The following is a 57,671-nucleotide window of genomic DNA, read 5'->3' as shown; positions in this document are numbered from 1 at the left end:
GCATGAAGTACCAGCCGCCGGGCCAGAAGAGTTTTGTGCAGGTGTCGGTGTATCAGCTGGACCAGGAAAACGTGATCACCACCAACCCCACCGAGACCTTCAGCACCCAGAGCGGCGCCATGCGCTCGCGCGGTGTGGAGCTGGAAGCCAAGGCGGCCCTCAGCGATGCCTGGGAAGTCATCGCCTCGGCCTCGCGCAACGACATCAAGTACACCAAGGATGAAGAAGGCCGTGAAGGCCGCCATCCTGCCGGGATCTCGCCGCTCACTGCCTCGATGTGGGTCAACTACACCGTGCTGGGCGATACGCCGCTGGCCGGCGTCGGCGCCGGACTGGGCGTTCGCTATGCGCGCCAAAGCCTGGGCGACTACTTCGAGGGCGCGTTCAGCGTGCCGTCGTACAGCGTCTACGACGCGAGCCTGAGTTACGACCTGGGCGCCTCACCGCTCAAGCTCAAGGGCGTGAAACTGGCGATGAACGTGCAGAACCTCACCAACAAGACCTATGTGTCGCAGTGCACCAGCGACCTGGATTGCTACTACGGAGCAGGGCGCACGGTGGTCTCAAGCCTGACGTATGACTGGTGACCCCTGAACCTTTAGGAGCCCGGCTTGCCGGCGATAAGGTCTGAAAGCACCTCAGCTCTTCAGGCCGCCATCGCCGGCAAGCCGGGCTCCTACAGTTTTGTGCCTTTCACGGGTTCCGTAGAAACACCACATACCCTCTGAACCACTCACTCCCTTGCAAATACCCAGGCTCATCCCACTCTCCACCCTGGACCAGCCCGATCTTGAACGGCAGCCCCAGCCGATTCATGCGGGGCAGGTATGCCGCGTAGTCCGGGATGCTCTGGCGCCCTTGATAGGTCTGCACCACGACCTCGTCCACCACGCCCTTGAGCTGGGCGATCGCGGCGGGGTCGGCGTTGCTGCTCCAGTCCATCAGGCCGGTGATGCTCAGGCGCAGGTCGGCCGGCAGGCGTTGGCGCAGGTCGCGCAGGAAGTCGGCGTATTCGTGCAGGTATTGGGTGCGGGCGTCGAAGTCGATCTGGATGCCGACCACCGGGTTGCCCGCGTCGCGCCAACGTTGCACCTGGCCGAGCAGTTGTGTGTAGACGCGTTCCGGCCAGTGCAGGGTGTGGGCGCGATACACCACCCAGACTTCACCGCGGCTCAGGCGCGGCACGCTGATGCCCTGTGCGATCAGTTGCACGCCGCGCTGCGGGGCGCGGCGTGTAGCGTTGATCTGGCCCTGGAGGATGTACAGGGTCTTGGCCTGCTTGAGCACCGGCTGCGGTGCGACGCCGCTCCACAGCCAGAAGGCGTCATAGTCACCCGCGTCGACGGCGCCGAAGGCCGGGCTTGCCAGCAACAGCAAGCCGAGCCACAGGTGCTTCACCAGTAGTACTGCAGCGACTTGCCCCACTGGGTGTCGGCAAATCCGCTCTTGAGCTGGCGGAACCAGGCCTTGCGCACGGCCGGCTCGACGTCCTGGCCGCCGCAGCTGTTGTAGCCGGCGGGCGCGTAGCAGTTGATGGCGCGGAACAGTGCGTACGCCTTGTCATTCTTCGGCGCCTTGGGATTGCCGATGACGAGCTTGTAACCGTCCAGCCGCGAGAAGGTTTCACCCTTGAAGTCCGATGCAGTGCTGCCCAGGCTGCCGGCGGCGCGCGCTTGCTCAAGCGGCATGCCGTCGAGGCCGTTGCGCAGGATGAACTCACCGAAGCAGTTCAGGCCCTGTGGGTTTTTTGCATCGGCTTGAAGCATCCCGGCGGTGTGCAAAATGCTCGGGCAGGCATAGCCGGATTCGGCTTTGTCGCCGTTCCATTGGAACAGTTTCAAGCTCTGGCTGGCGCTGTAGACGTAGCCCAGGCTGGTGCCCAGTTTGTCTTCCGGCGCCTGGGCGGGCAGTTGCTTGAAGTCCTCGGCGAAGGTCGCGAACTGGCCGTGCAGCAGGTCTTTGTAGAGCAGCACGAATTGCGCGGTCTGGCGCTCCAGCGGGTCGCTGGCCTGGGCAATTTGCTGACGCAGCAACTCAGGCCCGGCGACGTTGCGCAGCAGGATGTAGCGCACCTGCTTGGCGCTGATCGGCGAGTCGGCCGCAAACACCTTGGCCAACTGGCCGCTGCGCTCGTAGTTCATGGCCAGGGCCAGTTCCAGCTGATCGCGTTGCAGTGGTTGCTTGGCCAGCGGCAGCAGTTGCAGCCAGAGCGCCTCGGCGCCTTTCCAGTCTTGCTGGGCTTCCAGCGCCAGGGCGCGCAGGGTCTGCTGGCTGAAGGCAAAGTAATCCAGGTTTGACGGCACGTCCCGGGGCAGGTGCTTCAAGGCATTTTCGGGTTGATGTTCCACGTACAAGGCGTACACCGCCTGCAGGTAGTCGAACAGGGCCGGCTCGTTGGCAAATGTGGCTTTCTGCTTGTCGAGATCTTCGCGGCTCAAGCGCGGCGGGTTTTGGGTGCGCATCAGCATCAGGTCCCTGACCGCCTGCAGCATCGGGTCGCCGAGGCGACTGCTGCCTATCAGCAACTTGAGGTCGGCTTCCTCCACCAGTTCGTCCACCGACACATTGCGCTGGGCGTCGCTGGCGTCGGTGAGTTGCCAGGCAAAGTCGGCGGCGAGCTTGTCGTCATCGTTCGCCAGCCAATGCACCCGGCGCAGCAGGCCATGGGCAGAGGCCACATAAGCGCCCTGTGGATAAGTTTTCAGGTAGCCGAGAAAGCCCGCTTCGGCATCGCCCAGCGCGGACTTATCCACATGGTCGAGCTGCGGCATGTCGTATTGGTCGAACGCCTCGGCCTGCGCCTGATTGAGCGACGCGCGCGCGGTCATGTACAGCGCGGTTTCCTTGAGCCATGGCAGCTCGCTGCTGCTGGCGGCGGCAAAGCCCCGTTCGGCATCGCTGAAGCGTCCGCTGTAGAAGTCGGCGGCGGCCTGCAGGTAAGTGCGCAGCAGTTGTGCATTGGGTGACGAGGTTTGCTGCGCGTCGAGCACCTGGCCCTCCCAGGTGCAGGTGCCGAGCAACTGCAGGCGCGCCTTGATCAGCAGGTCGCGCTCGGCCGGCGGCATGTCGGCCTTGATCACCTGGCTGATAAACGCGGTGGCGCTGTCCTCGTTGTTGCTGCGGCAACGGCTGCCTTCGCCGTTGAGGAAGGCGTCACCGGCGGGCGTGACGTCGCCGCGCGGGATGCCCAGGGGTTGCAGCAACGTCTCGAGTTCGGCTGTACGCGAGTTGCCCGGCGAGTTGTCGGACGCTTCGTCCGCAGCGGGAATCGGTACGAGGCGGTATGCCGGGAACGGCACCGGGCCGAATCCCTGGGACAGGTCGTCCTCGCTCAAGGCATTCGGCGCCAAGGGCGCGGCCTTTTTGTCGGCCAGCAGCAAGCGCAGGTTCACGCGACTGTCGTTGCCGGGGCTGAGAAAGGGCTGGTTGCTGCACGCATCGAGGCTGTCATGCGAGACCCGCCAGTCGGGGTAGCACGAGTCGTCGGAGCTGGCGAGTGCCGGCTGGGAAATACCGGCGAGCAGTGCCAGTGCCAGGGGTGACAGAAAACCGATGCGCATGACGTGTCCTTGATCCTGAGTCCTTGGAGGGCGCCAATAATAGCCTGTTCCTGCGGGTGCTTCGGTGAAGCCCTACACAAATTGCTGATTTGTCCGATTCCAGAAGCGAACCGGGGGCTTTTGTCCTAGAGTGGCGGTGTTTGCACTGAGGCAATCAGGGCAGTAGTAGGGAAATCGAGGTGCGTCGGTCTGTGGTAGAGCAAAACGAAAAGGTCGGGACGTTGCCCGCATTCAATCGACTCACGTGGGAAGGTGCCGGTTGGCTCAGCCGATTGTGGTGGGTGCCGATCCTGGCCCTGGCCATGGGCCTGCGTTTTTATGGCCTGACCTCGGCGGCGATCTGGGGCGATGAAGGTTCCAGCCTGCTGCTCAGCGAGTACGCGGCGGCCGACCTGTGGTTTCACGCGGCCCACGATGTGCACCCGCCGCTGTACTTTTTCCTGCTGCGCGGCTGGATCGAACTGTTTGGTGACAGCATCCTGTCGATTCGCGGCATGAGTGCGATCCCCGGCGTGATCGCCGTGGGCCTGGGGATCTGGCTGACGCGGCAACTGTCCACCCGGCGTGCCGCGGTGCTGGCGGGGATCCTGCTGGCGCTGCTGCCCACGGCAGTGCGTTACAGCCAGGAAGTGCGCATGTATTCGTTGCTGGGTGTGTGGCTGCTGGCTGCCACGCTGGCGCTGGTGTACTGGGTGCGCCAACCCGAGCGCACGCGTTACCTGGCGGTGTATGTGCTGTTGATGACTGCCGGCTTCTACACCCATTACTTCACTGCACTGTGCGTGTTGGTGCATTGGGCCTACCTCGGTGTGCTGTGGCGCACGCAACCGCGCGGCCAGCACCTGCTCGCGCGCCCGGCCTGGTGGGTGACCAACGCCGTGATTGTGTTGCTGTACCTGCCGTGGTTGCCGAACCTGTGGGATTTGGTCCAGCACGTCGACCAACTCAAAGTCGGCGGTGATATTGGCTGGGAAGACCCAGTCAACCTGTTCTCCCTGCCGTCGATGATCTGGCAGTTCGTGCTGCAGGATGAAGGCGGCGGTTTCTGGCCCCTGCTGTTCTGGCTGTACCCGCTGCTGCTGGTTGCCGTGGTGGTGATCACCGCCGTGCATGACCGTGAACGCTACCGCCCGGCCTGCCTGCTGGCGCTGTTTCTGCTGCTGCCGCTGTTGCTGGTGTATGGGGTGTCGTTCATCTCCCCGGTGTTTATCGAGCGCTATCTCACCGCCTATGCCCTGGCCTTGCCGATGCTCGTGGCGTTGGCCATCGACCGCCTGCCCGCGCGTTTTTCACTGCTGGGGGCGGCGCTGTTCGTGCTGTTTGTCGGCGTGGAATTGGTGGGTCTCAAAAACAACTTCACGGTGGATGAGCACGACCAATTCAACGTGCCGGTGGAGTTCGTCAACCGCAACTACCAGGAAGGTGACCGCATCGTCCTCAGCGACATGATGTGGTACCTCAGCTACGTGTATTACGACCAGACCGACGCGCAATTGCAGCTCTACACCCCGCCCAAGCCCGACGGTACGCCCACCCGGCCGAACGCCTACGGCTTCGGCACCCTGGTGGACCAGGACGGCGGGCGCATCTACCTCGACCGTCTATCGGCGCTGCCTGTCGAAAGCCGTCGCGTGTGGCTGATCAGCAGCAATGAGGCGCCGGATGACTTCGCCCCGCTGCCCGAGGGTTGGCGCGAGCTGAGTCGTCAGGACGGCGGCGGCGCGAGGGCGCGTCTGTTTGTGTTGTGCAACGTGCCGACGGCGCAACCCGAGGGCTGCCGCTAGACTCGGTTAAACCCCTTCCATCAGGAGCCCATCATGGAATCGCCCGTGCACAGCTTGCCGTCACTGTTCAAACAACTGGGGTTGCCGGATGACCCGGTGAGTATCGAGCAGTTTGTGGCGGTGCATTCGCCGCTCAAGCCGGATTTGAACCTGGCGGAGGCGTTTTTCTGGTCAGAGAGTCAGCGCGCGTTTCTGCGCGAAGAGATTCTGGAGGATGCGGATTGGGCTGAAGTGGTGGATGAGTTGAACCTGATGTTGCGCGGTGGGCGAGGGGGCTAGGCGCCCTGTGCCTCAGTCGCTTTGAATCCATCACTGATCTGCACGTGGGAGCAAGCCCTCTCCCACAGAAGTGCTGCCAAGTAGCATTCCCCGCTGAAAATCCAGCGCCCGCGTCGAATCCCGCTTTACTTACCCCTGCGTGTCCACCACCCATCCGGCAAATTGTTTCAAAACTTGACGGCTCTGGATCCATCCACCATATTGATAGTTAGCAAACTAACTGTATGCGAATTATTCAGTGTCCCAGACCCTCGAACAACTCCAGATGAACCTCAGCAGCAGCATGGTGGTGGGCGCCCGCAACTGGCGCAAAATCTGCCAGACCACGCTGGTGAGCTATGGCATTTCCGAAGCTTGCGCCGTGCCGTTGTTGATGATCGGCCGCTTGGGCGACGGTGTGCATCAGGTCAAGGTGGCCCAGGCCTCCGGTATGGAAAGCCCGTCGCTGGTGCGCCTGCTCGACCAGTTGTGCAGTGGCGGCTACGTGTGCCGCACCGAAGATGTCCACGACCGCCGGGCCAAGGCCCTGAGCCTCACCGAGCGTGGGCGCGAGCTGGTGCAAGCGGTTGAAGAACAACTGGTGCGCCTGCGCAAGGACGTGCTGGCGGACATCGCTGCGAACGACCTGGAAGCGGCCCTGCGGGTATTGCGTGCCTTTGAGGCGGCGACACTTTGAACGGATTTTTTACCGGTTTTCCACCGGCCCGCGACTGGTTCTACGGCGTGCGCACCTTTGCGGCGTCGATGATCGCCCTGTATATCGCCATGCTCATGCAGATGCCGCGCCCGTATTGGGCGATGGCCACGGTGTATATCGTCTCCAGCCCGTTTGTCGGGCCCACCAGCTCCAAGGCCCTGTATCGCGCCATCGGCACGTTCATGGGCGCGGCGGCGGCGGTGGTTTTTGTGCCGATGTTCGTGCAGTCGCCCTACGTGCTGGTGGTGGTGATCGCGCTGTGGACCGGGATTCTGCTGTTCCTTTCCATGCACCTGCGCACCGCCAACAACTACGCCTTGATGCTGGCTGGCTACACCTTGCCGCTGATCGCCCTGCCGGTGGTGGATAACCCGCTGGCCGTGTGGGATGTGGCCGAGGCGCGTACGGAAGAAATCTTCCTGGGCATCGCGGTCGCGGCGGTGGTCGGTGCGATGTTCTGGCCGCGTCGCCTGATGCCGGTGTTCGACGGCTCGGTGGCCAAGTGGTTTGCCGACGCGCAGGTCTACAGCCTGCGTTTCCTCAGCCGCAATGTGCAGCCGGAAGAGGTCAGCACCTTGCGTGGCGGCATGGTCGCCACCTTCAACACCCTGGAATTGATGATCGGCCAGTTGCCTCACGAAGGCGCGCGGCCGCAGACGGTGCGCAACACCAAGGAATTGCGCGGGCGCATGATCCACCTGTTGCCGGTGGTGGATGCCCTCGACGATGCCCTGTATGCCCTGGAGCATCGCGCGCCGGAGTTTCTCGAGCGCATCACGCCGATACTGGAAGCCTCCCGGCAATGGCTGGAAAGCACCACGCACGCTGCGCCGCTCGAAGCCTGGCGTGCCCTGCGTGACCAACTCGACGCCCTGCAACCCGAAAGCGAAGCCCTGGACGACCGCCACACGCTGCTGTTTTCCAATGCGCTGTATCGCCTTGGCGAATGGATCGACCTGTGGCAGGACTGCCGCAGCCTGCAAGCCGCCATCCAGTGCGAAAGCCAGGACACCTGGCGCGCTGTCTACCGCCACTGGCGCCTGGGCCGGCTCACGCCGTTTCTCGACCGTGGCCTGATGTTCTACTCGGCGTTTTCCACGGTCACCGCGATCATCGTCGCCTCGGTGCTGTGGATCCTGCTCGGCTGGACCGACGGCGGCAGTGCAGTGATCCTGGCGGCGGTGGCCTGCAGCTTTTTCGCCTCGATGGACGACCCGGCGCCGCAGATCTACCGGTTCTTTTTCTGGACTGCCATGTCGGTGCTGTTCGCCAGCCTGTACCTGTTCCTGGTGCTGCCCAACCTGCATGATTTCCCGATGCTGGTACTGGCGTTCGCGGTGCCGTTTATTTGCATCGGCACGCTCACCGTGCAGCCGCGTTTCTACCTCGGCATGCTGCTGACGCTGGTCAATACCTCGTCGTTCATCAGCATCCAGGGCGCCTACGACGCGGACTTCCTGAATTTCGCCAACGTCAACCTGGCCGGGCCCGTGGGCCTGCTGTTCGCGTTTGTGTGGACGCTGATCGCGCGGCCCTTCGGTGCCGAGCTGGCGGCCAAGCGCCTGACCCGTTTCAGCTGGCGCGACATCGTCAGCCTCACCGAGCCTGCGACCCTGGCCGAACACCGGCACATGGCCGTGCAGATGCTCGACCGCCTGATGCAGCACCTGCCGCGCCTGGCCCTGATCAACCAGGACACCGGCACCGCCCTGCGCGATTTGCGCGTGGCGCTCAACCTGCTCGATCTGCTGGCGTACTCGCCGCGCATCTACGGCGTGCCGCGCGTGCTGCTCAACCAGGTGGTGGAAGGCGTGGGCGGTTACTTCAAGGCCTGCCTCAAGGCGGGTGAACGCTTGCCCGCGCCCAGCGGTCTGCTGATGACCCTCGACCGCACCCGGCGCGCGCTCAACGGCCGGGGCCTGCAAGACGAAGACGACACCCGCCTGCACCTGCTGCATGCGCTGGCCGGCCTGCGCCTGTCGCTGCTGCCGGGGGTGGAATTTATTGGTGGCACGGAGATGGAAGCGCCGCTGCCTGATGGAGCGCCTTTATGATCGGTGATCTGGATATCAGCGGGGTGTTCCTGCCCACGCTGCTGGTGCTGATGGGCATTACGTACGTGTTGTTCCTGGTGGTGCACGGGCTGTTGACCCGCGTCCACTTCTATCGCCTGGTCTGGCACCGGGCATTGTTCAATGTGGGGCTCTACGCGCTGTTGCTGGGCGCGGTGGACTCACTCAGTCGATACCTGATGACATGAAAAAACCTTTTTTGACCATCGGCCGTGTAGTCCTCACGTTGTTGATCGTGACGTTTGCGGTTGTCGTTGTGTGGCGCATGGTCATGTACTACATGTTTGCACCCTGGACCCGTGACGGGCACATCCGTGCCGACATCGTGCAGATCGCCCCGGACGTCTCCGGGCTGATCCAGCAGGTAGAGGTGCGCGACAACCAACTGGTGACCAAGGGCCAGGTGCTGTTCGCCGTCGACCAGGACCGCTTCAAGCTGGCCCTGCGCCAAGCCCAGGCCGCCGTGGCCGACCGCCAGGAAACCCTGGCCCAGGCCCAGCGCGAGTACAAGCGTAACCGTGGCCTCGGCAACCTGGTGCCCAGCGAGCAACTGGAAGAAAGCCAATCGCGCGTGGCCCGTGCGCAATCGGCCCTGGCCGAAGCCCAGGTGACGGTGGATTCCGCCCAGCTCAACCTCGACCGCTCGGTGATCCGCAGCCCGGTGGACGGCTACGTCAACGACCGTGCGCCGCGTGCCCAGGAGTTCGTGACGGCCGGGCGCCCGGTGCTGTCGGTGGTCGACAGCAACTCGTTCCATATCGACGGCTACTTCGAGGAGACCAAGCTCGACGGCATCCACGTCGGCATGAGCGTGGACATCCGCGTGATCGGCGACAATGCGCGTCTGCGCGGCCATGTGCAAAGCATCGTCGCCGGTATCGAAGACCGTGACCGCACCAGCGGCTCCAACCTGCTGCCCAACGTCAACCCGGCGTTCAGCTGGGTGCGCCTGGCCCAGCGGATCCCGGTGCGCATTGCCTTTGACGATGTGCCGGCGGACTTTCGCATGATCGCCGGGCGTACGGCGACGGTGTCGATCATCGGTGACAAGGTCAAAGATGGAGACAAACCATGAAGCAGCTCCTGGCAACCGCTGCGTTGGGGTTGTTGCTGTCGGCCTGCCAGGTGGTAGGGCCGGATTACAAGCTGCCGGAAAAGTCCGCCGTCAACCGTGGCGACCTGCAAGGGCAGCTGGCGGGCGAGGGCAACAATGTGGTGTCGGCGCCGGTGCCGGCCGACTGGTGGAAGCTCTACAAGGACCCGCGCCTGGATGAATTGGTGCGCCAGGCCATGGCCTCCAACACTGACCTGCGCGTGGCCGCCGCCAACCTGCAACGCGCGCGTTTCCAGACCCAGGAAGCCGAATCCGCCGGCGGTTGGAGTGCCGGCGCCAAGGCCGAGGCGCAGCGCCTGCAGGAGTCGGGTGAGGCCTATTTGCTGACGGAAAAAGTCCCGGTGGCCAACATCGGCAGCGCCAGCATCAGCACCTCGTACCAGTTCGATCTGTTCGGCACCCTGCAACGCGGCATCGAAAGCGCCCAGGCCAGCGCCGATGCCGCGCAAGCCGCCGCCGATATCGCCCGCATCACCCTGGTGGCCGATGTGGTGCGCTCCTATACCCAGGTCTGCGCGGCCAATGAAGAGCTGGCGATTGCCAACGAATCCCTCGACCTGCAAGGCCAGAGCACTAAGCTGACCCAGCGCCTGCGCGACGCCGGGCGTGGGGATGAAACCCAGGTAACCCGCTCGCAGACCCAATACAAATCCCTGCGTGCCGACATGCCGCGCTACGAGGCCGCGCGCCAGGCCGGGCTGTTCCGCCTGTCGATGCTGCTGGCCAAGCCGCTGGACCAACTGCCGGCCGGCACCGCCACCTGCGCCGAGCTGCCGCACATCGCCCAGTTGTTGCCGGTGGGCGACGGCGCGGCCCTGCTCAAGCGCCGTCCCGACGTGCGCCAGGCCGAGCGTCAACTCGCCGCCGCCACCGCGCGTATCGGCGTGGCGACCGGTGCGCTGTACCCGGACATCAGCATCGGCGCCACGGTGGGCACCGTCGGTATCCTCGACGACCTGGGCACCGCCCCCACCAACCGCTGGGGCTTTGGCCCGCTGATCAGCTGGTCGTTACCCACCAATGGCGCGCGTGCGCGCATCCACGAAGCCGAAGCCGCGACCCAGGGGGCCCTGGCCCACTTCGATGGCGTGGTGCTCAATGCCATCCGCGAGACCCAGACCGGCCTCGCGCAATACACCGCGCAGCTGCAACGGCGCGACGCGCTGGCCGAGGCCGGCGAGTCCGCACGGGAAGCCGCCGACCAGACCCACCGCTTCTTCCAGGCCGGCCGCGCGTCGTTCCTGGCCGACCTGCAGGCCACCCGTACCTACACCGATGTCCGCGCGCAACTGGCCGCGGCCAACACCCAGGTTGCCATGAGCCAGATCGATCTGTTCCTGGCCCTGGGCGGTGGTTGGGAAAGCGGACGAACGCAAGCGTCACAGGGCAGCAAACCCTGAGCAGGTAGCTATGCTTTGTCAGGTGGATCGCCGTGACGATCCGCCTGACACTGCTCGCGTTTGCTCATGGGGATTCCAATAATGAAAAACCCTTATGCTCCCGCTTTCTGGTGCGTGTGCTTCGCACTGGTGTTGTTATCGGCTGCCTATTTCTACGGCGTCATGCTTGCCCATCAGATCGACAAGGCCATGGTGTTTCTCGACAGCGCGTGCCTGGTGATTGGCACGCTGTCCATCGGCGTCGTGGCGTGGGCCTCCTACCAAAATCAACGCGTGAAGAAAAAGCTCCTCGAACAAGGCAAGACCCGCGTGGCCATCTGGGACACCAAGGTTGCCCTGCGCCGGGTCGAAACCGTGTTCGACCGCTATTTCTGGGGCAGCTACTGGCAGCCTGGGCGCACCTTCCAGGAAGTCATGGGCGACCTCACTGGCACGCCCCTGGAAAAAAGCCTCGAAGTCCTGAAAAAACAATGCGTGGCCCTCGATCAGCAGGTCGCCGAAGGTAGGCATTGGCTGAATAACGCGCGGGAACTGTCCGATGTCGCCACGCAGATGGCCCGCGAACGCTACCAACTGGACTTCTGCGACCCCAAGACCGACACCCCGGGCAATGCCGTCATACACCGCGAGTTTGAGGTGCTGGTGTACACCTGGACCGCGCGCCTGAAGAGTTTTGACCACCAGCTCGACGAGATCGAATTGGAGTACTCGTGAACCAACTGCACGCCTGACCCCTCTGAAAAGCTGGGCCGTCCGCGGTCGCCAGTGCTAATCTTCCCCCGCTTTCGGCGGGCTTGAGCCAACCCCTTTGGGGTTCAAGGAAGACAGCCCACTTCTCACAGGATTTGATCAGGTCACTTCATGAATAAGCCAGCAGTTGTTCTTTTGGGTTTCGTTGTCGCCGTTGGCGTCGTCAGTGCAGGCGGCGCCTGGTACACCGGTAAGCAGCTGGAGCCCGTGCTGCAAACGGCGGTGCAGGACGCCAACAAGGAACTGCAACGGTCCATGGCCGGCGTCGACGGCAGCGTCGCCCTGGAACTGGTCTCCCTGGACCGTGGCTTGTTCAGCAGCACCGCGCACTACCGCCTCAAGGCGCAAGGCTCGTTCTTCGGCGAGCAGAACCCCAATCCCGAACTGCTGTTTGTCGACCATATCGAGCACGGCCCGCTGCCGTTCTCGCGCCTGGTGTCGCTGAAATGGCTGCCGGTCATGGCCACCAGTCACTACGAACTGGAAAAGAACGCCACCACCGAAAAATGGTTCGCTGCCGCCAAGGACGTGTCGCCGCTCAAGGGCGTGGCCAATATCGGCTACAACCGTTCGGTCAGCGGTAACCTCGAACTGCTGCCCCTGGAGTACAAGGACGAAACGTCCTCGGCAAGCTTCTCCGGCGCCAACCTGGACTTCGACAGCACCGCCGAAGGCAAGAAGGTCAAGGCCGATGGCTACATGAACAGCCTCAAGATCGCCGTGATCGATGCCAATGGCACGCCGTTCGACGCCGAGTTTGCCGGCCTGACCGTCGCCAGCAACCTGGAGAAATCCACCTTCGGCTTCTACACCGGGCAGAACACCGTTGAACTGACCGACAGCAAGCTGACCTTCGGTCCGCAGAAGGCCGTGCTGACCCTCAAGGGCTTCGAGCAGAAAGACACCAGCGAAATCAAAGACAACAGCATGGATGGCCGCGTTGACTACAAGATCGACGAGATCGGCTACCAGGGCAAACCGGTTGGCTCCGCTGCCATGGCCGTGAGCCTGAAGAACATTGACGTGCCGTCGGGCCTGGTGCTGACCAAGCTGTACCAGGACAAGATGCAGCCGGTGCAAGCCGCCGCCGCTGCCGGCCAACCGGTGCCGGAGCTGCAACTGACCGAAGCCGAGCAGACCCTGGCCGAAGCCAACGTCAACCAGTTGCTGGCCGCCAAGCCGCACCTGGCGCTGGAAAACCTGTCATTGAAAACCACCCACGGCGAAAGCAAGCTCAGCCTGGTCGTGGACTTGGCCAAGCCGGCCTCCATGGAACTGCCGCCGATCGAGCTGGGCAAGCAGATGGTGTCCCTGCTGGACGCCAACCTGACCCTGTCCAAGCCAATGATCGCCGACGTGGCCGCCCTGCAAGCGCAGGTAGGTGGCGTGACCGATCCTAAAGCCATCGAGCAGCAATCCCAGATGGCCAGCGAGATGGTCAGCGGCATGGCGGTCGGCACGCAACTGGCGACCCTGGTCGGCAGCGACGTGGTGTCCAAGCTGCACTACGCCAACAATGAAGTGACCTTCAACGGCCAGAAGATGACCGTTGAGCAGTTCATTGGCTTCGTGATGTCCAAAGTCGGTGCGGTGAGCGGCGCGCAGTAAGAATTTCGCCATCACCCCGAAATAAATAATGGGGGAGCGGGGTTGCCTGCGATAAGGGTCAAACGGTCGGCGCGTAGCCTTGCCGTCACCCCCTTATCGCACGCAACTCCGCTCCCCCATTCGCTTTTCAGAATCTGCGGCAATTCTGAACAATTGTTCTGAAATGTCCATTTCGATACAAGCGTCGGGGATAGTTCCTACAGGAAAGCTAGGTCGGGTCACGAGACGCCGACACCCTGAGGCAAATTGCTCAGGACCACCTATCGTTACAGCTTTCCGTGTGTAAGGAAGCTCACGATATGTTGCGAAACCTACCACTCAGTGCCACAGGACGGTTGCGACTGCTCATCGGGGTCGCCTTGTGCAGCCAATTGCTGGTCCCCACCTTCGCCATGGCCGATGCGGCCTATGACGCCCTGATCATTCAGGCGCGCAACGGCAACTTCACTCCCGCCCTCACGCAACTGCGCCAATGGCCCGCCGAGCGCCAGACGCCAGGCCAGATCAGTGACCATCTGGTGATCGCCGGCTGGGCCGGGCAAGACGCTGAAGTGCTGAAGGTGTACGAGGCCCAGGGCGCGAACCGCAACCTGACTTCCCAGGCGCTGGCCACTGTTGCGCGCACCTATCGCAACCAGAAGCAGTGGGCGCAGGCCGAGGCAGTCTATCGCCGTGCGCTGCTGCGTGAACCGAACAATGTCGACCTGCAACTGGGCCTTGCGCTCACCCAGGCCGACGGCGGCCAGGCCAACGAAGCCGTGCAGCGCACCCGCGCGCTGGTGGCGGCCAAGCCGGACGATCCCAACCGCCGCATGGCGCTGGGCTACGCGCTGACCCGTGCCGGTCTCAATTACGACGCGCTGTTTGAATTCGACCAGGCGTTTATCCGCACTGGCGACAAGCCTGAAGTCGCTCGCGAGTACATCGTCGCCCTGCAAAAGGCGCGCTTGCCGGAAGCCGCGCTGCGCCTGTCGGCCAAGCGTCCGGGCCTGCTGGATGATGTCACCCAGCGCCGCCTGGAAGGCGACGTGGCGGCCGAGCGTGTGCGCATGGCCGAGTTCGCCACGCGCACCGAGCAGGAACGCTATGTCATCGCCGACCGGGCGCTGCAGGACTACGACAAGCTGCTCGCTCGCTGGACCCCGGACCCCACTGCGCATGACGACGTCGTGCGCTGGCGCATCGACCGCCTCGGTGCACTCAAGGCCCGTGCGCGCATGGCGCAGGTCATCCGCGAGTACGAAACCCTCAAGAGCGAAGGCGTGCAGTTGCCGACGTATGCCGTGCGCTGGGTCGCCGCCGCCTACCTCGACCAGCGCGAGCCGGAAAAGGCCGAGCCACTCTATCGCCAGGCCATCACGGCGCCGGACGCCGACCCGGCGGACCATGTCGAAGACAGCACCGCGCTGTTCTATGCCTTGCTCGAGAGCGACAAGGTGATGGAAGCGCGCGAGGTCGCCAGCAACCTGGCCGACAGCCAGAACCCACGGGTGGAACTCAAGGGCCTGCCGATCGGCAACCCCAACGACAGCTGGATGGATGCGCAACAACTGTCAGCCCAGGCCGGCACTTACGGCGGCGACCTGCCAGGCAGTGAAGCCGGCCTCGAAGCGCTGGTGGCCAAGGCCCCGGGCAACGTCGGCTTGCGCCTGGCCCAGGCCGATATGTACCGCGCCCGTGAATGGCCGCGTCGGGCCGAGGGCAGCCTCAAGGAAACCGAAGCCCAGGCGCCGCGCGACATCGGCCTGGAAGTGAGCCAGGCCTACACCGCGATGGATCTGCAGGAATGGCGGCAAATGGACGCGCTGACCGATGACGTGCTCGCGCGCAACCCGGACAACCGCCAGGTGCAGCGCCTCAGCCGCCTGCGCGATGTACACGACATGGCCGAGCTGCGTGTCGAGGCCTACACCGGTAAAAGCTACGGCGGTGGCGGCAATGACGACGTGGGCGCGGTCGCGGGCAGCCGCGACTGGGGCATCGAAAGCGTGCTCTACAGCCCGCCCATCAATGAAGATTGGCGCGTGTTCGCCGGCGCCGGTTATGCCACCGCCGACTTCACCGAAGGCACCGGCCAGCACCGTTTCCAGCGGGTTGGCGTGGAGCAGCGCACCCGCGACATGACCCTGGAGGCTGAAGTCTCCAACCATTCCTACGGCTACGGCTCCAAGCAAGGCGCCGCGGTGTCGATCACCCGCGACATCAACGACAACTGGCAATACGGCGGCAGCCTCGGCTACCTGCTGGCCACCACGCCGTTGCGGGCGTTGAACGCCGACGTCACCGCCAACGGCGGCAGCGGCTTTATCCGCTGGCGCGCGAATGAAAGCCGCGAGTGGAAACTGTCCCTGAGCCCGTCCCACTTCAGCGACGGCAACAATCGGCTCGAAGCCTTGCTCACCGGCCGCGAGGGCATCTACAGCTCGCCCCATGTGCAAGTCGACCTGGGCCTGGAGGTTGGCGCCAGCCGCAACACCAAGGACGACACGGTGTACTTCAACCCCAAGTCGGACCTCAGCGTGTTGCCCAGCGTCACCGTCAATCATGTGCTCTATCACCGCTACGAGACCCAGTGGAGTCAGCAGTTCCAGGTCGGTGCGGGTACCTATAGCCAGCGCGACTACTCCACCGGCGGGGTCGGCCTGATCGGCTACGGCCAACGCATCCGCTGGAATGACGTGCTGGAAGCCGGCGCCAACCTGAGCTTGATCAGCCGACCTTATGACGGCGATCGCGAACGCGATCTGCGCCTGCTCGTCGACCTCACTTACCGTTTCTAGAAGAGCCTGACCATGACCGTCCTCAGCCGTTGCTTGTTGGTCCTGGGTGTATTGCTGGCCAGTGCCTGCGCCCAGCAACCCGCGCCTTACACCCCACCCGCCGAGCGGCCGACGCCGCCCAATGAGGCGCCGTGGCCGAAGAATCATTTCCTCGGCATCGCCTACCACGATGTCGAGGATCGCGACCCGGACCAGGCGGTGGTGGCGGTGCGCACCGAGCGGTTGATCGACCAATTGGCCTGGCTGCGCGAGAACGGCTACCAGCCGGTCAGCGTCGACCAGATCCTGGCTGCACGCAGCGGTGGGCGCGAGCTACCGCCCAAGGCCATCCTGCTCAGCTTCGACGACGGTTATTCGAGTTTCTACACCCGCGTGATGCCGATCCTGCGGGCCTATCATTGGCCGGCGATCCTGGCCCCGGTGGGCTATTGGATCGACACGCCGCTGAACAAACCGGTGGACTTCGCCGGCACGCCCCGCGCGCGCTCGGACTTCCTCACCTGGCAGCAGGTGAAGGAGATTTCCCAATCGGGCCTGGTGGAAATCGCCGCGCATACCGACGCCAGCCACACCGGCATCCTGGCCAACCCCCAGGGCAACCTGGAGCCCGCCGCCGCCACACGGCGCTACGATGCCGCTACCGGCAAGTACGAAACCGACGCGCAGTTCCAGGCGCGGATGCGTGCCGACGTGACGGCCATCTCCAACAAGCTGCGCGCCGTCACCGGCAAGGCGCCGCGTGTGTGGGTGTGGCCATATGGCGCCGCCGATGGCACGTCCCTGGCCGTTGTGGGCGAGCAGGGCTACCAGCTGGCCCTGACCCTGGACGACGGCCTCGACGACCTTGCCAACCTCAAGAGCAGCCCGCGCTTTCTGGTGGCGTCCGACCCGGACGGCGAGCACTACGCCAACGCGATTGTCGGCACCGAGACCAAGGCCTCGATGCGCGTGCTGCATGTCGACCTCGACAACGTCTACGACCCTGACCCGGCCCAGGAGGCGCGCAACCTCGACCAGTTGGTGCAGCGCGTGGTGGACATGGGCGTGAGCACCGTGTTCCTGCAAGCATTCGCCGACCCCAAGGGCGACGGCCTGGTGCATTCGCTGTACTTCCCCAACCGCCACCTGCCGGTGCGCCGCGACCTGTTCAACCGCGTGACCTGGCAACTGCGCACCCGTGGTCATGTGGCGATCTTCGCGTGGATGCCGGTGCTCAGTTTTGCCCTCGATCCGGCGTTGCCGCGCGTCACCCGTTGGGACCCGAAGACCGGCCAGCTCGGCCTTGATCCGGACCAGTACAAGCGCCTGTCGCCGTTCGATCCGAAAGTGCGCCAGCAGATCGGCGAGATCTACGAAGACCTGGCGCGCAACACCGCTGTCGACGGCGTGCTGTTCCACGACGATGCGATCCTCTCGGACTTCGAAGACGCCAGCCCGGCGGCGCTCAAGGCCTACGCCGCCAACGGCCTGCCCGACACCATCGCCGCTTTGCGCGCCGACCCGGCCGTGATGCAGCGCTGGACACGTTTCAAGAGTCGCTACCTGATCGACTTCACCCAGGAGCTGACTGCCAAGGTCCGCGCCATCCGTGGGCCGCAGGTGCAGACCGCGCGCAATATCTTCGCCGAGCCGATGCTCAACCCCGGCAGCGAAGCCTGGTTCGCGCAGAACCTCGATGACTTCCTCCAGACCTACGACTGGACCGCGCCCATGGCCATGCCGCTGATGGAAGGCGAAACGCTGAAGAACTCCAATGCCTGGTTGGAAAAATTGGTCGCCACGGTCAAGGCGCGCCCCGGTGCGCTGCAACGGACCGTATTCGAACTGCAAGCCAAGGATTGGCGCACCCAGGCCGCGCCCGATATCGACGGGGCGCAGATGGCACAGTGGATGGGTGTACTCAAACGCCAGGGGGTCACGAGTTTTGGTTATTACCCGGACAACTTCCTGGAAAACTCGCCGGATCTGAAGACAGTGCGTCCGGCCCTTTCCAACCAATGGAACCCTTGACCATGTTCGACAGAATCCTGGCGTTATTCGTGCTGGCACTGGTGTTGGGTGTGCCCTTGGGCCTGATCTTCCTGGTCACCGGGCAGTTCCTGATGGACTTCGTGTTTTTCTACCCGCTGTTCATGTCGGCGCTGTGGATCGCCGGCGGGCTGTATTTCTGGTTGCACTGGGAGCGCCACTGGCCGTGGGAAGAAGACACCCCGGCGCCGGTGCTGGCCGGCAACCCGCTGATCTCGATCATCATCCCTTGCTACAACGAGGGCGATAACGTCGCCGACACCATGGAGGCCGCGCTGGCCCAGGTGTACCCGAATATCGAGGTGATTGCGGTCAACGACGGATCCTCCGACAACACCGCCGCAGTACTGGACGCCCTGGCCTTGCAGCAGCCCCGCCTGCGCGTATTGCACCTGGCGCAGAACCAGGGCAAGGCGGTGGCGTTGCGCATGGGCGCGGTCGCCGCGCGCAGCGAATACCTGGTGTGCATCGATGGCGACGCGTTGCTGGATAAGAATGCGGCGGCCTACATGGTTGCGCCGATGCTCGACAATCCGCGCCTGGGCGCCGTCACCGGCAACCCACGGATTCGCACGCGCTCGACGCTGATCGGGCGGGTGCAGGTGGGCGAGTTCTCGTCGATCATCGGCTTGATCAAGCGCACCCAGCGGGTGTTCGGGCGGATCTTCACGGTGTCGGGTGTGGTGGTGGCGTTTCGCAAGAAAGCGCTGGACCGCATCGACTACTGGAGCACCGACATGATCACCGAGGACATCGATGTCAGTTGGAAGCTGCAGCTCGATCACTGGAGCATCTTCTACGAGCCGCGTGCACTGTGCTGGATCCTCATGCCGGAAACCGTCGGCGGCCTGTGGAAGCAGCGCCTGCGCTGGGCCCAGGGCGGCGCCGAGGTGCTGTTCAAGAATATCCGTGGCATCTGGCAGTGGCGCCATCGCTACCTGTGGCCGTTGCTGTTCGAGTACTGCCTGTCCACCGGATGGGCCTTCACCTTCCTGCTGTCGGTGATCTTCTGGGGCGTGGGTAAATTCATCCCGCTGCCACAGGCGATTACCGTGGACTCCCTGGTGCCGCCGGCGTTTACCGGGCTGGTGCTGGCGATGGTGTGCCTGGTGCAGTTTGCGGTGAGCATCCTGATTGACCGGCGCTACGAGAAAGACCTGTGGAAAACCCTGTTCTGGACCGTGTGGTACCCGATGGTGTTCTGGCTGGTCAGCCTGTTCACCACCTTGGTCAGTTTCCCCAAGGTGCTGTTCAACCAGCACCAGAAGCGCGCCCGCTGGGTCAGCCCGGATCGCGGTATCAAACCCCTTGAAGAGGAGGCGTGAGCATGAAACTGGTCAGAACCCGCCAACGCTCCGTGATGTGGATCATCGATGTGCTGTTGACCCTGATGGCCTGGGCCGGCTTGATCTGGCTACTGGCTCGCGGGATTACCTCGATGCTCGACACCCACGGCGGTCCACGTATCGAGGCGCCGATTTTTGCGGCGCTCAACACCCTGCAGGTTTACCTGTGGATTGCCTTGTTCAACGCCGTGATCCTGATCAGCTGGGCGCGCTACCAGCAACGCCGGGGCCGCAAGTTCGCCCAGCGTCGCGCCGAGGCCAAGGCCCTCACCGACCAGAACCTGAGCGACAGCTTCAGCCTCGGCGAGGGCGACCTGGAGCAACTGCGCCGGCCTGGCGTGCTGGTGATCCACAATGACGACGACGGCGGTGTGGCGGAGGTCAAATCCCATGTCTCGCGGGATGTGGAAAAGCCGGGGCTGACCCTGGTGCCTGGCCAGGATCGCAACAAGGACGCCAGCTAGGATTTACGCTGGAGAGTGTTCCCGCGCAATGTGGGAACGCTCTTGGGTAATACCGATAAGTGGGATCCAATTCACAAAAACGCCGCGAACTTTTCTGCCTTTTCCGGTACTAACTTATCTCGGCAAGAACTTGATGGCCAACTAATGGCAACTTTCAAGTTCTCCGACGAATCGCCATCAAAACTATTGCCGCTTGTCGGAATAATACTGCCAGTCACAGGCTGTATTTCTTTTTGATGATTTTTAGTTGTTATTAATCAATAGGTTAAGTGAGTAACTAGTACGGCTGTGCAACTAATCCAGTTTCTTGGGTTGGCGCAAGTTCGATGTTAGTTTGCCGCCCCTTGATTTTCGACGGATCGAACATGTCTTTGTTATCGCCACGGACTCGGTATTTGCTGTGCACTTTCCTGCTCGCTTATTTGAGTATGAACAGTGCCATGGCCGCCCCTACGCCAGGGGATCAGGACCTGATTCGCGACCGCCAGAACCGCCTTCTCGAAGAGCAGCGCCGGCGCCTGGAAGAACTCCAGGACCTGCCCGGCAAAGACACCAAGGCCCAGGCGCCGGCCACGTCCGTCGATACCCGCTGCTTCCCGATCCAGGACATCGAACTCAAGGGCGCCGACAGCCTGTCCGCCGCCGACCGCACGCGTCTGCTCAAGCCCTATATCGGCCAGTGCCTGGGCGTGGCACAGCTTAATGAACTGCTCAAGGTCATCACCGACTATTACATCGCCAAGGGCCGGGTCACCAGCCGCGCCTACCTGCCGCAACAAGACCTCTCCAGCGGTCACCTCCAGGTGCTGGTGGTGGAAGGCAAGCTCGAAGGCCTGAAGGGCGCCGAGGGCAGCAGCGTGACCGACCGTGAACTGGCCATGGCGTTTCCCGGCAAGGTCGGCGAGGCGCTCAACCTGCGCGAAGTCGAGCAACTGGTGGACCAACTCAGCCGCTTGCCGTCCAAGCAGGCGCAGATGGAATTGACCCCCGGCAGCCAGGTCGGCGGCAGCGAAGTGGTGGTGAAAAACCAGCCGCAAAAGCCCTGGCGCGCCAGCCTGTCGCGCAACAATGACGGGCAGAAAAGCACCGGCGAACAGCAATGGGGCGCGGGCCTGGAGTGGGACAGCCCGCTGGGCCTGGCTGACCAGTTGATAGTGCGCGGCGGCCACGACGCGATCAGCGACCACCAGAAAACCTCGAAAAGCAGCATGCTCTACTACAACCTGCCGTGGGGCTGGTGGAACTTCAGCTATAGCTACAGTGAAAGCGACTACCGCACGCCGGGCGACCTCCAGGGCTACAAATACAAGCAGACGGGCGACAGCCAGAACCACCAGCTGCGCGCCGAGCGCGTAGTGCATCGCGATGACGTGAGCAAGACTTCGGTCAACGTCGGCCTCACTCATTTGCGCACCAACAACTACATCAACGACGAGCGCCTGGGCGTCAGCAGCAACCGTCTCAGTGAGTTCCAGGTCGGCCTCAGCCACGGGCGGCGGATCGCCAGTGCCTTCGTCAACCTGGATGTCGGCATGCAAAACGGCATCGGCGCCTTCGATGCCCAGCGCGACGAACAGCGTCGCGACGGCTTCGGCAACCTCACGCCCACCCCCCGCTACCGTAAATACACGGCCACCGCCAGCTACCTGCAGCCGTTCACGCTGTGGGGCGAGTCGTTCAGTTTCACCAGCCTGGCCACCGGGCAGCGCAGTGAAGATGTGTTGTATCCGTCGCAACGCATGAGCCTGGGCGGTTCCTACTCGGTGCGCGGGTTCAAGGACCAGCAACTGAACGGTGACAGCGGCGGCTACTGGCGCAACGACCTGCGCTGGACCCGTCCGGTCACGGTCGGCTGGCTGCGCCCGGCCTTGCTCGAATACGGTGCCGGTGTCGGTTACGACCAGGGCGTGATTCGCAATGACCGTTACAACGACACCCAGCATGGCCGGGTGTCGAGCAACTCCGTTGAGTTGTTCGCGCGGGGCAAATACGTCAGCACCAGTGTGACGTTTGCCCATTCCCTGGAACGACCTGGCGTGGTGACCGAGCGCGAAGCGCCGATCTACTTCCGCCTGGATTTCTTCCTGTAATTCAACGCCGCTGCCGTGAGATTCTGAATATGGACGTTCGCCCTGTTGTTGCCCTGAAAACCCTGTCCCAGCGTGGCCTGGCCCTGATCCTGGCCAATGCGCTGTTCTGGCAGCCGCTGCTGGCCCAGGCCGACGGCATCGTGGTCAGCGGTCCGGGCACGACCGTCGGCCAGGCGGGCAACGGCGTGCCGGTGGTGAACATCGCCACGCCCAATGGCAGCGGCCTGTCCCATAACCAGTTCCAGGACTACAACGTCGGCCCCAATGGCGTGATCCTCAACAACGCCACGGGCATGGTCCAGAACACGCAACTGGGCGGGATCATCGTCGGTAACCCGAACCTCAAGGGCGGCGCTGCGAATGTCATCCTCAACGAAGTCAACGGCGGCAGCCCCAGCCAGTTGCGCGGCTACACCGAAGTGGCGGGCCAGTCGGCCAAGGTGATCGTCGCCAACCCGTATGGCATCAGCTGCAACGGCTGTGGTTTTATCAACACCCCGAATGTCACCCTGACCACCGGCAAGCCAGTTATCGACAAAGTCGGCCGCCTGGACCATTACCAGGTGGATGGCGGTGCGGTAACCATCGACGGCAAGGGCTTGAACGCGAGCAACGTCGACCATTTCGAGATCATCACCCGTTCGGCCAAGATCAACGCGCAGATCAATGCACGCGAGCTTACGGTGATCGCCGGTCGCAATGACGTCGATGCCAAAAGCCTGAAAACCACCGCGCGCGCCGACGACGGCAGCGCCAAGCCGGAGCTGGCGATCGACTCGTCGGCACTGGGCGGCATGTACGCCGGCGCCATCAAGCTGGTGGGCACCGAGGCCGGCGTCGGCGTGAAGCTCGACGGCACATTGGCCGCCAGCGGCGGCGATATCCAACTCGATGTCAACGGCCACCTGAGCATGGCCCAGGCCGCCTCCAGCGGTGCGGTGGATATCAAGGCGGCAAGCCTGGATGCCCAGGGCCCGGTCTACGCCGGCACCACCCTGAAGGCCAAGACCAAGGGCGAGCTGAAAAACCGCAAGAGCCTCGCTGCCCGTGACAGCATCACCCTCGCGAGCAACGGCAAGCTGACCAACAACGGCATCATCGAAGCCGGGGTCAACGCCGACAACACCCGCAACGCCGGGGGCGACGTCAAGCTCGACAGCCAGCAGATCACCAACACCGGCACCGTAATCGCCAATCGCAGCCTGACCGCGACCGTCGCCCAAGACCTGGATAACCAAGGCGCCAGCATGAGCGCCAAGCAAGCGCTGAACATCACTGCCGGCAGCCTCGATAACCGCAACAAGGGCCAATTGCTCAGCGACGGTACTCAAACCCTCAACGTCAGCGGCCTGCTGGACAACAGCCAGGGCGGCATCATCGACAGCACGGGCGCATTCACCCTGCACGGCAATACCCTGGACAACAGTGCCGGCAACCTCACCGGCGCCAGCACGCTTACCCTGGATTTGCTCGGTGACCTGATCAACCGCAACGGCAAGCTGGCGAGTGTCGGGCCCTTGCTGGTCCAGCGTGCGGCCCACCTCGACAACCAGGGCGGCAAGCTCGCAAGCCAAAGCTTGCTGACGGTGTTCGCCACCAGCATCGACAACCAGAACAGCGGCACCCTGGCCGCCAACGATGGCCTGAGCCTGACCGCCTCCGAAGGCGTGCAGAACGGCACCAACGGCCTGATCCACAGCGAAAAGGCCGGCCTCAGCATTACCGCCGGCACCCTCGATAACAACGGCGGACGCATCGCGGCCAAAGGCGGCGATGCGCTTATCGATGCCACGGATTTCAACAACGGCAGTGGCAACCTGTTCGCCCGTGACCGCGTGCACCTGAGTGGCGTGAATGTGGATAACGGCGGGGAGATCGCCGCCAACCGGGTCGACGTCAGCCTGCGCGGCGCCCTGGTCAACCGTGGCTTGATCGAAAGCGCCACGATCCTGGATGTCGACAGCGCAAGCCTCACCAACAGCGGGCAAATGCGCGCCCTCGGCGTCGTCGGCAAGACCCGCTACGCCATCGGTGGCCTGCTGAACAACAGCGGCAGCCTGGAGACCGCCAACGACCAATTGAGCCTCGCCGCCGGCACCTTCCAGAACACCGGCGGCAAGGTGTTGCACGTCGGCACCGGCGTGCTCGACCTCAGTGGCATCAGCCTCGATGACGTCGGCGGCAGCCTGGTGACCCAGGGCGACTTGACCCTCGACAAGACCCACTGGACCAACAGCACCGCGATTCAGGCCGGGCGCCTGACGGTGAATGTCGACAACCTGCATCAGACCGCCACCGGGCAATTGCTCGGTACCCGCAGCCTGGTCGGCAGCGGCCAGGACTGGACGGTGGGCGGCTCAGTTGCCAGCCAGGGCAGCCTCGACCTGTCGGTAGGCAACCTGCTCAATGAACACGGGTTGATCTTCAGCGGCGGCGACATGAACCTGAAGGTCGACCGCCTGAAAAACCTCGGCGCCAGCATCTACGCCATGGGCAACCTGCGCGTTGACCGCGACGGCCAGGGCGGGCTGGCCACCAGCATCATCAACAGCTCGGGCACCATCGAAAGCGAGCGCAACCTGGTCCTGGCGGCCAGCACAATCGACAACATCCGTACTGTGCTGACCACCGAATCGGGCATCTACAGCGCCTCCATCACCCCTATCGCCTGTGTCGAGGGCGTGACCGGTGGCGACTGCGACGGTGGCAAGCAGAACCGACCGTTCCAGATCACCCAGCGCGATCGTTTCATCGTCAGCGACGCTACGGCGGCGTCCAGCATTACCTCGGGCGCCGACATGCTGCTGACCGGCGGCGACCTGCTCAACAGCAGCAGTAGCATCGCCTCGGGTGGCAACATGACGGTGCGGGTCAACCAATTGACCAACGTCGGTGTGGTGACCCACGACACCCAGTACGACCGCGTGTTTACCTCCGATCGCGAGCGCAAGCCAGAGGGTTGGTACCGCTACGCCGCGGACTTCACTGACCAATATTCCATTGGCGGCACTCGGTACGACGCCAACAACCTCGGCGGCCTGGAAGCGTCGCTGGCGACGTTTATCGGCGCGATGCAGATGGAGAAGCTCCCCCTGCGCAAGACCACCGAACTGGCACCGGTGGACCAGAGCTACGCGGCCGTGATCCAGGCCGGTGGCGCTGTGAATGTGCAGGCCCAGGCGGGTATCGACAACACAGTCGTGCGCGGCGGCTACACCTACGTCGGCAGCGGCGCCAACAGCCATGCGCCGGGCTACTCGACCGAGGTCAGCCTCAACCCGCAGCTGCCGCCGGACGTCGCCCAGCAACAAGTCAACCCGTTGGGGCTGCCAGGCTTCGACCTGCCCACCGGGCAGAACGGCTTGTTCCACCTCAATGACGGCAATGGCGTGAACGGTGTGCCCACCAGCCAGTTCGCGGCCAACCCGCACAAATACCTGATCGAAACCAACCCGCTGCTTACCGACATGCGCCAGTTCATGAGCTCGGACTACATGCTCAGCAAGCTCGGTTACGACCCCGACACCGCGCAACGGCGCCTCGGCGACGGCTTCTACGAACAGCGCCTGATCCAGCAGGCCGTGCTTGCGCGCACCGGCCAGCGTTTCATCGACGGCCAGACCAGCGATGCCGACCTGTTCAAGCACCTGATGGACAACGCCATCAGCAGCAAGGACGCGCTCAGCCTGTCGGTGGGTGTCAGCCTCACCGCCGAACAGGTTGCGGCCCTGACGCACGACATCGTGTGGCTGGAAAACGCTACCGTCGCCGGGCAACAAGTGCTCGTCCCGGTGCTGTACCTGGCCCAGGCCAGCAACCGCCTGGCGCCCAATGGTGCATTGATTACCGGTAGCGACGTCAGCTTGATCAGCGGCAGCCACCTCAATAACGCCGGCACCTTGCGCGCCAACGGCAGCCTGCTGGCCAATGTCGGCAGCAACCTCACCAACAGCGGCTTGATGGAAGCCGGCGGGCGTCTCGACCTGCTCAGCGGCAACAACCTGACCAACCGCGCGGGCGGTGTCATTGCCGGGCGCGACGTCAACCTCGCCGCCGGCGCCGACCTGCTCAACGAGCGCACGGTGACCACCCACGAAAGCGCCAGTGCCTCTATCGCACCGAGCGCAGCGATTTCGTCGACAGCGCCGCGCGCATCGAGTCAGCCAACGCGCTGACCTTGCAGGCCGGGGCCAACCTCAACAACGTCGGTGGTGTGCTCAAGAGCGGCGCGGACACCACCGCGCAAGCCGTGGGCGACGTCAACATCAGCGCCTCGCAAACCCTCGACAGCGGCGCCATCGGCACGCGCTCCAACTACAAGACCATCGCGCAGCAAGGCTCCGTGGTGGAAGCCGGTCGCGACCTGCACGTGGCCGCCGGGCGCGACATCAGCATCGTGGCCAGCCAGGTGCAAGCCACGCGCGATATCAACCTGGTTGCCACCCGCGATTTCAACGCGGAAGCAGCGGCCAATGAGCAGCACTCGACGTTCAACTCGAAAAAGGTCAAGCGCATCGAGGACCACGTCCAGCAAGTCTCCAGCGTGATCAAGGCCGGTGGCGACGCCAGCCTGAGCGCCGGGCAGGACCTGCAACTGGTGGCGAGCCAGGTCAATGCCGGCAGCGAGGCCTACCTGGTGTCGGGTAAAAACCTCAGCCTTAAAACCGCTGAAGACCAGGACTACAGCTTCTACAGCAAGACCAAGAAAACCTCCCAGGGCAAGAAATTCCGCCTCGACGAAACCGACGCCGTGAACAACGTTGGCAGCCTCGTCAGCGCTGGCACTCACAGCACGGTCGTCGCCGGCGAAAACCTGCTATTGGCCGGCAGTGCCGTCACCGCCGAAAAAGGCGCGGCGCACTTGGTTGCCGGGCAGGACGTGAGCATCCTCGCGGTGAGCAATTCGGACAGCGCCCGCCACGAGCGCAAAGAGAGCAAAAGCAGCTGGGGCGGGCTCAAGGCGAGCAAGGTCGAGGACAAGGTCGACGAAAAACGCACCACCGCCTTGGGCAGCATGGTCTCCGGCGAAACCGTCACCGTCGCGGCCAAGCGCGATGCCGTAGTCACCGGCTCCGCGCTGGTCAGCACCGGCGACCTCGCCGTGCAGGCCGGCCGCGACCTGACCATCGATGCGGCGCAGAACACCTTCGCCCGCACCGACATGCACAAGGAAAAAAACCGCGACCTCACCGGTGTGTTGACCGGCAACACGCTGGGCCTGGATGACATCACCGGCAACCAGAAACTCTACATCAACAGCTCGAAGCACAACGGCACCGCCAATGAAATGACCCTGACCGGCAGCACGATTGGCTCCAGTGCAGGCAATGTGTCGCTGACTGCAGGGCGTGAACTGGCGGTGATTGCCAGTGATCTGGTGAGTACCAAAAACATGGCGCTCACCGGTGCGAACGTCAGCATTACGGCCGGCATGGAAACCGCCAGCCAGACCAGCAAGGACAGTTCCAAGAGCCTGGCGGTAGGCCGTGTGATCGCGGGCACCGTGGTCGATACCACTAAAAGTATCCGTGATGCCGCCGAGGCAGCGCGCAGCTCCGACGACCCGCGTCTGAAGGCAGTGAAAATCGCCCAGGCGGCGCTGTCGGTCTACAACCTCAATAACCAGGCGGGCGAGCTCAATAAGCAAAGCACCGGTTTCAAGGACAAGACCGGCGGCTCCGCCGGTAACGGCTCGCTGATCAAGATTGGGACTGAACTGGCCAACACGCGGACCAAAAGCAGCAGTGAATACACAGCCCAGACCGCCCATCAGAGCAGTCTCAATGCGGGTGAAAACCTGCTGATTGTCGCGGCGGGCGACGCGCCGCAGACCTTGGGCGACCTGCTGATCACCGGCAGTTCATTGAAAGCGGGCAACACTCTGTTGTCGGCGAAAAACAACATCCTGCTGCAAAGCGCGCAGAACACCACTGAGCGTAAAAACGATGGCTCGCGCAACCGGACTGCCATCGGCGCCAGCTTCAACATTGGCGAGCAAAACGGCTTCACTCTCGACCTCGGCGCACAAACCGCCAAGAACCTGGGGTCGGGTGGCTCGGTGACGCAGGTCAATACCACCCTGGACACCGGTTCACTGGTGCTGCGCAGCGGCCAGGACACGACCTTGGCGGGTGCGCAGGTACGGGCTGATCGCATTGATGCCGACATCGGCGGCAACCTCAACATCCTGTCGCGACAGGACACCGAGACCTCCAAGAGCAAGCAGGACAGCGCCGGCTTCGGGGCGAGCATCTGTATCCCGCCGTTCTGCTACGGCTCCACCGTGGCGGCGTCGGCGAACCTGGCGGCGTCGAAGATGAACAGCGACTACCAGGCGGTGACCGACCAGAGCGGGTTCTTTGCCGGCAAGGGCGGCTACACCATCGACGTGGCCAAGAACACCACCCTGCAGGGCGCGGTGATTGCCAGCGAAGCCACGGCTGACAGGAATTTACTGCTCACCGATCGTCTGCTGGTCAGCGACATCAAGAACAAGAGCGAGATCGAAAGCAAATCGGCGGGCATGAGTGTGTCCGGTTCCTACGGTGGCGGTGTCGGTACGCTCACACCCGGGGCGCTGTATGGCATGGCGCTGAATGATTCGGACCACAGCCACACCCGCAGTGCCGTGAGTGAAGGCACGATCGTGGTGCGCAACCCGGAAGGCGCGGGCGACCTGATCGGCCTGAACCGCGACACGGCCAATGCCAACCAGCACCTCGACAAGCCTGACCAGAAGGCCATGCAAGAACGCATGGACCTGATCAAAAGCTCGATGGAGTTGACCAAGGGGATCGGCGACGCCATCGCCGCCGCCAGGATCAATGCCGCCAATGACCCCAACAGCGACATCAATAAAGCCACACGGCAGAAGCTGATTGAGGACGGTATCGCTAACCCGACACCGGCGCAGATCAGCCAGCAAGCCCAGAAGGATTATGGCGTCGGCAGCAGCTTCCAGAAGGCCAGCCAGGCCGTGACGGCCGTGGTGCAGGCGGTCATGGGTGGCAGTGTTGGCGGTGCGTTGGCGGGTGCGGCGGCACCGTACCTGGCCCATGAAATCAAGCAGCAGACTGAAGGCGACCCCTACGCCAACCTGATGGCTCACGCAGTGCTGGGTGCGGTGGTGGCGCAAGCCCAGGGTAACTCGGCGTTGTCAGGGGCAGCCGGTGCTGCAACCGGCGAATTTATTGCCCGTCAGCTGTATCCGGGCACCGCGACTGCTGACTTGACCCAGGCGCAAAAGGCAACGGTTTCGGCGCTGTCGAGCTTGGCTGCGGGTGTGGGCGGAGGGCTCGCGGGCGGTGACATGTTCGGCGCTGTCGCCGGCGCTCAAGCAGGACGTAATGCGGTGGAAAATAACTGGCTGAGCGAGACAGAAGCCCGTGCACTTGATAAAGAACTGACAGCCTGTAAAAACGTCAGGGGTGGAGACTGCGCGCCGGTGATAAAGAAATACATCGATATCAGTAATGAAAACAGTAAAAGAATGGCGGGTCGCTGTACGGGCGGGGGATGGACGTGTGTCCCGCGCGAAGAGGAAATCCAGGCAAGTACCAATGTTGCCAGAGATGCCGATCCCTCACAGTTCCGCATGAGTGAAAAGTTGAAGAACCCCGAGGCCATTGCGCTGGTTAATTATCTGAATGGCGCGGACCTCAAGTTTCTGAAGGAAAACATTACCGACTCAGACCGCGTGATGTCGGTTGTCATCGATCCGTTCACGTGGCCTGCCATTTTGATGGGCGGTAAATCCATTCTCACCAATGCAGTGACCAAAGGGCGAGAACAGTTAGTCTCCGTGGGCGTTTCCGCCGGTGTTGGCGCCGGTATCCAATACGTGACGGATGGCAAGGTGACACTGGCGGACGTGATTGGCTCTGGGATAGTCGGGGCCATCACCCCCGGTAAAGGGTACAGCCCTACGGTCACGTGGAATGCAACAGGTAGTTATTATCAGGCTGAAATGAAGGGCGATGATCCGTTCATGGCGGCCTTGGTAGGTAAAGCGGGCGCAACCGTAGGGTTCGGCATTGGTAACATGGTCAAATTACCCTTGGAGAAGGGCCTTAACCCTTTGTCCAAGCAGTACGAGTGGGTACCGGCCGGAATATGGACTATTACAAAGCCCGCCCCGCCAAGCTCCATTCCTTCCATCGCGGGTAATTTGGGTGACTCCACGGCCTCCGGGCTTTTCAACAAAAGCGTTGAGTACTATATGAAGAAAAGAGACCTCAATGAGAAGAAATGAACCCTGGTGGGTCGCCATTTATCTGCCGTGTGCCTTTGCGTTGGCGCTGCTGTTCATGAGTGTGTTCTTCCAGGTGGCGGGGTACTGGTTGAGTGGTGGCGAGGATGTCATCGGACTGGTGAAGGAAAACAGCCTGCTGTACCTGAAAGTGGCCGGGGTTGGATTCATCGCGGGGTGGGTGCTTTGGTTCTTTAATGTGCGCTGATTATCCACGGGCAGCGGAGCGTATCAGGCGGACACTGCGTTAAACTCCGGCCCGTTGTTCGGCTAGGCGCCTTTACCTTTTCAAGGACGATGAATGAAACCCGTAAAACTTTCCCTGCAGGCCTTCCTGATGTCCTGCCTGGTGGCCGGCTGGGGCCTGGTGTATGTCGACCGCATCCAGTGGGGCATCCGCGTCGCGGCGCTGATGTATATCGGCATCGTGCTGCTGGGCCTGTGCGGGCTGATCTCGACGCCGCTCGGTTTGTATGTCCTGTTGGGCTTCATCATCAGCGTCAAGCTTGCCTCGGCGGTCACCGCCGCGGTGCTGGCGCGCCGCTACACCGGCCCGCTGAATGTGCCGCGCAAACGTGTCCACGTGCTCTATGTGGGCGTGCTGGTGGTTGTCACGCTGGTCTTGCTCTCGGTGCTGCGTGCACCGCTGCTGGGCTTCAACACCTACTTCGTACCGACAGCCTCGATGGCGCCCACCGTGTCGATCGGCGACTACATCGTGTCCGACCTGCGTGCGGGGCCACCCAAGGTCGGTGACATCGTGGTGTACCGCTGGAATGGCACCGAAGCGATCAAGCGCGTGGCGGGCGTCGCCGGGGACACCTTGGAAATCGTCAACGGCGAGCTGATCCACAATGGCGAAAACCTCGGGCTGTTCCATGCCCAGGCCGACCGTGTGAAAGGCCCGGAATCGCTGACGCTCGCGCCGGTCAAGGTTGCGCCGGGGCACGTCTACCTGCTGGGCGATAACCGCCACAACAGCAATGACAGCCGCTTCATGGGCCAGGTCGCGGTTGAAGACGTGGTGGGCAAGGTGACCGGCATCTGGTCCTCCAAAGACCGGACGCGGATCGGCACGACATTCCCTTGATACCTTCTTGAAGCTGGAGCAACACCCTATGAATGTCCCGAACACCACCGGACGGGCGACCATCCTGGCCAGCATCGGCCGCCGCCTGGCCGCTCGTATCATTGATTGCGCCATCGCAGTGCTGATCTTTTTCATCGTCAAATCCGGCGCCGACGCGGTGTCTGCCTATGTGCCTGCGATAACGTCCCAGCGTGGCATTCTCTCGGGCTTTTTTGCCGGCTTCGCCTACGTCCTGTTGGCCGATGCATTGCCCAATGGCCAGAGTCTCGGCAAGCGCCTGTTGAGCATTGCCACCGTCGACCGCAAGACCCGCAAGGGCTGTACCCTTTCGCAGTCGCTCACCCGCAATGCCGGGGTGCTGGTGGTGATCGATTGGGTGTGGATCTTCATGGAGTCACGCACGCGCCTGGGGGATATGTTCGCCAAGACCATCGTGGTCCAGACCGGCAACCTGACCACGGTGCGCAGCCTGGCGGACATTTATGACAACGGCACTTCCCGTGGCTGATGGTTATTTAACGGACAAGGACACGTCAGATGATTTACCGAGCTTTTATCCTCCTGTGCCTGGCAACCCTCGCCGGATGCCAGGGCCTTCCCTATCGCGGCGCTGAAGATCAGGCGCGGATCACGGCTGACCTGAAGCTTGCGGCGACGCCCGCCGAGTTCACCAGGTTGCGTTGGGCGTACACGAACTACGGCGTGATGAAGGGCGAGCAGACCGAGGATGCAATCGCCGTGGTGCAGCCGGGCCTGATCACATTGGTGGGCTATGCGGGCGGGCACTATGTGCGTCAGGCCAGCTTTCCCGTGGCCACGGTGGACTGTGCGTACATCTTCGACAGCGAGACCAGTGATCGGCCGATCTGGCTGCTGCAGCAAGACCGTATCGTGTTCCTCACCGTTAGCGACTTCCGTGGCAATGGCGACGTGCTCAAGCGCACGCAATTGGTCAAGGCATTGGCCGCCAACGGCTTCACGCTGCACACCGATGCCCAGGGCCCGGCCTACCGCCCCACCGGCAAGTCGGAACGCCTGTTGGTGCTCAACCCCATCGTCGGCAAGCACATGGAAGACATCGCCGAGAACCAGGCGCACAACGTGTGCCGCCCTCAACCCCTTAAGGATAAATGACTGATGAGCGATTCAGCGTCGGTGGCCGGCAGCGATAACCTGGCCAGCCCGGTCAAGCGGCTGCTGGGCTACCTCATCGATATGGGCGTGGCGTTTGGCTTGCTGTTGTTGAAGACGCCGCTCGGCTATGCCGCCCTGTATGCCCACACGGCGACGAGCCTGATGCTTTTCCAATACGCCAGCTCCGCGCTGACCTTATTGGCGATTGGGTATCTTCTCTTTTGCGATGCGTTGCCCCAGGGCCAGAGCCTGGGCAAGCGCGTGTGCCGCACGGCGGTCGTGGGTTATCCATACCCCACGAACTGCACCGTGGTGCAGTCGTTCCTGCGCAACCTGCCGAAGCTGTTGCTCAGTGTGCTGGACGGTATGTTCGTATTGATGGGACTGCGTCGGCGCCTGGGCGACATGTTGGCCAAGACGGTGGTTATCAATACCTGACGCGGGCGCTCAAGGTGGGAGCGCGGCAGCTCCCATCCTGATCCCAGGCGTGTTACAGCAACTTGCGCTGCACCGCCTCGTCGAGCGTGCTGCGCGTCAATGCGTCGACCACTTCGCGTGTATCGCTCTGGAACGGCAGTCCCACGATCAGCACCAGATGCACCCAGGTGCGCACCGATTCACTCTTCTTGACCCGACCCAGTTCCTTGCCATCCTTGTCCTTGAACACCGTTTCAAGGGTGAAGATGTTCTTCGCGGTGGTCGGGATGACACAGAACGTGAAGCCGGTAATGAACGCCGATACCGGGCTGTATTCTTCATTGTTGTGCAGCGTGGCATCCACATAGATGTCCGAGTCGACCTTGTCGGTGCTCACCCGCGCGAAGCGGTTGGACTGGCGAAACGTATCCGCCACAGTCTTTTCCCACAGCGCCGCCGGTGCACCCGCCGCCGCATTGCCCGGGCCGCCGTTGACGTGGTTCTGCGCGGTGGTGCGCACGTACACCGTAGGTTTTTGCTCCGGCGCATTGGCGGTCGGCGGCCAGGTCTGCACGGCTGGCAGTTCGTGTTGCGAGTACGACACGCAGCCCGTCAACAGGACGGCGGCGAGTACCAGGCAGTGTTTGATCAATCCTTTCATGCAGTGCTCCTTGAAGTTATGGCTTGGCCAGTTTGGCGGTGGCCGTGTCGAGCAGTTGCGCGACCAGTTTGCTCAATTGCTGGGCGCCCATGGACGGTGCCCAATACTCGCCGCTGTAGAGGCCGACGTTGTGCTCGAACTTGATCGATTCCTTGGCCGCAGCCAATTCCTTGCCGTTGCGGTCGACGATCACCAGGTCGCCGGCGACGTCGAAGCTGTCGACATAGATCGGGCCGTTGACCCAGATCCAGATCGTCAGCGTCAGCAGCGCGCCGGGCACGTAGGCCGGGTGCGGGCTGCGATGGCCCTTGAGGGAGGTCATGTTGAACTTGAGCACGACGTCGTTTTCTTCGAGGCGCACGGGGTACTCGGTGACTTGCTTGAAGTAACCCGCCGTACGCACGTACTGGTTGAGCTGGGCCGTCAGGGAGCGGCTGATCGCCGTCTTGTTGGCCTCGTTGACGTCGGCGTCACTTACCGCCACATCGGCGATTTGCGCGCTGCGCGGGCTGCTGGCCGCTGCCGGGTGGAGCGGGGCGCCGATAGGGCCGGTGACGGTGTAGGAGACGCAGCCGGTCATCGACAGCGTCGCGATCACGGCCGCGGCCCGGAGGAGAAGTTTAAGCACGCAATATCCCTATAAGTGAACGAACCAAGTCAGTGTCTCGACCCATCCGGGGATAACTTGAGCCTCCATTGTTTATTTCGCCAAAAGGCCTTCGGGCGGCTTTGCGAGCGGCGGGGCACAGGAGTAAAGTCGCGCCCGTTACCTGACATTCCCCTCGCATTCGTTGCATGGAAACCCGCTCAATGGACCTGAAACCTCTCGCCCTGTGCAGCACGCTGTTGCTGCTGTCTGCCTGCAACCACCAACCCTGGGTGCCCTATGTTGCACCGCCCGCCGGTACTGACACGGCCAAGTTGCGTGTGATCACCAATGGCGAAGTGCGGGGCGGCGCGTACACCGGCTGCGTCGGCAATGAGCAAGGCTTGGCCAAGGCCGGGCGTTTTTATGACGTGGTCAAGCCAAGCGTCAATTACCCGCAATCACCCTTGGTGCCGCCAAAGTTGGGCATGCCCCCGCGCGTGCTGCCGAAGATGGCCGAATACCTTGGTGTGACCAGCATGGCCGAAGGGATGTACACCGAGATCGTGGCCGAATACCAGGTGCCGGCGGGTAAGCCGTTTCTGATGGTGCGCGAGGAGTTGGCGGTGGGCAGCTACGGCAGTACCTACAGCAAGTGCCCGGCGCTTTCGCGGGTGTACACCTTTGAAAAGGGCCGCCAGTATGAGGCTTACGTCGGCATGGTGTATGGCTCGGATACCGAGGGCAAGATGGGCGTGCGCTGCCCCTTCTTTGTCTACGAGTTGCTGGCGCCGAACCAGGGCATCCCGATGGCGATGGAGTCGACATTGGCAGCCGATCGCCCGTGCCGTTGAGGTGCGGGTCGATTGAGTAGACACGGCTTAACCCGAACCACCTGAAGCTTGCGTCTGACCTTGTGAACGGATCATTCATTCACGAGGTTCAGACCCATGTCCTACTCCCCGCTCTTCCTGCGTCCTGCTGCCCAGGGCTTTGCCGTGACCTTGCTGGTGGCGCTGGCTGGCTGCGGGCTGTCTGCCTCGCATGATGTGGCCAAGCCGGCCAACGTTGCGCCGGTCGCCGAGTTGAAAAGTGCCGCCGTGCAGGGCGCCGTGAGCCAGCGCATGCCGTCGCCCGCCCCCATGACCACGCGCCTGGTGATGCAGGATTCGGCAGCGATGGCCTACCGCAGTGAGCCCCGCGAGCAATACCAGAACCTGCCGGATAACCCCGTGCACCGCGTGGCCGAAACGCCGGTGTCCACTTTCAGCGTCGATGTCGACACAGGCAGCTATGCCAACGTAAGGCGTTTCCTCAACCAAGGCAGCCTGCCGCCCGAAGGCGCTGTGCGACTGGAGGAAATGGTCAACTACTTCCCCTACAACTACGCGTTGCCTACCGATGGCTCGCCCTTTGGTGTCACCACTGAAGTCGCCACCACGCCGTGGAACCCGCACACCCAATTGCTGCGCATCGGCATCAAGGCCTCCGACCGCGCCGTGGCGGACCTGGCCCCGGCCAACCTCGTGTTCCTGGTGGATGTGTCCGGCTCCATGGACCGCCGCGAGGGCCTGCCTCTGGTCAAAAGCACCCTGAAGTTGCTGGTGGATCAGTTGCGCGACCAGGACCGGGTGTCGCTGGTGGTCTATGCCGGTGAGTCCCGCGTAGTGCTCAAGCCCACCTCCGGGCGAGACAAGGCCAAGATCCGCAACGCCATCGACCAACTCACTGCCGGCGGTGCCACGGCGGGCGCGTCCGGCATCGAACTGGCTTACCAGATGGCCCGCGAAGGGTTTATCGACAAGGGCATCAATCGCATTCTGTTGGCCACCGACGGTGATTTCAACGTCGGCGTCAGCGACTTCGACAGCCTCAAGCAAATGGCCGCAGAACAGCGCAAAAGTGGCGTCTCCCTCACCACCCTCGGCTTTGGCGTGGATAACTACAACGAACACCTGATGGAACAGTTGGCCGATGCCGGCGACGGCAACTACGCCTACATCGACACCCTGCGCGAAGCGCGCAAGGTGCTGGTCGAGCAACTCAGCTCGACCCTGGCGGTGGTGGCGCGGGATGTGAAGCTGCAGGTCGAATTCAACCCGGCGCGCGTCAGCGAGTATCGCCTGCTGGGCTATGAAAACCGTGCGCTCAAGCGTGAGGATTTCAACAACGACAAGATAGACGCCGGCGAAATCGGTGCAGGGCATACCGTCACCGCGCTGTATGAAATTGTGCCGAAGGGCGAGAAAGGCTGGTTGGAACCGCTGCGCTACGCGTCAGCGCCTGAGGTGGCGCACAACACCGGCGAGCTGGCGCTGCTGCGGGTGCGCTACAAGCCGGCGGCAGGCGGGGACAGCCGGCTGATCGAACGCCCGATCGTCAACGCGTCCACTGCGGCCAGCGACGACCTGCGCTTCTCGGCGGCCGTGGCGGCCTTCGCCCAACAGCTCAAGGGCGATGGCCGCTACACTGGCAGCATGAGTTTGCCGGACACCGCCGCACTGGCCCGCTCGGCGCGCGGGGATGACCCGTTCGGGTTGCGTAACGAGTTTGTACAACTGGTGGAATTGGCCCAGAGCATCAAAGCCCCGGCCAAACAGTGAATAAAGGGAGTTAGCCATCGATATGCCCGCTCCAAACGACCTGCCCAGCGACGAATCGCTGCTGGCCCGCTACCGAACCGGCGATGGTGCCGCGTTCGAAGCCTTGTACGCGCGGCACCGCCAGGGCCTGTATCGGTTCCTGGTGTCCCTGAGCAACAAGGCCGAACTGGCCGAGGAAATCTACCAGGAGACCTGGCTCAGCCTGATCCGCAGCAACACGCAGCCACAGGGGAGGGCGAGTTTTCGTACCTGGCTGTTCCAGATTGCCCGCAATCGCCTGATCGATTACTGGCGCAAGCACGGGATTCACAACCCCCTGCACGACAGCTACGACGAGCAACTGCACGCCCAGCCCGACGACAGCGCCGGGCCCGAGCAGCAACTGAGCCTGAGCCGCGACCAGGCGCGCCTCGACGCCGCGTTGCAGGCGTTGCCCGAAGACCAGCGCGAAGTCTTCCTGCTGCGCCTGCACGGCGACCTTGAGGTGCCGCAAATCGCCGCCCTCACCGGCGCCCCGCTGGAAACCGTAAAAAGCCGCCTGCGTTACGCCCAGCAGAAACTGCGCCGCCTGCTGGCCGAGGAGATACCCGCATGACCGACTCACGACAAATGCCTGACGACGAGCTGATCCAGCATTTTCGTCAACACAGCACGGGCGAACCGCCTGCGTCCCTCGACGCCTTCATCCTCGCCACCGCCCGCCGCGAAGCCCCGGCGCCGCAGCCAAACCTGTGGCAACGCTGGCTGCAAGCCTGCCAACGCCCGCGCTGGCAGATGGCATTCGCTACCGTCGCAGGCCTCGCGCTGATGATCGGCGTGGTGATGCGCTCGCCGGTGCCGCAGCCCGAGATATCCACCGCGACCTTCTCCGGTCTTCAACAGGACACTGCACGCCCGGCGCCACAAGCGTTCTCGGCGCCTGCGCCTGCCCCCATGGCCCGCCTGGCCGTCGCCCCACCGCCCCAAGCTGAAATCGCCAGCTCATTGGCAGATGCCCCCGCCGCCAAACAACTGAGCAAGCGTGCGCCGGTGGCGTTGCCCTCGTTGGAACAAGGCTTACGCGAAATCCTGCGGTTGCGCGCGGCGGGAGAAAGCAGGGCGGCGGATGAGCAGTTGCTGGCGCTGCATGAGCGTTTCCCCGAGGAAGACCTGCCGGCGCGATTGGAGGCGTTGCAGAAGCATTGAATCAACACCCACAAAAAAGCCCCAGCGCTTTCGGCGCTGGGGCTTTTTCATGTGTGTGGTGCCCCGGCGTCGTTTGAACTGGGCAGTAAGAGGCCAGTATTTACTGGGTCTCTTTGGTGGTTGGCTGGTTGGGCATACACGTGGGCATACACGGTGCTTCTTTCTGTCCACTGCTTTCGTGGTATCCCCTCAGGGTCAAGCAACACCAAATCGTAGCGGTGTGTTGCCATCCAGCTGGGTAGTTACTTTTTCGTTAAACCTTCTGCCGCAAGGGAGGCGAGGGCAAGGGTGATGAATCCTGCATTCCCATCCAGTGTGTCCAGCGCCCCTCGGATGTTCTGAGCCACTTCTGCAGATCCCCTTTGCTCCACCCAGTTCGACAGCTCCTCGATAGCTGCCCCCAGTGCCAGCTGGTTTTCATTCATGCGCTTGAGCAACGATGCGAGCAGCGAGACATCTTCCATGAGCGTTCTCCAAGGAGCTGGGTTGTTTGAACCTGCCTAAAACGTGCCAGTATTTATTGAGGGTGACTGCTCTTGAACGTTGTAGCGATACGATAGCGAGTACACATTCCTACCTGCTTTGGAGCAATCCTCCCGTTCGGCTTATGACGCTCTGTCTATCAGCCAGCCCACGAGGCCGTTCCGAACGGCTTGCAGCGCTAGCATCTCAGGCCCCCAGTAGATAAACGCTCCGTCACTACTTTCCGCAGCTAAAGCCTTGAGGCTTGAATCCGGTGAGTGCGTGACGAAGTAGAAGTGTGTAAAGCCGCTCATGTCCGCGAATTTGTCCTGATAGGAACGGTACACCGACGCTGAGGCTTTTGATTTCACCTGGATGCCAATTCGCTCCTGGGTAATGGGAGACAAGAGATCAAGATCAATGTCTTTCTCCACTTCGCCCGCCACTCCTGTTCGCTGCCAACCTGCCTGCCGAAAAATCAAATCAGTGAGCGTTTCAAGGTCCTTGGGATGTAGGTTTTTGATAATGGGTATGACCGCTGCAATCAAGTTGTCGACGGCTAATTGGGCTTCTGCGATATGAGGCTCAGATGTTCCCATGATTTTGTGAATCAAGTAGTCGAACTCTCGGACGGTACAGATTGTTCCTTGGAAGCTCTGCACTGCTAAAAGCTTGCCGCTCAAGTGGCCCTTGATGAGGGATCTTCCATTGACGTCAGTGTCACGCCATTCACCTGATACCCGCCGGATTTTTGTTTGGTCTGGGAGCTGGCTAATTCCAGGCGTAGCAAAGCACCACCACAGCCGGTCAGAAAAGAAGGTTATCCAAAGGGTTGTCTCTGGCTCCTCGTAGAACTGTCGTACCTGGTTTATGTGCCGTGTGACGCTGCCCTGGTCCGAGCTTGCAGGGAAGGAGTTACGCGCAGCTTCCCAATCTCCACTTACGCAGTGCTCATGGGGTACCTCACGATAGCCAATTCTCAAGGTGCCGTTTTCGATGCAATCCTTTTCCCATTGTCCGCTGGGACCCAGCTTGATGAAAAAAGCCTTGATGGGTTTGACGTTCAACAATTCGATACCTCTCCGTGGTGGGATTGAGACCTTCGTCTGCATGAGCTTGGTGACATGCAGACTAGCTGATTGGGTACTGCTTGGTTCATGAAAACCTGCCGGGGCCCCTGTGGGATTCCTTACGTCACGGGGCATGAAACCCGCGGGATAGTGGTAGCGGCAAACGCACCAGCTTACTGAAATTTCAATGTTGAAATTGAAAGGATCTTGAAGAAAAAGGGCATCGTTACCGCATCGGTAACGGTACTCGCAGAAGGCTGAAATGTTAGGGCATATGCACGGGTGAACTGGAGTTCACCTGTTCACTAAGCTTGGTGCCCTTCCGCTAACACGATCCCGCGGGTTTCCTACCCCGTATGCACCGAAGTTTTTAGGTGGCCCCAGACTACTGTTATGTATCTACTAGTTTGTCCCCTATCGCTGAAGGTATCACCTAGAAAGGGGGGCGGGGTGCGATTCTGTATCCCCCTAGAAAAGTGGTGTTACAGGTGTTGCAGGTGTTTCTATTTTGGTTAACGTATTGAATTTATTAAATATTATCTGAGTAACACGATTTGTGGCCGATGTATGCATTCGGTGTTACGCGCTCACTTGGTGTTACGCCCAGGTCGACCCGCCAGGAGGGAGCAGTTTGGTCATAGAGCCCTCGGCTTGTCTCCGTGTCTCGGTGGTTACGCGCATCTACTAGCCCAGTCGATACCCAGGTCGCTATGTTAAAGACGGTACCTCGCAAAGCTGATATAAACTCAACCAATATCAATGTGCTACCAAATTAGGGAAGCACTTCAGCCAAAGGGATGTGGGGACTACGAATGAACGAAGACGTTCTTGTTCGATTTTTAAGCGCCGGCTTAATTGATGTTGGTGGAGACGATACTAAGCTCGAAAAGCTCCAAGCGACGTCAATTGATCTAGCCGCTGTCTTGAAGAAGAACCCTTCAAAAGCTGCGGCTTATGCTTTGATTGCCTTCGATCCACAGGCTCCCGTCGACGATCCAGTGGTGCAAGAAACACTTGAGGCTCTCAGGAAGCGTTGGGCAACATACGTCAATACCTTCTCTGGGACACCGATAGCTGTTGTCAGAGCAATTTTGCTTGATGCACTCACAAGGGCCGCGGCCGAGGACGAGCGAATAGGCGTCGCGTTCGTCAACTCTGCTCGTAACTCTCTGCCGTTCATGCAAACGGGGGATGAACAGCAAGTCTGGGTTGATGTTGTGATCGCTACTGAAAAGCGCGTAGATGTGCGAGCAGAGGCAGAATGGGCCACGCCGTCATCGATCACAGTTCAAGCTATGTCCTTTGATGTTCCGGAACTTCCGGCACCCAAAATCACGACGGCCCGTGCTGGTCGTGATCATCTTAAAAAAGCAATGAGAGCCGCTGCGGGCCCCCATTATCATGACCCGCAGCAAGGAACTGTCGCGACAAGTGGCAACCCCCATTGGGTACAGAACTCACCACAGCAGTGGGTTACAGAGTTTGGTGATCGTTCGTCAATTGCTGTGGCGGATATGATCGACGCAGTGGTCAGTAAAACGGCCGTGGAACAGGCGGATTTGTCCACTCCCTTTCACGCCCTCGCAGCTAGCGTTACAGAGTACGTAGGAGCAGCATTGAGCGCGATGAGTGCTGCGACTACAGGACTTCAGCGCCGTACCAATCTACTCTGGTGGAAGGAGGCCCTATTCTCACCGAGTGCGCGTGTCAGCTACCGTGCGTTAACTCCGACAGCCGCTGCCGCCCAAATGGCATTCGACCTTCATCAGCAGGTCCCAACATTTTCTCCCGCTAGTGTTTCAGCATTTCTGTACGAAGCAGTACTGGTACTTCCCTCTATCGAACAGGAAAAAACATTCGCGATCTATGAATTGGTCAGCGAAGCGCAATCTCACGAAAGCTTGGTCGCGCTTCGCAGGTCCGGATCCGATTTGATCTCCCCGCCGAGTGGTCGTGGGCCGGTGATGGCTTTGATCGCTCATCCCGATTTTTTAAACGCTCGCGTGGAGTCCGAATTTCAGCGTTTGACTGGCATCCCGGCGGATGCGCAGCTTACTTTACCGGAATGGGCGACATGGATTTATCGGGAGCTGCAGGCTGCTCGGGCTGCGACCGATGGTGTTAAGCCTGCACGCCGGCCGCGGAAGGGTTAGCACATGGGCGAGTGCAAGCGAGGAACATGCTTCGTACCCGACACTGGGTGTGATCTTGGTCACACGGATCTTTCACAATGTCCTGTCTGGGGGGGAATGGCCGCGAAGAGTGCCGCAGAAATTGTGGAAACGGACGAGGTGCTCCTACCCTGGTCGGGCAGCGCGCTTGGGTTAGCGGATCTCGGTTTCATCTCTGGTCGCGCTAGGCCTTTTATTGTTGGGATCGCCGGATCACAAAACGCAGGTAAGACAACGTTGCTAGGCGCCTGGTATCTACTTTTAGGCCGTGGTGCTGCCCACGTCGCTAACCGGCAATTTGCTGGATCCTACTCGCTATCAGGGTGGGAGGCTGTTTCGGGCTCGCTTCGTTGGAAACCAGGACAGCCCCCCACTTTTCCTCCACATACTGCCAGCCGTAGCGGACGTGCGCCCGGGCTGCTTCATATGTCATTTTGGGACAATGAAGCTAAGCGGTCTTTGGATTATCTGTTTGCCGACGCTCCGGGTGAGTGGTTTCAAAAGTGGGCAATCAATCGCGATTCTCCAGAAGGCGAAGGCGCGCGTTGGATTGCTGATCGCGCCGACGTATTCCTGATAGTCGCAGATCGGGAGGCGTTATCCGGTGAAAATATGGGAGCTGCTCGTAGCGCGTTGAAATTGCTTGCCCGTCGACTGGCCGATGAGCGGCGAGGACGTCCTGTTGCGCTTGTTTGGACCAAGTCGGATGTCGTAATTTCTCAGGAGATGGAGCTTGCGGTCCGGAAAGCTGTAATGGATACGATGCCCCAGGCCGCAGAATTTTCCGTTAGCGTTGTGACCGATGTCGCGGAAGGCGACGGAAATGGGATTGGGCTTGATGCACTCCTTCGTTGGATATTGGAGGTGCGACGCGAGCGAATCACTTTGCCCGCACCATCTGCGAGTTGTAACGACTCACTCTTCATGTACGGCACGAGGCCATCATGAGTAAAAACGGAAACTCCATTCTCCTCATTGGCGAAAGTGGTGTCGGAAAAACTCATTATGGAGCGCAACTACTGCAGCGGCTGATGAAAGGCGACTGTGTGCTCCGAATGGATGGGGCTGCAACAAACCTTGAGCCGTTTGAGACCGCACTTGAGAGCCTTAACGAAGGCAGGGCCGCTGACCATACAGCGACATCAACTTATGTTGATAGTATTTGGCCCGTCGCAGGCCGTGATGGGCGTAAGGCTGACCTCATGTGGCCTGATTATGGTGGTGAGCAGATAAAGTCGATGATCTCTTCTCGAAGAGTGCCATCCTCCTGGCAAGAGCGCATTAAGTCTGCTGAGGCATGGCTCTTACTTATACGTCTTCAGAAAGTGCGCGTGAGCGACGATATATTCTCGCGTTCATTAGTCGATCTTCGGGGAAAGTCTGTTGAGAACTTCGAGGTAGAAATCTCTGATCAGGCAAGGATAATTGAATTACTGCAGATGTTTATGTTTGCCGGATCCGCTTTAGAGCGCCCTCTCTTTCGACCTCGACTCGGAGTGCTTATAACGTGCTGGGACGAGCTAGGCTTTGACGGGACGCCGGCGGCAGCGCTAAACGATCGGCTACCAATGCTTGGATCTTTTATTCGGTCGAACTGGGGTCAACCGACAGTGCTGGGATTATCAGCGTTGGAGCGCCCTCTCAGTGCTCATGATCGCGACAGAGACTATGTAAGTCGTGGGCCTGAGGAGTTCGGCTATGTCATCCAAGCAGACGGCTCACGAACGCCGGATCTTACAATACCCATTAATCTTCTTCTCGACTGCTTCGGGTAACAGATGTGATCTTAGAACAAGCACTCTATGGTGAGGTAAAAGGGGGGCACGGATTAAGAGCTGCGAGTGGTGACAAAAAGCTTGCCGCCGAGCTCGCGTCACGCTTGGATCTTCCAGACACTGCACCGCCTGGTGCTGACTGGTCACCCTACGTATCGGGATTCCCTTTTAGGGATCGTTATGTGATTGCGCGAACTTTTCGAGATCCGAGTGCAACACGTGCCGGAATGGTATTATCACATTCGTTGATTGCTCCACTAGACGAAATCGTCGCAATTTCAGATATACAGGCAATCTTCGACCAGTTGATCACACAGGCTATAGCGCCTGCTCACCTTCTAACACTCAGCATCAACTTCGATGATAAACCTCAGCCTTATGTTCCAGAACTAGCAGCAGCAGCTTCTGCACTAGTCACGCGAGCGCCAGGCCCGGTAGTTCGTGTAGGTCACCAGGGCTTTGAGCAGCTTGTTGCATCACTTTGGGCGCACCTCTGGCCTACTATGCGGTGTGAGTTCAGCTTTCGCATTAGTTTTGGGCCGAGTGATCTCATTGAGACGTTGATGCCTGCACTAGTTTGCACTCCCACGAGTCTTGCTGCCCGTTGGCAGGGCTATCGTCTCGTTGATCATTTCAGTAATACCTCGTCCTCGCTCGCGTCGGGGCTTCTCATTGGTGATGTTGTGGGGGAGCAACTGCGCGTTTTTGCTGAGGCAATTGGTACTAAACTCTCGACTTTTGGTGATTTGACTCTTCTAGAGCAAGCTTATCGCTTGGCAATGCTGGAGCCCGGCCCTATAGGCAACTCCGTCGCCGCTGTTCGTCTGGTGGAGCGTCTGTCGCCCAATCCTGCACTCGGGAAGTTGGGAAAGGAAAGCATTCTCAACTCCCTCATTTTGCTGCTCGAAAGTGCAACGGCTAGCGATATCCTACCGCTGAGAAATCTCCAACTGAAGGGCTTTGCTCAAGCTGAAAAATTGTGGGGAGCTTTGGAGCAGTGGGTCGCTAATAACTTATTTCCGAAAGCTCAAGATATGGCATTTCTGACAGCGATAACGGACGCTCTTGGAGTGGATAAGGCTTGTGATAGTTGGTGTAGTGCATTACTCGGTGGGCTACGTCGCGCGACACGAGAGGAAGGGACACTTTATCCATCCGCGCTATGGCGTTGGGCCCAGGCGGATCCGTCGATTACACAGACTTTGTGGGCGAGTATCGGAGTAGATAAGTTTTTTGAAAACTCCTTGGTACGAGTCGCTCCACTGGCTCTAAAGCGCCAAACAGTGCGGCCACTTCTTTCCTACGCAGAACAGAACAAATTGTATCGATTGCACGGCGCTGCTGCAGTCGCTGCCGAAAGCCTTTTCGATGCATTGCGTCTTCAGGTTAGTATCGAGCCAGCGCCCGAGAGTGAGGGGGTTCGAGTCGTGTTACAGCGCGCAACCTCCTCTGAAATAGTGAATTGTGCAATAGACATAAGAGACATTAGGTTAGTCCCATTTGCTATAGATGCAGTAGCGATCGAGCCAGAGCTACTTGCTGATCTGGATATATCGAACAGAGTCGCCAGGGATATTTGGTCCGGGGCTTTAGTTCGAAATCTAAATGCTTGGCGCGGTCCCGCCAATCCTCGTGCAGCCTTCGATCAGGAGCTGAACAATTACCTCGATAGTTCTGAGACGTCGTCATTACTGATTGATAGGTTGGCAAATACACCACTCGGTGACTTAAGCGACTTCCCTCGGCGTGCGGAACTCTGGTTGAAACTATCCGGACTCACGCGCAGTATTTTGCTCCGTACAACTGCCTCCGGATGGATCGAACGCGCCGAGAAGGGCTACCCCTCTGATGCAGAGCCCCTACTGTGTGAGGCTATTCGAGTCGATCAAGAATTTGATGTACTGCTTGATCGTCTTGCCACCAGCCAAATTGCACAAGCTGTACAGCTGGTGAGGCTGCTGCCGAACTTTGATGAAATGTCGTTCCGGAATTGGTTAAGAAAGGCGATGTCTCGCCCCCTGTCTCTACACACCGCGGAGGCCGAAGCGGTAGGGCGCCTCATAATTGAAAGGCGCTGGAGAAACGCGGCGGATGATCTATTGCAGATGCTACGCTCAGGACGCGCTGACACGCGACCTGCATTGCGCGTTTGTGCCTCTTTGATCGGCTTTCTTGACCGGTGGGTTCACAGCCTGTCGGAAGTAACTTCAATAGAGAAATGGGATGCATTAATTAGTCTTGCGGCAGATATTTATCCCTCTGGGCCCGATGAAGATGGTCTTTGGGAGCGTGCAGGTGGACACAATTCTGATCTCGGCTTTGGAGGAAACGGACGTTCACGCTGGCGTGATGCGATTGGCCGAATTCGCCATGGAAAAGATCCCCGTATCGACAGTCTTTTACGAGAAATGCTGCACGATTATAAGGATAATGCAGATCTAAATTTCCTTGCTGGTGATAAGCAGTTTGGTGGTCACAGATGAAGTATGCAGAGACTATAGGGAATTAAAATATGAAATTCGATACGGGTCGAGCGTTAGTCATTGGAGTTGCTAATTATCAAGAGGTTAACGGGCTTCCGGATGCAGTGCTGAATGATGCGCGCGATTTCGCTTCACTACTTCAATCAGATGACTATTGTGGCTTTCCATCGGATAACGTCCAAATCCTCTTGGATGGCGAGGCAACTCTTTCTGCAATAAAGTCTGCGCTATCTGAACTCGCGTCCTCTGCGCAATCGGAGGACTCTGTCGTAGTTTTTTTTTCGGGGCATGGAACACGAATAGCGCAGGGTGCTGATGTTACTAGTGCACTTATTCCATTCGATACAAAATTAAATGATTTGGAATCCACTACCCTCCTAGAATCGGAGTTTTCGGCAGCGCTAGGGCGGATCAAAGCAAAGCGATTACTCGTGCTTATTGACGCTTGTCACGCCGGGGGAGCTGGCGTATTGAAGGGGACATTAGAGACGAACGTGCTCACGGGATTTGATGAGAAATCACTGCAGAATTTGGCAACTGGAGCCGGGCGCGTCATAATCGCTTCATCTCGATCGAGTGAGACTTCCCTCGTACTCAGAGGCGCTAGGAATAGTGTTTTCACAAGCCGATTACTTGAAGCGCTGCAAGGAGAAGCGCGGACTGTCGGCGACGGTCTGATTCGAGTGTTCGACGTATTTAACTACATTGCTGAGCACGTTTCAAAAACAGTTCCCGGACGTCAGCATCCAATTTTCAAAGCCTCTGATCTTGAGGATAATTTCCCCGTTGCGCTTGAATGTGGCGGGTCAAAATCGATAGAAATTAATACCAAGAAAACGATGCCTTGGCGGGATCTTGAGCAAATCATGGCGGACTTGTATCCAGCGGGACCTACTGATCAGGAGATTTGGGGGCGGGCCGGCGGAGATGTTTCTCGCCTTAAGCTTAATGGAACTGGAAGGGCGAATTGGTTCGCTGCCCTTCGCATTCTTAAACTTGGTGGGGGCGGACAAAATATCAGCCCGCGTAGTTTAGTTGAGGCCTCGATGGATGATTTTCCATATCATCCTGAACTTGCTGCTTTGAAGTGAATTATGATCTGAGAAATGTATGAATTATTTTAAATAAGACTTATAAAAAAGCCGACTACTGTCGGCTTTTTTGGGTGTTGATAATTGAGTTTCACAAGGTTTACATGGCGAAGAGATCTTTTAAGTGATGTCGGCTGGCGCGATCAGTCAGGTCGCACCATTTCCAACTACCAAAGTTTCCACCCTGCTCGGGAATGTCAAGCTTGAGCAGCGAAACTGGGTCCCGGTCGATCAGACGCGCGGCGGCATAAAGCTTGCCCCCCGCATCAAGCAGTTCCTGCGCGGCTTCATTCCACTTTTCTTCCAAGGCGTCGTGGGCGAGGTGTAAGGCTTTTCTCTCTATTTTTTTGTGTTCCTCTTGAGCTTCGTTGATGTGATGGTCAACGGTGGCGAGCTCTTGTTCCAGAGCTGCAATGATAAGTTGCTGGCGGCGGTGTTGTTCCGTGGCAGTCGTGAGATTCTTCGCCGCTTTCTGAGCGTCGCTGCTAGCAGCTTTTTCGCCTTCCAAATCGCCCCATGCTACGGCTTGTGCGTAAGCGGTGGCGGCCTGGGTCTCTGCGTGACGTGCGCTCGCTATCTCTTCTTGAGATTGTTTGCGAACTTCCTCTAAGCGCGTGCTGAGGCTTTCTCGTTTTACATTGAGCTCAAGCTCATCCGCCACCCAGTTAGCCATGTCGGCAATGTAGCCCGCCATCAAGCTTTCTCGATCGGCCAGCGACTCAAGGCGAACGATTTTTTGATCCAGCATGTGAATCTCAAGCTTGATCGAGTCGGTTTTTTGTTTGCGATCGCTGGAGTTGAACTCGACTGTGCTTTCTTGAGCAGGGTTGAGGGCGTCAGTTTTCAGTATGGCCTCAGAAGGAGCTAACTTCGTGTCGATTGCTTCCAATTCAGTGACCAATTTGGCGCGGGTGTCTTTCAATTGCTGAATGATGTTCATGCGTGCTGTCCCGTTCAATATGTGTATGGGTTCAAGGTGCGGCTGGCGAGGCCGGAAAGCGCCGGCGCTAACTCTGTCAGTAGGCTGGCCACTAAGCGGCCTGAGCCTCGCTTTCATCCGCTGCTGATACTGTTTTCACTACATAGCAACGCTGAGTGCCCATCCCAGGTAAGCGGACAGAGCAGGATGCTTTGCCGTTGGGGCCCGGCTCAAGGACTCCACGGCGAATAAGCTCCTTGTTCACGGCATTGAGGTTCATGCCTTTGAACACTTCGGAACGCCATGCCTCGGGCAACACGTAGTAGGTGTTGGTGGTGTGCAGGGCGTCGCCCATGCCGTGTTCCATCGTCTTGCGAAAGCCCAACCGATCAATCGTGCGTGGGCCGTGTTCATCGATCTTGGCGGCGGCTGATTCCCAGCGGGTGAAGCGGCTTTCTCCGAATCGTTCGATCACCTGGCGCAGTCGAGCCAAGATCGCATCACCCTCGAAGTTGCCAGCGCCGCCACGCTCAGCCAGCCATGCATGCAGGCAAACCCGTGCAGCAGTCGTGGCCGTACCATCAGGCCAACCGGTGACGCCGAAGGCGGTGGCCAACTCTCCGGCCGCTGCTGCGAGGCCAAAGCGAAGGGCGGCACGTTGGGCTTGCCCACTGGCCGATGCGGGTAGGTTTTGGGTGATGAACTGCTCCACCGTGCGGCGAATGATCACCGTCCACCTGAGCATTTCCCCAGGCGCACACAGAGGGTGCAGGAAGGCGGTGAGGGGTGTGCCGTAGTATTTGGTAACGCGAGCTTTGAGCGCATCGGATAGGGCGGCAGCGTCATCAAAACCGTTCAGCACGTCGAACATGCCGAGGCCTTTGCTAGCATCCGCAGGCACGGCGAGCATGCGTACCTCCATACCGGCTTTCAGCTCCTTGTTTGCGTCCGCCATGTGCTGCGCCAACGTCTTCTCGCCCGTCGAGAGAAACAGCAAGCGCCATTCCTGCACCTGTCGGCCCGCTTGTCCTCGATCATTCGCCCGTGCCTTACCAGTACCGTTGCCGAGCATGTAAACCGTCTCGCCAATAATGCGTGGGTCACACATGCCGATTTCATCTAGCACCAGGAGCCCGTCTGAATGGGCGGCTGCAATGGACTCCAAGGCGTTATCTGTCGAGCGCCATGAACGCACCAGACGCGGCCCGCCATAAACCGATGCAGCGACTTGCAGGTGAGTGGTCTTGCCCCCGGAGCTGTCGCCATACAGGTGGAAGCCACCCGACTCATGTCCCAACATGTTCAGCAGAGGCCCTGCAAAGGCCACAGAGACGACAAACGCCAAGCGGTGATTACCAACGCACAGTGCCCCAATTTGCTGCTGCCATTGCTCCAGAGAGCCCGCCTCGCTGATTGGTGGCAACTGCGCACCGGCCTCATAAAAATGCAGGTGTTCGGCGTGCGAGCCAATCTGTTGTTCGGGCAATAGAAACGCCTCGTCGTGCCAGCCCATGCGCGTCACCAAGCGTGCGCGCTGGGCGCTGTCGAAGCCGCCGAGATAACTCTGCAGATCATTGCGTGCGTTACGCCCAGATCGACTTCCTGCAAGGCGCAAACCCATATCTACCAGTGGACCGAGTACGTCCTTGCCGAAGTCGCCGGTCATGGTTCGGGCTGGAATGTTCCAACGTTTTTTAGCGCCGTCCGGGTCATCGAACTCAACCAACAAGCCCCAGTTGTGGCCCTTGTCGTCGCGAGTGCGAGCGATGATTTCGAGAGGCGAGCACACGGGGCGTGCCTCACCATCATCGCCGGAATAAAACACCCCTTCAGCGGTCAGGCGAAAGCCGCCTGGCAACAGGTCGTTCTTCGATTTGGCAGGACGTTTGGCGGGCGCCTTGGCCGTCTGTTCTTGGGGTTCAGTTGGCTCAGCGGCACCGCCGAAAAACTCACCGCTGCGCACCAGCTCGGCGACGTGACCAGCGGTCCAGCCTTTGGCTAACGCATCCGCTGCGTCATCGCCGTCTGCCCATTTTCCACCCTTGATCAGCGTAGGCTTGCCGCCTTTGCTGCTGGGCTTGAGCTTGAACACGTCGAGCGAAATTCGGTGCACTGAAGCGGCCCCAAGCTCAGTCAACTTGAGCTCAATGGCGTCCATGCACGCCGTGCCGCTGGCATCGTTATCCGGCCACAGCACCACCGTGCGTCCTTTGAGTGGCGTCAGGTCGGCCTTGTGCCAAGAGTTGGAGCCGTTCGGCCAGCAGGTGGCGACGTAGTCCGGCATAAGCTCAGCAGCGGCATCAGCTGCTTTCTCTCCCTCACACAACACCACGGGCGCATCGGCGCGCTGTGCCAGCTCATCCAGGCGCAGCAAGGGCCGAGGTTCCGGCAACCCTTGCCAGCGCCATTGTGTGGTTTGCCCATCGGAGCGTTTGCACCAGGTCAACGGCGCAAAGACCTTTCGCGGTTTGCCGTCTTCATCTGGGCCCAAGTCGAAGCGATACAGCGCCATGACCGGTTGGCTATGTGCATCGCGATAGATCCACACCTTGGACGGAACACCATGTTGCCGGTGTTTTGCTGGGCACTTGTTCATGGCCTCGACCGGGATCGGCTGAAGAGCGATCCATTCCTGCGCTGCGGGCTTGGTCGGTGCGTTTTTGGTGGTCGCAGATCCTGCGGAAACGCTGAGCAGATCCGCCAGCTTTTTGCAGGCGTCAACGTCTGTGCCGCCCTCGATGTAGCGCACCAGGTCGATCAGGTCACCGCCCTTATCGCCGGTGGCAAAATCCGCCCAGTTGCCTTTGCTCAAATTGACCTTGAGTGAGCCTGCGCGTTTGTCCGTGCGCGTGGGGTTCGGTGCGGTGTATTCCTTTCCGCCGTCGACGCGTTTGCCGTTGGGCAGCCAGTGAGCAAGGACGCTGTCGATGTTTTTCAGGGCGGCGCTTTTTACGTCGGCAAAGCTGGGGCGTTTTGAGGTGTTGCCGTTGCGCTGAGTCATGGCGTTGTACTCGCTGCGCACAGCGCATCGTTGACGTCATCGATCAGCGCTTTAGCCATTTCGCCCAGGTAGAACGCCGGCCAACTAAACCGCTCGCCTTTGTCACTCATGGCGGCATCGAGGGTCAGTTGATTGGCGTAGTGCTGAAACAGTGAAATTGCTTCAAGCGCATCCTCAAGCGGCACGCCTGCATTCACCCGAAATAGTTTCTGATGGGTGTCGTTGGCACATGAGAATTCGGCCCGCCCGAGAGTAGTGGCAGTGTTCACAGGGCACCGCCTTTCTGGCCCATTGGCACAGAGGAGGCGTCACCGTACAAGGCGAGTGTTTTGATCAAGCCCAAGGTGCCGCGCACGTCCCAAATAACGGATGACAGCACACGGCTGGAGAGCGCGGGTTTATCGCCGTCTAAATGATCTTCCAGCAGCATCAGAACTGAATCGGCACGGTCGAGGGCGCAGGTGATGGCATCGATGGGAATACCTGCTTCGGCTTCCTGGCTGACGCAGAGCAGGTCCTCGGGCAGTGAAAAGCCTGGGAGCATGCTCATTGGGCACCCCCAGCGGCTTCCAGGGCGCGAGCCTTTGACATGTGGGCGTTGTAACGAGAAAGGCGTGTAGCGAGGCTGGAGTTGGCGTGTAAAGCGGCGAGAGCCATTGCTCGATGAGCAGCGGCGCGAATTTTGGACGGATTGAGGGCGTGCATGGGGCGAAACTCCTATTGTTGAGGAGCTGCCACGGTTCGCCGTCAAACGAATTAGGGTGGCAGCTGTGCGCAGGTTGACGGACCGGGACAATAGGAACCCGGCAGACCCGAAGGTCTCCCACGCACAGCCGCCATAACACGTAAATGCGGGCACAAAAAAAGCGCCTGCAATCGTAATGGGGGCGCCTGTGCGCCTATTGTTGAACGGGCCGTCAAACCCGGTCGCTGAATTTGCAGCGACGGCCAGAGAGTAACGTCCGTTTTTTGAAAGTGCAACTGTGCAGATCACTTGCGGATTTTTTCGATGCGGCATAAATTGATCAGGCATGTAGATTTACCTCAACGCCTCCGGTTGCCGCCGGGGGCGTTTTCGTTTCAGGCATGGATATCCCAGCGCAGGGAGACAAAGGGCAACAGGTCGCCTTCGAGGCAGGCGCGCGCGTCCTCGTAGGCGTCGATTTGTTGGCCTTCGTCGACGATGATTGCTTGAGGGGCTTGGCAGGGAACTGACAATGCGCACCAGATGCCATCTCTCCATCGCATCACCATCACGTCCCGGTTCAGGCGTTTTTGCTCTGTGCGGTAACGTTCAAAACGCTGCATACCGCGTGATGAGAATCCGACTGTTCTGAGTACAGAAAAGGGCTGCAAGATGGCCCTGTTGGCGGCACGATTTCTCATGCCGCCACCTGATCGCGGGCAGCGATGCGTGCCCGCGTCCATGCCTGAACTTCCCCCAATACCCACGCAACCGGAGCGCTTCTGGCATTGCTGTTACTCAGCTTTACCGGCAACGGGAATCCGCTTTCAGGTTGGCGCATCAGCTTGTAGATAGTCGGGCGTGCGAGCCCTACGATTGAAATGACCTCGGGCATCCGGATGAGGGTCATGGAGGGGTCATGCGAGGGAATTGCTTTTAAAGCGGTAGTCATAGCGAGCTAACCCTTTGTTAATTGAGACAACGGGTCATACGCTACGCAGGGGAGGGAGAGTGGACTGTGTCCGCTCCCTTTTTTATTTCAGAGGTCTAAGGCCCAGAGCGGTCAAATGCTCTCGAATGGTTTTTTTTGTGCCGTGGCCCTTCCGGTCGGAAAGAATATTGGTCAGTTCAGCATCGGACAGACTTCGCATTTCAATTTTCCGGCCGTTAATGATTTGCTCTGCAGCCGCTTTGATTTTTGCCCGCCTATCCATAGCCAAGGTCTGTATTGCAGAGCTGGGGTTTCGGTTCCCATTACCTGCTTCCTGGCCCCTTCTCGTCGCCTTTGTCGACAAGGCATCGTCGAGAATTCGATGCATCAGGCTTGATGTGTTGAAGCCTTTCTTAAACACATCCATCTGCTCCACCTGGCGATAAAGACTCGCCATCAGCAGCGCCTGATTCGCCTCGCCTAGCAACGTCGCGAATTCTTCTCGTGCCCTGATCTCGTTTCCGCTGCTGCGGTCCCGCTCTTTTTCGATCAGGACAAGGTACTGGCGGGGTGAGTCATGTTTCAGCTGCTCTATCAGATCTGCATCAATACCGTAGGTGGTGAGCTCAAGGTCGAACAGCCAATTTGCGAGCGTATCAACCGCCTGCGTTGCAAGTACCAGGGCATAGGTCGCTACTAGCTGTGAATCTGCTGCGGAACGACTGACCCGAAGGAGCCCTCGAATCACGCTCGGCAGTGAGCCTGCCTCTGCATAACTGGCATGCTCGCTGATGGCATCGCGTAGCCGATAGATGGTTGCTGTTATCGACTCAGCGCATGAGGCGTAGGAGCCGTCTTCAAGCCAGAATGATGTGGCGTTGTTGATCAGGTCGAAGGCGTCTTTGAAGTGTTCGTTGAACTGCGGAAACAGCACAAGACTGCGAACGGCTGCCTCGACGTCGTCCTGATCCCACACTAGGCACGTTACGTCAAAGCCTGCGATTTCGAGTTCAAGCTCTTCTGCATCGATGCCCCGCTCAATGTCCATTGAGATCTCCCCGACGCCCCGAAGCCGGTAGGCTGTTACAGCGATTTGCGGCTGGAAGCGCCAATGCCAGCAGGGTTGCGGGCGCGTCCTTTCTGTAGCATGACTTCTCGATGTAACACGCGGGTCTCAAAAGCTTGTCGGCGTGTGTAACGCTAAATATATTCAATAAATACAATGGTTTATTGGTTGGCGTAACACGCGTAACACCGGTAACACGAATTTTTAGGGGGTATAGGGTTAACGGCTTCACACGACCTTCCCAAATTGACCTTGCACTACATTTCCGGCCGCTAGGGCATCAAGGTAATCGGCGTACCACTGCATCATCACTCTGCGCTGAGGCAGGTACACCGCTTTGTTATAGACTCCGGCAATACCCTCCTTTGCATGAGAGAGCTGGGCCTCAATGTGATTCTCATCGAAACCCTGCTCATTGAGTATGGTGCTAGCGATGTGACGAAAGCCGTGGCCTGTTTGCCGACCGGCATATCCCAGTCTGCGGAGCGCCATTAGAAAGACTGTGTTGCTACGGGGGGTTGTCCTGTCTTTCCTACCTGGAAATAGGAGAGGGTACGCACCTGTCAGTGTCCGTAACTCAGTTAGCGCTTCGATTGCCTGTTGAGAGAGAGGCACAACATGTTCGCGTCGACGCTTCATTCGTTCGGAAGGGATCGTCCATAACTTTTTGGAGAGATCGATTTCTGACCAGCGTGCTTCTCGAATCTCGCTCGGGCGCGATGCTAATAAGGAAAGTAAGCGAAGCCCTATACGAACGTCCTTTGCGTGAGGGTAGGAGTTAATCGCTCGAAGTAGTGCAGGTAGTTCTTCAATCGAAACGTGTGCGTAGTTTTCAGCACTGCGCGACTGCAGGAATTTGCTGAGGCCTTCAAGGGGGTTATGGACGGCTCGTCCTGTTACGCGGGCCAGGTCATAGATCTCTTTGCAAAAGGCGCGAACTCGGCCCATTTGCTCAATGATCCCCTTCTGCTCCATGCCGCGCAGAAACTCCATCCATTCCAGGGGCAATATTTCTGTGTACACGCGCTTGCCGAAGACAGGGAACACGTGAAGCTCCAGTGCGCCCAGTACTCGTCGGGATGTGCCTGCTTCCCAGCTTGTGCGCCTGGCTTCAAACCACTCACGGCCTAGCGCTTCAAAAGTGTTATTGGCAGCAACCTGATCTGAAACCTTGCGAGCTTGTTTGCTCACCAATGGGTTTTTGCCGGTAGATGCGTCTTCCCGCAGTTGAGCTGCTTTCTGTCTCGCCAATGATCCACTGATTTCCGGATAGCCGCCAAGACCTAGCCAAGACCATTTCCCGTCTGGCTTTTTGTAGCGAAGCTCCCATGACTTCTGCCCGTTAGGTTTTACCCGGAAGTACAGGCCATTCCCGTCCTGCTCCCGATACGTCGCTTGCTCGGGCTCCAGGCCCGCAAGCGTGGTGTCTGCTAACGGGCGGCGTTTGATTTCGGTGCGCTTCACTTCCTGTATGCCTCCAGTTATAGGAATTCCAAAGCATACACGTGGGCATACAGGGCGTGAAGTTATAAGGGTAGAACGGGATGGATAGCCAGAAACAAGAAAGCCCGCACGGGGCGGGCTTCTTGGGGTTTTCGTAGACTGTCTGAGACAGCCTAAGACTGCTATATGGTGCACCCGGCGGGATTCGAACCCACGACCCCTGCCTTCGGAGGGCAGTACTCTATCCAGCTGAGCTACGGATGCTTGTGCGGGCGACATCATACCCATGTCGTCCTTGGGCGTCCATGCCGGTCTTTGGACGTTTAAGGGTGGGATTTTTCCGTACAGTGGCCCTGCGCCGGGCGCCAGCGGTCGGTGTGGCGGAACCGGTCTCGGTTACGCTGATCAGAAAGATTCGGCAAATGCGCGGTTTTCGTTCTTTTTTTCGAACAGACTATTGCCCTGTACCCCCATTGATCCTAGGATTCGTTTGAGATTTCAAACGCTCTGTCTCCCGTGCGCTCTTTCACTGATCCCGCGCGCTGGGGCTGATTTCCCTGACGGCAGCCCACAAGGCGCCTTTCAACAACTCTAATTCGCTCCGCGTGCGCGCGGTGCTGTTAAGGAAAGCCGACATGCAGCTCAAAGATACCCAGTTGTTCCGCCAGCAAGCCTTTATCGATGGCGCTTGGGTCGATGCGGACAACGGTCAGACCATCAAGGTCAACAACCCTGCCACGGGCGAAATCCTCGGTACCGTGCCGAAGATGGGCGCCGCTGAAACCCGCCGCGCCATCGAAGCCGCCGACAAGGCGCTGCCGGCCTGGCGCGCGCTGACTGCCAAGGAGCGCGCGAACAAGCTGCGCCGTTGGTTCGAACTGCTGATCGAAAACCAGGAAGACCTCGGTCGCCTGATGACCCTCGAGCAAGGCAAGCCGCTGGCTGAAGCCAAGGGCGAAATCGTTTACGCCGCCTCCTTTATCGAGTGGTTCGCCGAAGAAGCCAAGCGCATCTACGGTGATGTGATCCCCGGCCACCAGCCCGACAAGCGCCTGATCGTGATCAAGCAGCCGATCGGCGTGACCGCTGCAATCACCCCGTGGAACTTCCCGGCCGCGATGATCACCCGTAAAGCCGGCCCGGCCCTGGCCGCCGGTTGCACCATGGTGATCAAGCCAGCTTCGCAAACCCCGTTCTCGGCCCTGGCCCTGGTTGAGCTGGCGCACCGTGCCGGTATCCCTAAAGGCGTGTTGAGCGTGGTCACCGGCAGCGCCGGCGACATCGGCGGTGAGCTGACCAGCAACCCGATCGTGCGTAAATTGTCCTTCACCGGCTCGACTGAAATCGGTCGCCAGTTGATGGCCGAATGCGCCAAGGACATCAAGAAAGTCTCCCTGGAGCTGGGCGGCAACGCGCCATTTATCGTGTTCGACGACGCGGACCTGGACAAGGCTGTCGAAGGCGCGATCATCTCCAAGTACCGCAACAACGGCCAGACGTGCGTCTGCGCCAACCGCCTGTACATCCAGGATTCGGTCTATGACGCGTTCGCGGAAAAACTGAAAGTCGCAGTGGCCAAGTTGAAGATCGGCAACGGTCTGGAAGACGGCACCACCACCGGCCCGCTGATCGACGAAAAAGCCGTGGCCAAGGTTCAGGAGCATATTGCTGATGCCCTGAGCAAAGGCGCCAAGCTGTTGGCCGGTGGCAAGGTGATGGAAGGCAACTTCTTCGAGCCGACTATTCTGGTCGACGTGCCGAAAAACGCCGCTGTGGCGAAGGAAGAAACCTTCGGCCCACTGGCGCCGTTGTTCCGCTTCAAGGACGAAGCCGAAGTCATCGCGATGTCCAACGACACCGAGTTCGGCCTGGCTTCCTACTTCTATGCCCGCGACCTGGGCCGTGTGTTCCGTGTGGCTGAAGCCCTGGAATACGGCATGGTCGGCGTCAACACCGGGTTGATCTCCAACGAAGTGGCGCCGTTCGGCGGCATCAAGGCGTCGGGCCTGGGCCGTGAAGGCTCCAAGTACGGGATCGAGGATTACCTGGAAATCAAATACCTCTGCCTGGGCATCTAAGCCGGGAAGGGATCGCAGCAAACGCAAAGGGCACGAGAGCGCTGACCCTTTGCGTGTTTCAAAACGTTATTCGTAGTGGCCGGGAAAGCTGTGGCAGTCGATCATCGCATGCTGCCGTAGTTGCCTCCCCGCCACGTATTCCTTGAGCTACGCCACCCGATGAGTGGCGAATGAGGACTTTATGAGCAAGACCAACGCTTCTTTGATGAAACGCCGCGAAGCCGCTGTACCGCGCGGTGTTGGCCAGATTCACCCGATCTTCGCCGAATCCGCGAAGAACGCCACCGTGACCGACGTTGAAGGTCGCGAGTTCATCGACTTCGCCGGCGGTATCGCCGTGCTGAACACCGGTCACGTGCACCCGAAAATCATCGCCGCCGTGACCGAGCAGCTGAACAAGCTGACCCACACCTGCTTCCAGGTTCTGGCCTACGAGCCTTACGTGGAACTGTGCGAAAAAGTGAACGCCAAGGTCCCTGGTGATTTCGCCAAGAAAACCCTGCTGGTCACCACCGGTTCCGAAGCCGTAGAAAACGCCGTGAAAATCGCCCGTGCTGCCACTGGCCGTGCCGGCGTGATCGCGTTCACCGGCGCCTACCA

At 60.3% G+C, this 57,671-nt stretch carries 47 protein-coding genes and 1 tRNA gene (2 of these 48 running past the window's edge); 33 read left to right on the top strand and 15 right to left on the bottom strand.

Going from position 1 to position 57,671, the window contains the following annotated elements; genetic code table 11:
• On the top strand, positions 1 to 587 hold the 3' portion of the coding sequence (locus AC07OJ_RS20705) for a TonB-dependent siderophore receptor (RefSeq protein WP_495095082.1). 1,864 nt of this gene lie to the left of the window's left edge; the window shows 587 of its 2,451 coding nt (coding positions 1,865-2,451); its start codon lies off the left edge, out of view; the stop codon is at positions 585 to 587.
• A 106-nt stretch (positions 588 to 693) separates the two neighbouring features.
• Here the strand turns inward: AC07OJ_RS20705 and AC07OJ_RS20700 are convergent, their stop codons facing one another.
• Together AC07OJ_RS20700 and AC07OJ_RS20695 are read right to left on the bottom strand one after the other, a co-directional pair.
• Positions 694 to 1,398, bottom strand: coding sequence for a DUF3142 domain-containing protein (locus AC07OJ_RS20700; protein ID WP_495095081.1), 705 nt, complete (start codon positions 1,396 to 1,398; stop codon positions 694 to 696).
• Complete coding sequence (locus AC07OJ_RS20695; protein ID WP_495095080.1) at positions 1,395 to 3,560, bottom strand: PA5441 family protein; 2,166 nt, start codon at positions 3,558 to 3,560, stop codon at positions 1,395 to 1,397. Before AC07OJ_RS20695 ends, AC07OJ_RS20700 begins: the two co-directional genes overlap by 4 nt.
• Before the next feature lie 179 nt (positions 3,561 to 3,739).
• Between AC07OJ_RS20695 and AC07OJ_RS20690 the strand changes: the two genes are divergently transcribed.
• The 21 genes from AC07OJ_RS20690 (at position 3,740) to AC07OJ_RS20590 (ending at position 32,882) form a co-directional block, all read left to right on the top strand.
• Positions 3,740 to 5,344: a glycosyltransferase family 39 protein gene (locus tag AC07OJ_RS20690; RefSeq protein WP_495095079.1), complete on the top strand. Its 1,605-nt coding sequence runs from the start codon at positions 3,740 to 3,742 to the stop codon at positions 5,342 to 5,344.
• A gap of 33 nt (positions 5,345 to 5,377) precedes the next feature.
• Positions 5,378 to 5,623 (top strand): DUF2789 domain-containing protein, encoded by a 246-nt coding sequence (locus AC07OJ_RS20685; RefSeq protein ID WP_262135595.1) that lies wholly within the window; start codon positions 5,378 to 5,380, stop codon positions 5,621 to 5,623.
• A gap of 265 nt (positions 5,624 to 5,888) precedes the next feature.
• Positions 5,889 to 6,299, top strand: coding sequence for a MarR family winged helix-turn-helix transcriptional regulator (locus AC07OJ_RS20680; protein ID WP_065899514.1), 411 nt, complete (start codon positions 5,889 to 5,891; stop codon positions 6,297 to 6,299).
• Complete coding sequence (locus AC07OJ_RS20675; protein ID WP_495095078.1) at positions 6,296 to 8,374, top strand: FUSC family protein; 2,079 nt, start codon at positions 6,296 to 6,298, stop codon at positions 8,372 to 8,374. The genes AC07OJ_RS20680 and AC07OJ_RS20675 overlap by 4 nt, the downstream gene beginning before the upstream one ends.
• Complete coding sequence (locus AC07OJ_RS20670) at positions 8,371 to 8,580, top strand: DUF1656 domain-containing protein (protein WP_012721577.1); 210 nt, start codon at positions 8,371 to 8,373, stop codon at positions 8,578 to 8,580. Before AC07OJ_RS20675 ends, AC07OJ_RS20670 begins: the two co-directional genes overlap by 4 nt.
• A complete protein-coding gene (locus AC07OJ_RS20665) occupies positions 8,577 to 9,467 on the top strand; it encodes an efflux RND transporter periplasmic adaptor subunit (RefSeq protein ID WP_065899516.1) in 891 nt (296 codons plus the stop codon). The genes AC07OJ_RS20670 and AC07OJ_RS20665 overlap by 4 nt, the downstream gene beginning before the upstream one ends.
• Positions 9,464 to 10,906 carry an efflux transporter outer membrane subunit gene (locus AC07OJ_RS20660; protein WP_065899517.1) on the top strand — a complete coding sequence of 481 codons (1,443 nt, stop codon included), beginning with the start codon at positions 9,464 to 9,466 and terminating at the stop codon, positions 10,904 to 10,906. The genes AC07OJ_RS20665 and AC07OJ_RS20660 overlap by 4 nt, the downstream gene beginning before the upstream one ends.
• A gap of 81 nt (positions 10,907 to 10,987) precedes the next feature.
• Complete coding sequence (locus AC07OJ_RS20655) at positions 10,988 to 11,620, top strand: NADH:ubiquinone oxidoreductase subunit N (RefSeq protein WP_065899518.1); 633 nt, start codon at positions 10,988 to 10,990, stop codon at positions 11,618 to 11,620.
• 147 nt (positions 11,621 to 11,767) lie between these two features.
• On the top strand, positions 11,768 to 13,264 hold the full coding sequence (locus tag AC07OJ_RS20650) for a YdgA family protein (RefSeq protein WP_065899519.1): 1,497 nt from the start codon (positions 11,768 to 11,770) through the stop codon (positions 13,262 to 13,264).
• A 299-nt stretch (positions 13,265 to 13,563) separates the two neighbouring features.
• Entirely contained in the window at positions 13,564 to 16,044 is a 2,481-nt protein-coding gene (pgaA, locus tag AC07OJ_RS20645; RefSeq protein WP_065899520.1) for a poly-beta-1,6 N-acetyl-D-glucosamine export porin PgaA, read from the top strand.
• Positions 16,045 to 16,056: 12 nt separating this feature from the next.
• Positions 16,057 to 18,054 (top strand): poly-beta-1,6-N-acetyl-D-glucosamine N-deacetylase PgaB, encoded by a 1,998-nt coding sequence (pgaB, locus tag AC07OJ_RS20640; protein WP_495095077.1) that lies wholly within the window; start codon positions 16,057 to 16,059, stop codon positions 18,052 to 18,054.
• Positions 18,055 to 18,056: 2 nt separating this feature from the next.
• Positions 18,057 to 19,397: a poly-beta-1,6-N-acetyl-D-glucosamine synthase gene (pgaC, locus tag AC07OJ_RS20635; protein ID WP_106805496.1), complete on the top strand. Its 1,341-nt coding sequence runs from the start codon at positions 18,057 to 18,059 to the stop codon at positions 19,395 to 19,397.
• A 2-nt stretch (positions 19,398 to 19,399) separates the two neighbouring features.
• Complete coding sequence (pgaD, locus tag AC07OJ_RS20630; protein WP_065899523.1) at positions 19,400 to 19,882, top strand: poly-beta-1,6-N-acetyl-D-glucosamine biosynthesis protein PgaD; 483 nt, start codon at positions 19,400 to 19,402, stop codon at positions 19,880 to 19,882.
• Between the two features lie 365 nt (positions 19,883 to 20,247).
• Positions 20,248 to 21,972, top strand: coding sequence for a ShlB/FhaC/HecB family hemolysin secretion/activation protein (locus AC07OJ_RS20625; RefSeq protein WP_495095076.1), 1,725 nt, complete (start codon positions 20,248 to 20,250; stop codon positions 21,970 to 21,972).
• A 29-nt stretch (positions 21,973 to 22,001) separates the two neighbouring features.
• A complete protein-coding gene (locus AC07OJ_RS20620) occupies positions 22,002 to 26,147 on the top strand; it encodes a two-partner secretion domain-containing protein (RefSeq protein ID WP_495095075.1) in 4,146 nt (1,381 codons plus the stop codon).
• Between the two features lie 2 nt (positions 26,148 to 26,149).
• On the top strand, positions 26,150 to 30,223 hold the full coding sequence (locus AC07OJ_RS20615) for a hemagglutinin repeat-containing protein (protein ID WP_495095074.1): 4,074 nt from the start codon (positions 26,150 to 26,152) through the stop codon (positions 30,221 to 30,223).
• Positions 30,210 to 30,428 (top strand): hypothetical protein, encoded by a 219-nt coding sequence (locus AC07OJ_RS20610; protein ID WP_065899526.1) that lies wholly within the window; start codon positions 30,210 to 30,212, stop codon positions 30,426 to 30,428. The genes AC07OJ_RS20615 and AC07OJ_RS20610 overlap by 14 nt, the downstream gene beginning before the upstream one ends.
• 93 nt (positions 30,429 to 30,521) lie before the next feature.
• Positions 30,522 to 31,310, top strand: coding sequence for a signal peptidase I (gene lepB, locus AC07OJ_RS20605; protein ID WP_213552128.1), 789 nt, complete (start codon positions 30,522 to 30,524; stop codon positions 31,308 to 31,310).
• A gap of 28 nt (positions 31,311 to 31,338) precedes the next feature.
• Positions 31,339 to 31,818: an RDD family protein gene (locus AC07OJ_RS20600; protein ID WP_106805492.1), complete on the top strand. Its 480-nt coding sequence runs from the start codon at positions 31,339 to 31,341 to the stop codon at positions 31,816 to 31,818.
• Between the two features lie 29 nt (positions 31,819 to 31,847).
• Positions 31,848 to 32,444 (top strand): hypothetical protein, encoded by a 597-nt coding sequence (locus AC07OJ_RS20595; protein WP_495095073.1) that lies wholly within the window; start codon positions 31,848 to 31,850, stop codon positions 32,442 to 32,444.
• Positions 32,445 to 32,447: 3 nt separating this feature from the next.
• Complete coding sequence (locus tag AC07OJ_RS20590) at positions 32,448 to 32,882, top strand: RDD family protein (protein WP_282396738.1); 435 nt, start codon at positions 32,448 to 32,450, stop codon at positions 32,880 to 32,882.
• A 52-nt stretch (positions 32,883 to 32,934) separates the two neighbouring features.
• Here the strand turns inward: AC07OJ_RS20590 and AC07OJ_RS20585 are convergent, their stop codons facing one another.
• Together AC07OJ_RS20585 and AC07OJ_RS20580 are read right to left on the bottom strand one after the other, a co-directional pair.
• Positions 32,935 to 33,522, bottom strand: coding sequence for a hypothetical protein (locus tag AC07OJ_RS20585; RefSeq protein WP_065899531.1), 588 nt, complete (start codon positions 33,520 to 33,522; stop codon positions 32,935 to 32,937).
• 16 nt (positions 33,523 to 33,538) lie between these two features.
• A complete protein-coding gene (locus tag AC07OJ_RS20580; RefSeq protein ID WP_106805488.1) occupies positions 33,539 to 34,150 on the bottom strand; it encodes a hypothetical protein in 612 nt (203 codons plus the stop codon).
• A gap of 182 nt (positions 34,151 to 34,332) precedes the next feature.
• Between AC07OJ_RS20580 and AC07OJ_RS20575 the strand changes: the two genes are divergently transcribed.
• The 4 genes from AC07OJ_RS20575 (at position 34,333) to AC07OJ_RS20560 (ending at position 37,896) form a co-directional block, all read left to right on the top strand.
• Entirely contained in the window at positions 34,333 to 34,962 is a 630-nt protein-coding gene (locus AC07OJ_RS20575) for an amidase (protein WP_495095072.1), read from the top strand.
• 96 nt (positions 34,963 to 35,058) lie between these two features.
• Positions 35,059 to 36,711: a vWA domain-containing protein gene (locus tag AC07OJ_RS20570; protein ID WP_495095071.1), complete on the top strand. Its 1,653-nt coding sequence runs from the start codon at positions 35,059 to 35,061 to the stop codon at positions 36,709 to 36,711.
• 22 nt (positions 36,712 to 36,733) lie between these two features.
• Positions 36,734 to 37,306 carry an RNA polymerase sigma factor gene (locus AC07OJ_RS20565; RefSeq protein ID WP_065899535.1) on the top strand — a complete coding sequence of 191 codons (573 nt, stop codon included), beginning with the start codon at positions 36,734 to 36,736 and terminating at the stop codon, positions 37,304 to 37,306.
• Positions 37,303 to 37,896, top strand: coding sequence for a hypothetical protein (locus tag AC07OJ_RS20560; protein WP_495095070.1), 594 nt, complete (start codon positions 37,303 to 37,305; stop codon positions 37,894 to 37,896). Before AC07OJ_RS20565 ends, AC07OJ_RS20560 begins: the two co-directional genes overlap by 4 nt.
• Positions 37,897 to 38,138: 242 nt before the next feature.
• Here the strand turns inward: AC07OJ_RS20560 and AC07OJ_RS20555 are convergent, their stop codons facing one another.
• Positions 38,139 to 38,360, bottom strand: coding sequence for a hypothetical protein (locus AC07OJ_RS20555; RefSeq protein WP_495095069.1), 222 nt, complete (start codon positions 38,358 to 38,360; stop codon positions 38,139 to 38,141).
• Between the two features lie 141 nt (positions 38,361 to 38,501).
• Positions 38,502 to 39,425, bottom strand: a complete 924-nt coding sequence (locus AC07OJ_RS20550; protein WP_495095068.1) for a hypothetical protein — start codon at positions 39,423 to 39,425, stop codon at positions 38,502 to 38,504.
• Between the two features lie 815 nt (positions 39,426 to 40,240).
• On the opposite strand from AC07OJ_RS20550, the gene AC07OJ_RS20545 reads away from it, so the two are divergent.
• From AC07OJ_RS20545 to AC07OJ_RS20525, 5 genes are read left to right on the top strand one after another with little or no spacing between them, the layout of a single operon-like run.
• Positions 40,241 to 41,581: a GTPase-associated system all-helical protein GASH gene (locus tag AC07OJ_RS20545; RefSeq protein ID WP_495095067.1), complete on the top strand. Its 1,341-nt coding sequence runs from the start codon at positions 40,241 to 40,243 to the stop codon at positions 41,579 to 41,581.
• Positions 41,582 to 41,584: 3 nt separating this feature from the next.
• Positions 41,585 to 42,547 (top strand): TRAFAC clade GTPase domain-containing protein, encoded by a 963-nt coding sequence (locus tag AC07OJ_RS20540; protein WP_495095066.1) that lies wholly within the window; start codon positions 41,585 to 41,587, stop codon positions 42,545 to 42,547.
• A complete protein-coding gene (locus tag AC07OJ_RS20535) occupies positions 42,544 to 43,374 on the top strand; it encodes a TRAFAC clade GTPase domain-containing protein (RefSeq protein ID WP_495095065.1) in 831 nt (276 codons plus the stop codon). The genes AC07OJ_RS20540 and AC07OJ_RS20535 overlap by 4 nt, the downstream gene beginning before the upstream one ends.
• A gap of 5 nt (positions 43,375 to 43,379) precedes the next feature.
• Positions 43,380 to 45,857 (top strand): GAP1-N1 domain-containing protein, encoded by a 2,478-nt coding sequence (locus AC07OJ_RS20530; protein ID WP_495095064.1) that lies wholly within the window; start codon positions 43,380 to 43,382, stop codon positions 45,855 to 45,857.
• A gap of 29 nt (positions 45,858 to 45,886) precedes the next feature.
• On the top strand, positions 45,887 to 46,948 hold the full coding sequence (locus AC07OJ_RS20525; protein ID WP_495095063.1) for a caspase family protein: 1,062 nt from the start codon (positions 45,887 to 45,889) through the stop codon (positions 46,946 to 46,948).
• A gap of 100 nt (positions 46,949 to 47,048) precedes the next feature.
• On the opposite strand, the gene AC07OJ_RS20520 is transcribed toward AC07OJ_RS20525, so the two are convergent.
• The 9 genes from AC07OJ_RS20520 to AC07OJ_RS20480 all read right to left on the bottom strand — a co-directional run bounded on the left by AC07OJ_RS20520 (position 47,049) and on the right by AC07OJ_RS20480 (position 55,257).
• A complete protein-coding gene (locus AC07OJ_RS20520; protein WP_495095062.1) occupies positions 47,049 to 47,888 on the bottom strand; it encodes a chromosome segregation protein SMC in 840 nt (279 codons plus the stop codon).
• Between the two features lie 91 nt (positions 47,889 to 47,979).
• Entirely contained in the window at positions 47,980 to 50,868 is a 2,889-nt protein-coding gene (locus AC07OJ_RS20515) for a DUF927 domain-containing protein (RefSeq protein WP_495095061.1), read from the bottom strand.
• Positions 50,865 to 51,137 carry a DUF3077 domain-containing protein gene (locus tag AC07OJ_RS20510; RefSeq protein WP_495095060.1) on the bottom strand — a complete coding sequence of 91 codons (273 nt, stop codon included), beginning with the start codon at positions 51,135 to 51,137 and terminating at the stop codon, positions 50,865 to 50,867. Before AC07OJ_RS20510 ends, AC07OJ_RS20515 begins: the two co-directional genes overlap by 4 nt.
• Positions 51,134 to 51,418 carry a hypothetical protein gene (locus tag AC07OJ_RS20505; protein WP_495095059.1) on the bottom strand — a complete coding sequence of 95 codons (285 nt, stop codon included), beginning with the start codon at positions 51,416 to 51,418 and terminating at the stop codon, positions 51,134 to 51,136. The genes AC07OJ_RS20510 and AC07OJ_RS20505 overlap by 4 nt, the downstream gene beginning before the upstream one ends.
• 530 nt (positions 51,419 to 51,948) lie before the next feature.
• A complete protein-coding gene (locus AC07OJ_RS20500) occupies positions 51,949 to 52,254 on the bottom strand; it encodes a hypothetical protein (protein ID WP_495095058.1) in 306 nt (101 codons plus the stop codon).
• Complete coding sequence (locus AC07OJ_RS20495; RefSeq protein WP_495095057.1) at positions 52,251 to 52,505, bottom strand: helix-turn-helix transcriptional regulator; 255 nt, start codon at positions 52,503 to 52,505, stop codon at positions 52,251 to 52,253. The genes AC07OJ_RS20500 and AC07OJ_RS20495 overlap by 4 nt, the downstream gene beginning before the upstream one ends.
• 82 nt (positions 52,506 to 52,587) lie before the next feature.
• Complete coding sequence (locus tag AC07OJ_RS20490; RefSeq protein ID WP_495095056.1) at positions 52,588 to 53,532, bottom strand: hypothetical protein; 945 nt, start codon at positions 53,530 to 53,532, stop codon at positions 52,588 to 52,590.
• A gap of 246 nt (positions 53,533 to 53,778) precedes the next feature.
• Positions 53,779 to 55,014, bottom strand: coding sequence for a tyrosine-type recombinase/integrase (locus AC07OJ_RS20485; RefSeq protein WP_495095055.1), 1,236 nt, complete (start codon positions 55,012 to 55,014; stop codon positions 53,779 to 53,781).
• 166 nt (positions 55,015 to 55,180) lie between these two features.
• A tRNA-Arg gene (locus AC07OJ_RS20480) sits at positions 55,181 to 55,257 on the bottom strand.
• A 371-nt stretch (positions 55,258 to 55,628) separates the two neighbouring features.
• On the opposite strand from AC07OJ_RS20480, the gene gabD reads away from it, so the two are divergent.
• Both gabD and gabT read left to right on the top strand, forming a co-directional pair.
• The gene (gene gabD / locus AC07OJ_RS20475) at positions 55,629 to 57,071 is read left to right on the top strand and encodes an NADP-dependent succinate-semialdehyde dehydrogenase (protein WP_058426343.1); all 1,443 of its coding nucleotides are present in this window, start codon (positions 55,629 to 55,631) and stop codon (positions 57,069 to 57,071) included.
• Positions 57,072 to 57,252: 181 nt separating this feature from the next.
• A protein-coding gene (gene gabT, locus AC07OJ_RS20470) for a 4-aminobutyrate--2-oxoglutarate transaminase (protein WP_065899543.1) crosses the window boundary here: on the top strand, positions 57,253 to 57,671 show its 5' end (the start). It continues 859 nt past the right edge of the window; only the first 419 of its 1,278 coding nucleotides appear in the window; its start codon is at positions 57,253 to 57,255; its stop codon lies off the right edge, out of view.

Source organism: Pseudomonas sp. GW821-FHT09C08, assembly GCF_059418125.1.
The sequence above is the reverse complement of the archived record's forward strand: the minus strand, read 5'-3'. Positions and strand labels throughout refer to the sequence as shown.

Excerpts from the sequence above, each read along its gene's own strand:
- AC07OJ_RS20695 (WP_495095080.1), bottom strand. The coding sequence starts at position 3,560 with ATGCGCATCGGTTTTCTGTCACCCCTGGCACTGGCACTGCTCGCCGGT.
- AC07OJ_RS20685 (WP_262135595.1), top strand. The coding sequence starts at position 5,378 with ATGGAATCGCCCGTGCACAGCTTGCCGTCACTGTTCAAACAACTGGGG.
- AC07OJ_RS20680 (WP_065899514.1), top strand. The coding sequence starts at position 5,889 with ATGAACCTCAGCAGCAGCATGGTGGTGGGCGCCCGCAACTGGCGCAAA.
- AC07OJ_RS20670 (WP_012721577.1), top strand. The coding sequence starts at position 8,371 with ATGATCGGTGATCTGGATATCAGCGGGGTGTTCCTGCCCACGCTGCTG.
- AC07OJ_RS20665 (WP_065899516.1), top strand. The coding sequence starts at position 8,577 with ATGAAAAAACCTTTTTTGACCATCGGCCGTGTAGTCCTCACGTTGTTG.
- AC07OJ_RS20660 (WP_065899517.1), top strand. The coding sequence starts at position 9,464 with ATGAAGCAGCTCCTGGCAACCGCTGCGTTGGGGTTGTTGCTGTCGGCC.
- AC07OJ_RS20655 (WP_065899518.1), top strand. The coding sequence starts at position 10,988 with ATGAAAAACCCTTATGCTCCCGCTTTCTGGTGCGTGTGCTTCGCACTG.
- AC07OJ_RS20650 (WP_065899519.1), top strand. The coding sequence starts at position 11,768 with ATGAATAAGCCAGCAGTTGTTCTTTTGGGTTTCGTTGTCGCCGTTGGC.
- pgaA (WP_065899520.1), top strand. The coding sequence starts at position 13,564 with ATGTTGCGAAACCTACCACTCAGTGCCACAGGACGGTTGCGACTGCTC.
- pgaB (WP_495095077.1), top strand. The coding sequence starts at position 16,057 with ATGACCGTCCTCAGCCGTTGCTTGTTGGTCCTGGGTGTATTGCTGGCC.
- pgaC (WP_106805496.1), top strand. The coding sequence starts at position 18,057 with ATGTTCGACAGAATCCTGGCGTTATTCGTGCTGGCACTGGTGTTGGGT.
- pgaD (WP_065899523.1), top strand. The coding sequence starts at position 19,400 with ATGAAACTGGTCAGAACCCGCCAACGCTCCGTGATGTGGATCATCGAT.
- AC07OJ_RS20625 (WP_495095076.1), top strand. The coding sequence starts at position 20,248 with ATGTCTTTGTTATCGCCACGGACTCGGTATTTGCTGTGCACTTTCCTG.
- AC07OJ_RS20620 (WP_495095075.1), top strand. The coding sequence starts at position 22,002 with ATGGACGTTCGCCCTGTTGTTGCCCTGAAAACCCTGTCCCAGCGTGGC.
- AC07OJ_RS20610 (WP_065899526.1), top strand. The coding sequence starts at position 30,210 with ATGAGAAGAAATGAACCCTGGTGGGTCGCCATTTATCTGCCGTGTGCC.
- lepB (WP_213552128.1), top strand. The coding sequence starts at position 30,522 with ATGAAACCCGTAAAACTTTCCCTGCAGGCCTTCCTGATGTCCTGCCTG.
- AC07OJ_RS20600 (WP_106805492.1), top strand. The coding sequence starts at position 31,339 with ATGAATGTCCCGAACACCACCGGACGGGCGACCATCCTGGCCAGCATC.
- AC07OJ_RS20595 (WP_495095073.1), top strand. The coding sequence starts at position 31,848 with ATGATTTACCGAGCTTTTATCCTCCTGTGCCTGGCAACCCTCGCCGGA.
- AC07OJ_RS20590 (WP_282396738.1), top strand. The coding sequence starts at position 32,448 with ATGAGCGATTCAGCGTCGGTGGCCGGCAGCGATAACCTGGCCAGCCCG.
- AC07OJ_RS20585 (WP_065899531.1), bottom strand. The coding sequence starts at position 33,522 with ATGAAAGGATTGATCAAACACTGCCTGGTACTCGCCGCCGTCCTGTTG.
- AC07OJ_RS20575 (WP_495095072.1), top strand. The coding sequence starts at position 34,333 with ATGGACCTGAAACCTCTCGCCCTGTGCAGCACGCTGTTGCTGCTGTCT.
- AC07OJ_RS20570 (WP_495095071.1), top strand. The coding sequence starts at position 35,059 with ATGTCCTACTCCCCGCTCTTCCTGCGTCCTGCTGCCCAGGGCTTTGCC.
- AC07OJ_RS20565 (WP_065899535.1), top strand. The coding sequence starts at position 36,734 with ATGCCCGCTCCAAACGACCTGCCCAGCGACGAATCGCTGCTGGCCCGC.
- AC07OJ_RS20560 (WP_495095070.1), top strand. The coding sequence starts at position 37,303 with ATGACCGACTCACGACAAATGCCTGACGACGAGCTGATCCAGCATTTT.
- AC07OJ_RS20555 (WP_495095069.1), bottom strand. The coding sequence starts at position 38,360 with ATGGAAGATGTCTCGCTGCTCGCATCGTTGCTCAAGCGCATGAATGAA.
- AC07OJ_RS20545 (WP_495095067.1), top strand. The coding sequence starts at position 40,241 with ATGAACGAAGACGTTCTTGTTCGATTTTTAAGCGCCGGCTTAATTGAT.
- AC07OJ_RS20540 (WP_495095066.1), top strand. The coding sequence starts at position 41,585 with ATGGGCGAGTGCAAGCGAGGAACATGCTTCGTACCCGACACTGGGTGT.
- AC07OJ_RS20535 (WP_495095065.1), top strand. The coding sequence starts at position 42,544 with ATGAGTAAAAACGGAAACTCCATTCTCCTCATTGGCGAAAGTGGTGTC.
- AC07OJ_RS20525 (WP_495095063.1), top strand. The coding sequence starts at position 45,887 with ATGAAATTCGATACGGGTCGAGCGTTAGTCATTGGAGTTGCTAATTAT.
- AC07OJ_RS20520 (WP_495095062.1), bottom strand. The coding sequence starts at position 47,888 with ATGAACATCATTCAGCAATTGAAAGACACCCGCGCCAAATTGGTCACT.
- AC07OJ_RS20515 (WP_495095061.1), bottom strand. The coding sequence starts at position 50,868 with ATGACTCAGCGCAACGGCAACACCTCAAAACGCCCCAGCTTTGCCGAC.
- AC07OJ_RS20505 (WP_495095059.1), bottom strand. The coding sequence starts at position 51,418 with ATGAGCATGCTCCCAGGCTTTTCACTGCCCGAGGACCTGCTCTGCGTC.
- AC07OJ_RS20500 (WP_495095058.1), bottom strand. The coding sequence starts at position 52,254 with ATGAGAAATCGTGCCGCCAACAGGGCCATCTTGCAGCCCTTTTCTGTA.
- AC07OJ_RS20495 (WP_495095057.1), bottom strand. The coding sequence starts at position 52,505 with ATGACTACCGCTTTAAAAGCAATTCCCTCGCATGACCCCTCCATGACC.
- AC07OJ_RS20490 (WP_495095056.1), bottom strand. The coding sequence starts at position 53,532 with ATGGACATTGAGCGGGGCATCGATGCAGAAGAGCTTGAACTCGAAATC.
- gabD (WP_058426343.1), top strand. The coding sequence starts at position 55,629 with ATGCAGCTCAAAGATACCCAGTTGTTCCGCCAGCAAGCCTTTATCGAT.